This window comes from Streptomyces sp. NPDC088923 (assembly GCF_044749745.1).
Classification (GTDB): Bacteria; Actinomycetota; Actinomycetes; order Streptomycetales; family Streptomycetaceae; genus Streptomyces.
Window position 1 is genome coordinate 189607 of sequence record NZ_JBIVIO010000002.1, and the last position, 55892, is coordinate 245498.

The window sequence follows — 55892 nt, forward strand, 5'->3', positions numbered from 1 at the left end:
CGAGCGCGTACCTCACGGTCTCCGAGGTCTTCCCGATGGAGACCCGCGCGATGGCGATCGCCTTCTTCTACGCGATCGGCACGGCGGCGGGCGGCATCTCGGGCCCGCTGATCTTCGCCGACCTCACCGAGTCCGGCGTCCCCGGCGACACGGCACTCGCCTTCTCGATCGGCGCGGGCCTCATGTGCGCGGCGGGCCTGGTGGCGGCCTTCCTCGCGGTCGACGCGGAGGGCCGGGGCCTGGAGGACATCGCGAAGCCGCTGTCGCAGACGGAGAAGGCGGCGTAGGGGGCCGTTCGGCGGGACGGGGCGGCAGTACGGGGCGGGAGGTGCGTGCGGCGCCCGCACCCGCACGTACGTGCCGCCCGCCCCGTACCCCCTCGCCTCAGCCCGCCGCGTACACCGCAAGCCCCGCCAACTGCCCTGCGGGCCAGCCGGTGTTGGCCGTGAACCGTACCCGTACGTACCGGGTGTTCGCCGTCGAGGCGAGCGTGATCGTGACGCTGTTGGCGTCCTTGGCCGGATCGAAGACGCGACCGGCCGGGGCGGAGAGCGAGGTGAAGGCGGAGCCGTCGGTGGAGCCGAGCACCTCGACGGTCTGCGTCCGCTTCGCCCAGGCCGCGTCCGGCGGCAGCGAGAGCACGAGCCTGCGCACGGGCCGGCTCGTTCCCAGGTCCACCTGAATCCACTGCGGGAAGCTGTTGTTGGGGCTCTCCCAGTACGAACGCGCGTCACCGTCCACGGCATTGCCGGGCGCGTAGCCCTGCGTCTGGCCGCTCGCGGTCGCGGTACGACGCAAAGCAAGGTCCCCGGTGGGGAGTTCGGGTTCGCCGCCGCCCCCGACGACGGTCGGTGTGGGCCGTTTCTCGGTGAGCGGGATCTCCCCCTTGAGCAACTTCCCGCCGTCGCCCGTGAGGCGGAGGTAGTAGTCCGATGAGCAGGCCGTGCCGTCCTCGTCGAGCGCCTTGATGCCGGACCCGGCGGGCACGTCGGCGGCCGTCGCCGCGGTCTTGGCGATCTGGTTGGCCTCGTTGTACTCGTCGAACATCGAGATGTAGATGCCCTGCACCCCGACGCGCTTCATGTTGTAGAACTGCCGCCACATGAAGTTCCCGTGGGCCCGCGCCCCGCCCTGGAGGTCCCCGGGCAGCACGCACGGCTGGTAGTCCACGCCGTTCGCGGTGCAGTCGGCCTGGTCGGGGGTGTTGACGTTCGCGTAGAAGTTGTCGGCGTCGGCGACCGAGCCGATGCGCCCCACCATCCACGGCGAGAGCATGTCGAGTGCGTGGTACACGTCCTGGTACCCGGCACGCGAGTCCTCGACGCCGCGCCGCCAGTGCGTCGGGACGCCGCCCATCACGTAACACCCCTGGCTCTTGAACCAGTTGACGACATCGAGGCAGACCTCGGCCGACCAGGTCTTGTTGGGTTCGTTGAAGCCGAAGCCCCAAATGCCCACCACCGGCCTGCCGTTCTGGTACGCGTACGCCGAGGAGGCCGTGTACGCCTTCATCTTGCTCAGCCAGTCGGCCTTCATCTCCGGCTGCATGTTCGTCCAGCCGGTCGCGTCGTACATGATGTAGAACTTGCGCCCGTGCTTCTCGGCCGCCAGCCGCACCTTCTGCGCCATGGCGTCGCGCGTCGCGCCCTCGCCCCCGTTGGGGTTGAAGCGCTGGAGCGCGGCGGTGTCGATCCCGTACTCCCGCATCCACCGGAAGTGCGTGTCCACGGTCTGCTGGTCGTACGAGGAGAAGAGGTTGGCGGGCTTGCCGTTGCCGAGCGCGGGATACGCGCTGCGGTAGGTGTGCTCGTACTCGCTCACGTCGGGCCAGCTGACGATCGCGGTGTTGCCCGGGGACGGCGGCTGCCCCCAGTTCTGCGACCAGTGCCACCAGCCATTGATGGGCGCGCCGTCGCCCGAGCAGGCGAACCAGCCCTGGTAGCCGACGGTGATCTTCCCGACGACGTCGCCGGGAGGCGAGGCGGCGGGTGCGGCGGAGGCGGTGGCGGGGGTGCCCTCGACGGCCCGCGCGGAGCCAGCGGCGGCGGTGACGGCACCGGCCGCGAGCGAGCCGGCGACGAAGGTGCGACGGCGGAGACCGGGGACGGGGTCGAGGGCGGGGGCGGGGGCGGGGGCGGAGGGAGTTTCGGGCATGCTCATGTCAGCCATGTGTTCCTCGCGGTGCGGCTCGATGGTGGGGGAGGTGCGGGGAGAGCACGCGGCGGCTCGGGCTCCGCGGTGACCGTACGGCCCCGGCACTCCGGGGGACAAGACGGCGGAACGCAATTTCATGACCACATGCCACAACTTGCTGATGACTGAGCGCAAAATCCCTGGGAGCGCACGGAGTCGAGCGCTGTGGCGAGCCCTCCGAGGAACGGCACGAGCGCCGCCACCGCTCCCCCCTGGACGATCGCCCCGGCACGGGCACCCCCGCCGGCCTGCGTGCCCCCTTCCGCCGCGGGCTCGCCGTGAGCCCCCAGGCGTACCGGGCCACCTTCGGCACCGAAGCCCCCCAGGGCTAATCTCGAACACTGAACAAAGCCGACATCCGCCCCACCGACCCAGGAGGTCACCCGATGCCCACCCTCCCCTCCGCCCCCATAGCCGCCGCCGGCCTCCTCGGCGGCTACGCCACGGCCCGCTTCACCAAGAACCGCCGCCTGGGCGGCGCCGTCCTCGCCGCCGCCGGCACCATCACCCACCTCCAGTGGCGCCGCACCACCTCCCCCCGCACCGCCACCGCCCTCACCGCCACCTACCTCACCGCCTTCGGCGCCTCCCACCCCCTCGCCAAAAAACTCGGCGCCTGGCCCTCGGTAGCGGTCGTCACGGCGGCGACGGCAGGGGCGGCGTGGGTGGTGTCGGACCGGAGGCGGAAGGGCTGATTCTCAGGGTGAGACGGACCGTGCCCTTCCGGGCGCTTAATTGGCTGCCGCGCATGTCGAGGTGGGGCGTAAGTTCTCCCGCATGATGATGCGGAACCTATTGCGCGAGATCGCCCGGACGTATGACCGCCGGAAGGGCACGGGCCGCGACGTGGAAGGTCAAAAAATCCTTCGAGGCGTAGGATCGCTCGATCTGCCGCTTCCGCCCGGTTTTCGTGCAGAGGGGCATGGAGGTCAGACCTCCGCCGCTGCCACCCCCTGGATAGGGGTATTTGATGATGGGGTAAATAGCGACCCTAAGTCGGGGCTGTATATTGCCTATATATTTAGCGCGGATCTATGGGATGTGTATCTTACGATCCAGCAGGGTTCAGAACACTTGAACGCAGAGTTTGGTCGGGGCAAGCAAAAGAGGCGAGAGCTTCGCAGGAATGGTCGGCGCATTCGGGCCTACCTCGGAGAAACGCCCTCTTCTGGGTGGAGCGTCGGTATGCCGCTGCGCGACCCGGCCGAGCGGCCCCGTGCCTATGAGGCGGCGAACGTCTTCGCGCGGCGCTATGCGACGCAGGACCTGCCTGACGAAAGGTTTCTGCAAGAGGACCTGATCGAAGCCGCTCTCATGTTCTATCAGGCGGCGGGTGAAGATTCGCTTGCGGAAAAAATCAGCTCCTTGAATCAACTCCTCAGTGAAAAGCGCGCGGGCGCTGAGGCATCTCTGCGGGAGTGGGAGCCGGCCTCCTTCCTCGAGGAGGATCCCCTCGCGCACTTCCACCCGAAAGACGACACCGCCTATCACGTCAAGCTCGCTGAGAGTTCTCAGCTTCGTAACAGGTATCACGAGGCTCTAGTCGCCAGTTTCGGCCGCTATGTCCTCAAGCGCGGATTCATTCCCGTGACAGATGGCGTTCACCCGCGCGATATCGTACTAAAAAAAGCGGGTCTGCTTTATTCTGGTGCTCCGGAAGTTCTCGTCGAAGCGAAGTTTGTGAAGGACGGGAAGGCTATGCCTGCGGTGCGGGAGGCTGTGGCTCAGCTTCTCGAGTACCGCTATTTCCTCTATCGAGCCGAAGGCTCGGACGAGCCGTACCTTCTCGCGCTATTTTCCGAGAATGTGGGCGAAGCGTTCGAACCGTATATCGAGGATCTCGGCTTTGGCGCGGTGTGGGCTGATGGGCGCGGTGGCTGGGCTGGCAACACGCTCGCGCGAGAGTGGGGCATTGTCTAGAGTCCCCCCTCACCCCACCCCATGACACCCCTCGTACCCCGCCCCCGACCCGCACCAGCACTCCGCTCCCGGGTGCGGGGGCCAGGGGGTGGCGAGGGCTCGGGTGGCGAGGGTGGTGGTGTAGAGGGGGAGGAGGGACGGGGTGGTGGGGTGGGTGGATTCGGCGGCGGCGAAGGCCTCGTAGGAGGGGACCGTGGCGCGGACGATGCCGAGGTTGGGGATGGCCGAGGCGGCGAGGTCGCGGAGGGCTGATTCGATCGCCGCCGTGTGGGCCTCGTAGGAGGGGTACTCCGTGGCGAGGGCCGGGTAGGAGGTCAGGAGTTCGGTCAGTTCCGGCCGCGGCCAGTGCAGGACCGCCACCGGGAAGGGGCGGGACAGGGCCGCGCGGTACGTGGCGAGTTCGGCGTGCAGGCGGGTGATCTCGGCGCGGAGTTCCTCGGGGCTGTCGGAGCCCAGGACCCACGTGCGCTTCGGGTCGTGCAGTTCGTCCAGCGGGACCGACGCCGGGTTCAGCGCGTCCGCCATCGCGTCCCACGCGTCGTGCTCCAGGCCGAGCAGGCGGCGGACGCGGTGCCTGCCGATGAGGAGCGGGCGCGCCTCGTACGGGGGTGGGGCCGAGCCGTCGAGGAGCAGCGCCACCGCCTCCTCGTACGTGGCGTGCGCCTCCCCCAGCTCGTCGTGCGCCTCCAGCGCCTGCGCCACCACGATCCACGGGGCCGGCGTGCGCGGGGCCGCCGCCCGCACGCCCGAGACGATCGCCTGGGCCTCCGCCTCGTGCCCGTACTCCCACAGGTTCGCCGCCTTCAGCGCGCGGATCAGCGCCGGGTCCTCGGGCGCGCCCGCGAGCAGACCGTCGTACAAGGTGCTCGCGCGGGTGCGGTCGTCCGCCAGCTCGAAGTGCGCCGCCGCGCGCAGGAGCAGCTGCTCGGCGTCCTCCGGGTGGCGCTCGGCCAGTCGTTCCAGGCGCTGGGCCTGCTCCAGGTGGGCTTCGCGGTCGCTCTCGCCCTGTCGCGCCGCCGGTACGGGGGCGACGGGCGGGGCCTGGGGGGTCTCGGCGGGGGTTTCGGGGCGCATGGCCACACGGTAGCGCCGGGCACGCCCCGAACGGAGTACCAACCGGCCGGGAACCTTTCCGGGACCCGGTTCGTCTGGAGGGGTGCCAGGGATCACCGGAAGAGGGAAGGGGGCCGGAATGCCGCGTCTGCTCGCGCTCGTCCTGCTCGTCCTCGCCGGTTCCCTCGGCGCGGAGCCCGGGCTGCTGCCCGCCGCCGTCGCCGTCACCGCGGGGGCCCTCGCCGTCTGCCTGCTGAGCACCGCGCTCGGCGTCCCGCTCGTCGCGCCCACCGCCGTCCGCACCACGATCCGCGAGCGCGCCCGCCGCACCGCCTTCCTGCCCCAGCGGGACCCCGACGCCTCCGGGCGACCACGCCCCCGGGCACCCGGCCGTCGCCTCACCGCGCCGGCCGGCTGACCCGGGCCCCGGGGCCCTCTGGGCCCGCATCCCACCCGCTTCCGTACGAGATCCGCCGTACGGGACGTCCGTGCGGCAATCCGCCGTACGGGGGTCCGCCGCGCCGCCGCACAGGTCCGCTCATCCCCCTGTGAGGCCCCGGAGGACCCATGTCCCTGCCCGCGTTCCACCCGTCCGGCTCCGGCTTCTTCGGCCTGTGCGCCGGAGTCGTCGACTACCTCGCCGACCTGCTCCAGCCCCTGGCCGGTACGGCCGCGACCGCCGCCGCGATCGTCGTCCTCACCGCCTGCGTACGACTCCTGCTGCTGCCGCTCTCGCGCACCGCCGCGCGCGGCCAGCGGGAGCGCGCCGGGCTCGCGCCCGAGATCGCCGCGGTGCGCCGCACGTACGCCAAGGACCCCGAGCGCATGCGGCGCGCGCTCATGGAGCTCCACCGCGAACACGGCGTCTCACCGCTCGGGGGCTGTCTGCCGATGCTGTGCCAGCTCCCGTTCTTCTTCGTCCTCTACCACGTCTTCTCCAGCGCCCGCATCGGCGGCGAGCCCAACCACCTGCTCCCGCACCGCCTCTTCGCCGCCCCGCTCGGCGGCCACTGGGGCGACGCGCTCGCGCACGGCGGGCTCCTCGGCGAGCGCGGGCTCGTGTACGTGGCGCTCTTCGCGCTCGTCGCCGCCGTCGCCACCTTCAGCAGCCGCCGCAACAAGCGGCAGCTCGCCGGCGCCGGCTCGCCCCTCGCGGCGGCCGACGGCCAGCAGGTGCCGGGCATCGGCGCGCTCACGCGGTTCATGCCGTACATGGCCTACTTCACGCTGATCAGCGTCGCCGTCGTCCCGCTCGCCGGGGCGCTCTACATCGTCACGAGCACGACGTGGAGCGCCGTGGAGCGGGCGGTGTTGTACCGGGAGCGGAAGCCGGCCACGCCGGAGCGGGACGGGAGGGCGGTGACCGCCTGAGCGAGGGGTGGGCGCGGGGCACGTCGTGGAACCCCGTACGTGCCCCGCCCCCCGGCCCCCTACCGCCCCGCCAAGTACTCCTCCAGCGCCGCCACCACCAGCGCGTGGTCCTCCACCTGCGGCAGGCCCGAGACGCCGATCGTGCCGACCGGGCCCGAGACGCCGCGGACCAGGACCGGGAGGACCCCGCCGTGGGCCGCGTAGCGGGACGGGTCGAGGCGGGAGGCGTCCTCGAAGGTCGTGCCCTTGGCGCGGAAGCGGGTGCCGACGAGCAGGGAGCTCTCGCCGTACCGCTCGACGACCCGCCGCTTGCGCGCGAGCCAGTCGTCGTTGTCCGCCGTCGAGCCGGGCAGCGCCGCGTGGAAGACCTGCTGGAGGCCGCGCCGCAGGTCGATCGCGACCGGGGCGCCGCTCTCGCGCGCGCGGCGGACGAGGGTGCAGCCCAGGTCCCACGCGTCGTCGTGCGTGTACGTGGGCAGTTCGAGGCGGTTCTGCTGCGCGAGGAGGTCCGCGGCCTCCTCGGCCGTGGCGGGCAGGACGCTCATCGGGACACCTCCACCGTGACGCCCTCGGCCGCCGAGCGGCGCGCCGCCTCGATGACGTCGAGTGCCGCGGCGGCCTGCCGGGCCGTGACCGGGTTCGGGGCGCCCTCGCGCAGGGCGGCGGCGACGGCCGCGTAGTACGCCGGGTAGTCGCCCGGCTCGGTCGGTACGGGCTCGCCGCCGCCGGTCAGCGGGGACTCGCCCGCGCCGAGCCTGCCGAACAGCTCGGCCGGCTCCGTCCCCCAGGGCTGCCCGCCCCCGGGGCGTTCGCCGGCGCGCAGCGCGGCCTCCTGCGGGTCGAGCCCGTACTTCACGTACCCGGCCCGCGAGCCGAGGGCCCGGAAGCGCGGCCCGAGCTGCGCCGTCGTCGCGGAGACCCACAGGTGGGAGCGGGTGCCCGAGGCGTGCGTGAGCGCGAGGAAGGTGTCGTCGTCGGCCGCGGCGCCGGGGCGCCGCACGTCCGACTCGGCGTACACGCGCGTCACCGGGCCGAAGAGCGTGAGCGCCTGGTCGACGACGTGGCTGCCGAGGTCGTAGAGGAGACCGCCGAACTCGGCCGGGTCGCCTGATTCGCGCCAGCCGCCCTTGAGCCGCGGGCGCCAGCGCTCGAAGCGCGACTCGAAGCGGTACACGTCGCCGAGCGCGCCCTCGTCCACGAGCCTGGCCAGGGTGCGGAAGTCGTTGTCCCAGCGGCGGTTCTGGAAGACGGACAGGAGCAGTTCGCTCCGCTCGGCGAGGGCCGCGAGCTCGCGCGCCTCGGCCGCCGTGCCCGCCACCGGCTTGTCGACGACGACGGGGAGCCCGGCTTCGAGCGCGGCGCGCGCGAGCGGGACGTGGGTCTTGTTGGGCGAGGCGATGACGACGAGCCCGTACTCGCCCGCTCGGGAGAGGACGTCCTCGGGCGTGTCCGCGAACCGCACCCCGGCGAACTCGGCCCGCGCCTGCGCGCGGCGGTCCTCGTTACGGGTGACGATCGTGTCGAGACGCAGCCCCGGGGTCGCGTCGACGAGGGGGGCGTGGAAGACGGAACCCGCGAGGCCGTAGCCGATCAGGGCGACGGGGAGGGGTTCGCTGGGGGAGGAGGTCGGGCCACTCATACGGGCCACTTTCGCAACAGTGTTGAATAAGTGCAAGCACGCACCGGCACGACACAGGAGGCAAGGGGTGAGCGGCGTGGCCGAGGGACCGCGACAGACGGGTGGGCGGGGCGGCGTCCGGCTCGCTGACCTGCGCGGGCACAACACCGCGCTCGTGCTCGACCTTGTGCGCGGCGCCGGGCGGGACGGGATCAGCCGCCCGGAACTGGCGAGCCGCACCGGTCTCACCGTGCAGGCCGTCAGCAAGATCACCGGGCGGCTGCGGGACGGGGGTCTGCTCGCCGCCGCGGGGCGGCAGGAGTCCACGGGTGGCAAACCGGCCACGGCGCTGCGCCTCGTGCGCGGGGCGGTGCAGGCGCTGGGGGTGCACCTCGACCGGGATGGCGTGCTGGTCGTACGGACCGATCTGACGGGCCGCGTCCTCGCGCGGCGGCGCGTGGCGCTCGACCTCGGGCGGGGGGCGGGGCAACTGCTCGACGTGGTCGCGGGGGCGATGGCGGAGGTGGGGGACGGGAGAGGGGCCGGGGACGACGACGCCCCGCTCCTCCTCGGCGCCGGGCTCGCCGCGCCCGGTCCGCTCGATCACCGTACGGGTGTGCTGCACAAGGTCAGCGGCTTCCCCGGGCTCGACGGCCTGCCGCTCGCCGCCGCGCTCACGGAGCGGTTGGGGCTGCCCGTCGTGCTCGACAAGGACACCAACGCGGCGGCGCTCGGCCGCGCGCTCGCGGGCGAGGCCCGCGCCTTCGCCTACCTCCACCTCGGGACGGGGCTCGGCGCAGGGCTCGTCCTCGACGGGCGCCTGTACCGGGGGGCGCGCACGGGCGCGGGCGAGCTGGGGCACCAGGTCGTACGGCTCGACGGGCCCCCTTGCGTGTGCGGGAACCGCGGCTGCGTCGAGGCGCTGTGCCTGGCGGCGCTGGCGGCGGGGGACACGGCGGAGGCCGCGCGCGTGCTCGGCACGGCGGCGGCGAACCTGGCGGGCCTGCTCGACGTCGAGCTGATCCTGCTCGGCGGCCACCGGATCGCGGCGGCGCCGGAGGCGTTCGTACGGGGCGTGGCTGCGGCGCTCGACGCGCGCGCGAGCCGGACGGGGACGGAGGCGGTGGGGGTGCGTGTGGCGGATGGGGTGAGCGGGGCGGCGGGGGGCTTCGCGGAGGCGGAGGACGGCGCGGCGGGGGACGGCGCGGCGGGGGGCGGGGACCGGTTGGTCGCGGAGGGGGCGGCTCAGCTCGTACTGGCGCCGTTGTTCGGGCGGTTGCCGGCCGAGGAGTGAGGGCGGGGCGGGGGCGGAGGGGAGCGGAGGGTGCGACGGGGGTGCCTCGGGGCGGTGCGGGGGCGCGGTCGCGGGGGCGGCCAGGTTTGGTCGTACCTGGTCGGGAAACGGGCGAGAAGCGCCGCATAAGATGGCCGCACCGGTCCCGTCCGCCCCCGCAGCCGCCAGGAGTACCGCCCATGCCAGAGCGCAAGCACATCGAGTCGTGGCTCACCGACATGGACGGTGTGCTGATGCACGAGGGCGTGCCGGTGCCGGGCGCGGACGCGTTCATCCGCAAGCTCCGCGACTCGGGACGCCCCTTCCTCGTCCTCACCAACAACTCGATGCACACCGCGCGCGATCTGCACGTGCGGCTCAAGCGCATCGACCTGGAGGTCCCGGTCGAGAACATCTGGACCTCGGCGCTCGCGACGGCGAAGTTCCTCGACACGCAGCACCCCGGCGGCACCGCGTACGTCATCGGCGAGGCCGGACTCACGACCGCGATGCACGAGGCGGGGTACGTACTCACCGACGCGGACCCCGATTTCGTGGTGCTCGGCGAGACCCGTACGTACTCCTTCGAGGCGCTCACCCGGGCGATCCGCCTGATCAACAACGGCGCCCGTTTCATCGCGACCAACCCCGACAACACGGGTCCCTCGCCGCAGGGCGCGCTGCCCGCGACGGGCTCGGTGGCCGCGCTCATCACGAAGGCGACGGGCAAGGAGCCCTACTTCATCGGCAAGCCGAACCCGCTCATGATGCGCACGGGACTCAACGCGATCGGCGCGCACTCGGAGTCCTCGGCGATGATCGGCGACCGGATGGACACGGATGTCCTGGCGGGCCTGGAGGCGGGGATGGAGACCTTCCTCGTCCTCACCGGGCTCACGACGGTCGCGGACATCGACAAGTACCCGTTCCGCCCGACCGAAGTGGTCGACTCCATCGCGGACTTGGTGGACCGCGTCTGACCGGCGGCCGGGTAGCTCGGCGGCTCGGCGGCTCGGTAGCTCGGCGGCCTGGCGGACGCTGGAGCGGGTCGAACGGGCCTGTTGCAGAATGGCGTTGACGCCTTCTCGCGAGCCCTTCCAGCAGGCGGGCAGTTGCGAGGTGTCGACGCTCTTCATGCCCTCGCAGGCCGCGGCTACCGCGCCGCCGAAAGGGCCGGTGCTGTCTCCCCACAGGGTTCGATACCGTCGGGCGGGGCGCGCGGGGTAATGCGTCTGACCGCGGAGGAGTTCGGGGGGTCGTGCGGATGAATGGTCACCGCGTCAAGGTCATGGTTCTGGCAGGGGCGCTCTGTCTGCTCGCCACCGCGTGCGGAGGCGACGGCGACGAGGACTCCGAGGCGCCCCCGGAGGCCCGGTGGTCCGATCACGTGTCCCTCGATGTGAGCACGGGAGACCTCGTCCCGGGAAAGTCCACGGCGCTCCAGGTCGCGACCGAGAACAGCAGCCGGTCCATCACGCGGGTCCCCCTTGAGCTCAGCTTCGAAGCGGTGGGGTTGGCGCTGCCCCGGCAGAGCGCGCTCAAGGTCGAGTACCGCGACGCCGACGACGCGCCGTGGAAGCGGCTCGCGCTCTCCGTCCGCAGCGGCACGCTGCGGGGCAGCCTTCCGGTGAACGTGCCCCACGGCACCGTGCGGCGCTTCTGGCGGATCACGCCCGGTTTCGAGCCCGACGGCGTTCTCCAGACCTTGAAGGTGAGCGGAAGCCTGGGCGGGAGGGGGCAGTTGGTCCATTCCACGTGGGAGCAGCCCCTGCCCGCGGTCACCGTCCTGCCCGCCCGCGAGGGGGGCACGACTGCCCCGCTCTCCCGCACCGGCTGGACCGAGTACACCTTCCGCGTCCGCAACCTGTTGCCCGGCACGCTCCAGGGTGCTCAGGCGCGAGCGGAACTCTTCTGCGTCGGCAAGGGACAGGAGGACGAGAAGCCCTGCGAGGCGACGGACGGGGTGCCCGGCTTCGCGGCGCGGTATTTCGACGGTGATGGATGGAAGCCCCTTGACGCCGAGGGGAGTTCGTCCGCGAACCCGGACGCGGATGCCAGGAACGACGTCCTTTTGCGGGAAGTCGCGACGGTCCCCGCCAAGGGGGAGAGGCTGTACCGCTTCCGGCTCAAGGCCACGTCCTCGCTGGGGGAGCGGTTCGGCCACGCCGAACTGGGGCTGTGGATGGTGTACCCGAAGGCGAAGAAGGGGCAGAACGGCATCCTGGGCCACGCCTCCACGACGAGCCGTATCGACGCGGGCTAGGGCCTGTCGTCAAATTCCCGTCTGCCGTGCGACGCCATGCACGCACTCTCGCCGCACCGCCCCCAGACCCAAGTACGTCCAGTACGAGGGCCTGGGGGCGGCACGCCGAGAGCACGCGCCTGACGCCGCACGGCCGCCCTCCGGGCGACGACGGGAATTTGACGACAGACCCTAGGAGATGAAGTCACGTACTGTGCCGGAAGGTTGACGCGGCTCGCCGCACGCGTACCGCGGTCACCCGTCCCCCCACCGCGGTCGCCGTCGGGAGCGCGTGCCGCCCGGGGCGGACACGGGAGGGAGCGGCGGGACAACGTACGTGCACAGCAGCCGACTTCGGGAGAGACGATGAGCCAGCGCCACATCCGGTCCCTGCTCGCCGCAGGGGCGGCGCTCGTGGTGGTCACCGCGTGTGGGAGCGACGGGGGCGACGGTAAACCCCGGCCCAGCGCTTCCGTGCCGGCGGTGGCGCGCTACTTCCAGATGAGCGTCGCGCCGAAGGACATTCCGCGGGGAAAGCCCGCCCGCCTGCCGTTCCGGTTCAAGAACGACGGCGACGTACCCTTCGACGCACGTTTCGCATTCCGGGTCACGCCGCTCCACCAGCCCGCGCTGACGACGGACCAGTGGCGGCTCGGCGTGAGTGACGACCCCGTCGAGGGGCCCGGCACACCGGTCGAGCTCGCGAAGGGGCCCGGCACCGGAGGGCTGAGTGGGACCACCTCCCTCGAAGTGCCCACGGGCTACTCGACGCGCTATCTCACTTTGAGTAGCGACCGGCATGTCGAGCGGGCGGGGGAAGGCGTGCGAGTGAACGTGCGCGCCACTGTCCACGGCAAGGTCGTGGGGAACGTCACGCAGGACATCGACTTCGTGTCGGCCACCGAGGACACGTCCGGTGCGCGGACGGCGGGCAGGTAGCCGGGGCGGGGCTCGGGGGCGGTACGTGACCGGGGCGGCGCCCCGCGCGACCGGGTGGGCGCGCACCCCCGTGCGGCAAACGCACGAGCCTCCTCTCACCCTTCGCGCATACGTTCCTTCACCCGCCCGGGGGAACGCCACGCGCGCAGCGGATGCGCCGCGCGGGCCGGGGCAGCACCCTCCTGTGTGAGGGAGGTCCACCATGGGTTCGTCACGCGTCACGCTGTGTGCCACGGTGCTGCTCGCGGCCGTGCTCGGCACGGCGGGGGCGGCGTCGGCGGCGAGCGGGGCCACGGAGCGGCCGGTGGTACGTGCCGGGGCGTGCCTGACCCGCCCGGACTCCCCGGACGCCGGGTTCACCCCGGCCCCGTACCCCTCCCGCTCCTGCGCGCCGCGCGACCCGAACGGCCCGCGGCCCCCGCGCACCGCCCGCCAGGCGCACGCCCCCGAGCCCGCCCACCACGGCACCACCGCCCAGGTGGACCACGGCACCACCGCCGCCCAGGTGGACCACGGTGCCGCCGAGCCCGTAAACCGGGGCGCCCCCGCCGCCCGCGAGGCCTCCGACCCCGCCAACCGTGACGCCGCCGAGCACGCCGCCGCCGTCCCCGTCGCTCGCGCGGCCGGCCCGAGCACGGCCCAGGCGGTCGTCGGCCTCCTCCTCGCCGCGACCGCCGCGCTCGTCGTCGCCCTCGGCGTCCTGCGCCGGGGCCGCCGCTGAGTCGCGGGGAGCCACGGGGCGGGAGCCCGCTGAGCGCGGCGCGGAACCCCACGCGAGGCCCGGTGCGGGGGCCTTCGCGGCGCGGAACCCACGCGAGGCCGGTGCGGGGGCCTTCGCGGCGCGGAACCCCGAGAGGCTTGGCACGGGGACCCCGGTCGAGCGCGGCCCGCGCCCCCTCCCGCCGCGTCCCTCGCGCCCGCACCAGCAGGTGCCTTGCCCATTCCGGCCAACTCCCGTGCTTCCCGGGCGATTCGGGCCGGCGATCCCGGCGAGGCATCCCGCTATGTCAGGATTGGAGCCTCACCGGTACACCCTAGGGGGAGTGGATGTACGGCAGTGACGCACGTGGGTGGCGCGGAGCCGTGGCCGGGGTGCTCGTGGCCTCGGCCGTGCTCGGAGGGTGCTCCTCTGGCGGCGGCGACAAGGGCGGGGAAGACCCGAAGCCGCACGACACCAGCACGGCGGTAGGGCAACGGCCCAAGGACCACGACCCGTACTGGGTCAACCCGCGCGGCAAGGCGGCCACCGCGCTCGCCGGGTACCGCGCGGACGGCAAGGAGACCGAGGCGCGGCTCGTCGAGCGCATCGCGCGCGAGCCGGTCGGCCAGTGGCTCACCCCCGAGGGGGCGCGGGAGGAGGCGCGCGGCTTCACCGAGGCCGCCGCGCGGGCCGACCGTACCGCCCTCCTCGTCCTCTACAACATCCCGCACCGCGACTGCGGCCAGTACTCGGGCGGCGGCGCGGCGGACGGGAACGCGTACCGCGCCTGGATCGACGAGGTCGCGACCGGTATCGGCGACGGGCCCGCGACCGTCGTGCTCGAACCCGACGCGCTCCTGCACCTCGTGGACGGCTGCACCCCCGACGAGTTCCACGAGGAGCGGTACGACCTCCTCAAAGGCGCCATCGAGAAGCTCGGCGCGCTCCCGCACACCACCGTCTACCTCGACGCGGGCAATCCCGGCTGGCAGCGCCCCGAAGCGCTCGCCGAGCCGCTGGAGCGCGCCGGGATCGGCGCGGCCGACGGCTTCGCCGTCAACGTCTCCAACTTCGAGACGACGGAGCGGAGCATCGCGTACGGCAAGGACCTGTCCCGCCTCGTCGGCGGCAAGCACTTCCTCGTCGACACGAGCCGCAACGGCAACGGGCCCTCCAGGGACGGCGATCCGGGCGAGCGGTGGTGCAATCCGCCGGGGCGGGCGCTGGGCGAGCCGCCGACGACGAAGACGGCCGATCCGCTCGTGGACGCGTACGTGTGGGTGAAGCGGCCGGGGGAGTCCGACGGCACGTGCAAGGGCGGTCCCAAGGCGGGGGAGTGGTGGGGCGATTACGCCCTCGACCTCGCGAAGAACGGCTGACAACAGATGAGTTGGTTCGGGGTCCCGCCGGACCCCGAACCAACTCACCCTCCCACCAAGCTACTTCACTTCGACCCAACGCGCCTTGCTCGGTGTCCCCCGGTCGTCCGTGACGAAGAGCATGTACCAGCCGCTCGGCACCAGGTTCCGGTTCCGCGGGATCGTCACCTCGATGCCGCTCGCACTCCGCTTCAGGCCGAGAGCCACCGAGCGCTGGTCGACGTCCGTCACGTGCGTCGAAGCGCTCGGGCGGATGAGGCGCGCGGTGCGGATCGAGGCCGCGTGCTTGCTCGGGTACGTCGCCGTCTCCCCGCGCTCGACGGCGGCCGGGCCCTTGCCGAGGCCCGGCCGCGCGCCTCGGTAGAGGTACGGCGGCGTGTAGACCTCCAGCCGCTGCTCGAAGGTGCCCGGCTTGCTGTTGGCCTTGTCCGCGTAGAGCGAGTCGGAGCCGAAGAAGAGGACGCGCCCGTCGGGGAGCAGGAGCGAGCCCGAGTGGTAGTTGCGGCCCACCTCGGGGTCGGCGACGCGGCGGAAGGTGTTCGTCCTCGTGTCGTACAGGCGCGCCTGGTGGATGTTGGAGTCGCCGCGCCCCCGGTAGTCCTCGGAGCCCCCCGAGACGAGCACGCTGTCGTCCGGCAGGACCGAGGTCTGCGGGTAGCGGGTGCCCTTCTCCAGTGAAGGCCCTTCGTGGAAGCGGGGGTTGGGAGCCTTGAGGTCGATGAGGCGCGTCTTCCTGCTCGACTGCGCGGACTCGCCGACGCCTCCGCCGCCGATCACGAGGTACTTCTCGTCCTGCGCGGGCGGCAGCAGCACGGTGCCCGAGGTCTCCATGCGGCCGGGATCGCTGAGTCCCCCGAGCGTGTCGAAACGGTTCGACGCCAGGTCCCAGATCCCCGGCTCGCGCCCTTGGTCAGCCGGCCCGTACCCGGCGTTGGAACCCGAGTAGAAGAGCCGCCCGTCCTGGAGCAGGAAGACCGCCGGGTACGTCGGGAACTGCCGTTCCTTCTTCGTGTACGTCCACGTGCGGGTCTTCGGGTCGAAGATCTCGTTCTTGCCGGGGACGAGCTGGCCGATGTCGTCGAGCCCGGACAGGGAGAGGACCTTGCCGTCCGAGAGGGTCGTCAGCGTCGGGTACCAGCGGGCCTCGTGCATCGGGTCGACCTTGATGTACTTCTCGGCCACCGGGTCGAACTCGAAGGCGTCGTCGATGCCCTGGAAGTCCTTCTTGTCGAGCGCGAGTTTCTCAGCGATCCCGTACACGTTGCGCCGGTCGTCGCCCTTGAGTCCTTCGACGCGGTAGTTGTCCTGCGAGCCCGTCTCGTACTTCCTGCCCTCCTTCTCGGCCTCGACGTAGATGCGGTCGAGGCCGGGCTCCGTGCGCAGGAACTTCCCCGTCCTCTTGTCGAAGACCTTCTTCGCCCGCTCGACGACGGCGGGGTCCTTCGCGACGAAGGTCTTGCCGGAGTCCTTGCCGGTGAACTTCGTGCCCGCCTTGATCGTCTTCGGCGCGTCGGGGTCCTCGTTGTGGACGATCATGAGGCCGCCGGCCTTCTTCACATCGCCCTTGAGCTTCTCGTACCGCTTGGTGCCCCCGGCGACGAGGAGATTGCCGTTGCCGAGCTGGGTGTGCCCGGTGCAGAAGAGGTCGTCGGGGGTCGGGACCTTCTTGATCGTGTTGGTCTCCGGGTCCCAGATCCGGGTGTCGTACTTCTTCGCGTCGAAGTTGTCCTGATTGTTCCCCGAACCGGCGATGAGCAGCACCTTGCCGGTGCGCAGGAGCGCGGCGTGGATCGTGTTCTGCCGGTACTCCTTCGGGAAGTTCAGGACGTCCCAGTGCCCGTTCCGCTCCTTGTACTCAGGTCTGTTGATCTCGTAGTGGTGGTACCGCTCGGAGCCGAAGCGGTACATCGCGGGCGCGTTCATCCCCGCGACCGCGATCACGACGACGGCCCCGACCCCGACCCGGCGCATCCGGCGCAGCTTGGCGCGGTCCGTCATGCCTCACGCCCCCCGATCCGCACGGCCGAGCTGTCGTCGTCCGCGACGGCCCACGAGGGCCGCGGGTCGCGCGCGGAGCTCCGGGGCCGCCCGGGGACGGCGGCGGGCGCGACGAGGGCGGTGGGCGGCGCGGGCGGTGGCGGTACGGGTACGGGGGCGCCCTCCCCGCTCGCGGCGCCCGTGCCCCCTACCGCCGCGTCCTCCGCCCCCTCGTGCCGCGGCGACCACCGCCACAGCAGGATCGGCGCCGCCGTGATGAGCAGCGCGAGCGAGGCCCAGACGATCATCGCCGGGTGGTGGTGGCCGAGCACGAAGGAGGCGCCGAGCGAGCCGCCGAAGACCGCGAGGAAGAAGAGATGGACGCGGAAGGTCCCGAGGAGCGTGTCCGGGCTCGCCGAGTCGCCCTTCGGCGTCACGACGAAGCGGCTCTTGCGGCGCAGCACCGCGTCCATGAGCGAACGCGCGTACAGCGGCGCCGACATGGCGGACATCGCCATGCCCGCGACCCCGCCGGAGCCCTCCGGCTCGTGCGGCGAGACGTTGTGCCGCCGGTTCCAGACGTACAGCCCGATCTGGAGCGCGGACGCGTTGCCGTAGAGCATGAGCCAGACGGACGGGTCGATATTGACGCCGGACGCCCCCAGTCCGAGGAACAGCGCGCAGGACAGCGCGGCCAGAATCCAGTTGAGCGCGGACATCGGGTAGAAGATGACCATCATCGTGTAGTTGAAGAAGCGCCCGAACGGCAGCGTGAACGGGGCCTTCCAGAACTGCTTGAGCAGCGTCTCGTACGTCCCGCGCGACCACCGCAGTTGCTGCGTGAAGAAGTCCGTCCAGGCGGCCGGGCCCTCGCCGACCGCGAGCACGTCGGGTGTGTAGACCGACTTCCACTTGCGGCCCGTGCGCGGGTTGCGGGCGCGGTGCATCTCGAAGCCCGTCGCCATGTCCTCGGTGATCGAGTCGTACAGCCCGCCGATCTGGCGCAGCGCCGCGATCCGTACGGCGTTCGAGGTGCCGACGAACATGGGGGCGCCGTAGGCGTTGCCCGCGCGCTGGATGAGCGCGTGGAAGAGGAACTGCTGCGATTCGGCGGCCTTGGTCACGAAGCTGTCGTAGTTGCCGTAGACCTGCGGGCCGATGACGAAGCCGACGTCCGGATCGCGGAAGTAACCGAGCATCCGCTCCAGGTAGTTGGGGAGCGGGACGTGGTCGGTGTCGACGGAGGCGAAGTAGTCGTAGTCGTCGCCGTGCGCGTCGAGCCAGGCGTTGTAGTTGCCGTGCTTCGTCTTCGCGCGGTGCGGGCCCTTCGGCTGGTTCCAGCGCGCGACGCCCTTGCGCGAGAAGTGCTTCACGCCGAGCCGCGCGCACACCTCCCTGACCTCCGGGTCGTCGCCCTCGTCGAGGAGCCACACGTGCAGGACCCCCCGGTGCCGGATGCGTACGGCCGCCTCCAGGGTCCGCGTCACCATCTCCAGCGGCTCCTTGCCGGGCACGAAGGAGGTGAGGAAGGCGACGCGCGTCCCGGTCTCGGGGACCACGGGCACGGGATCGCGGGCGACGAGGGTCGCGTGCGCGTTGGAGAGCACGTTGAGGCAGCGGAACAGCTCGATGAGCCCGATCGCGACGAGCATCACGACGTCGAGGACCGGCAGGAAGTCGTACGCGGGGTAGTCGCGCTCCGTCCAGTGCGCGGGCTGGAGCAGCCACACGAGGAGGCCGAGCGAGAGCACGGGCGCGGCGCAGAGCAGCAGCGCGGCCCGCAGCCGGTGCGTCTCCTGGCCGATCAGGCTCCGGTAGCGGACGCGGTAGGGGCGGGACGGGTCGGGTTCGGTGAGCGGTCCGGCGAGCCGGCTGTAGTGCTCGTAGTCGTAGCGGGGCAGCTCGCCGCGCAGTCCGCGGAAGGTGCCGGTCCTGGTCTGCTCCACTCTGAGCCGCGTCGTGCGCGCCGGATCGTCGCCGGTCGGCGTCATGAGTCATTCCCCCCGCACGCGGCCGCCGGGCCGCGTGGTCTCGTTCTCCCTCGCCCGCCGCGGCCCCCTCCGGCCGCCCCTGCGGGCGCGTGCTGTCGTCGGCCGGCTCGGCCGGGTGGGCTTCGCGAGCCGCTTCCGGCACGACAAAGGATGTTTTCTCCGGCGCGACGGCGGCGCGCGCTGCCCCTCCCGGCATGGCCCCCGTTCGTCCCGCGCCCCCCGCGACGACTCGAAAAGAGTTCTACGCCACCGGCCATGATCGCAAGGGCGAAACGATGTGTTTACCGTGCATATCCGCCAATCAGTACAACTGAACGGTTGACCGTCCGAACGGGTGTATGAGGGGCGCGGGGTATGGGGGATCGGAGTGCGGAAGGGGGTAGGGGTGCGCGCGGGGGCGTGCGGGGAGCGCGGGCGCGCTGATGGGTCTCGTACGGGAGTCGCCGCGTGTGCATGCGAAGAAGGCCCCCCGATCGCTCGGGGGGCCTTCTTCTGTCGGTGCGCCGCCAGGGACTCGAACCCCGGACCCGCTGATTAAGAGTCAGCTGCTCTAACCAACTGAGCTAGCGGCGCCTGCTGACATCGGGAACTTTACCCGATGCCCGGGGGTGCTCCCAACCCGCGGGGAGTGAGCGGCCGCACGCCCGTGACCGGGGGCGATGCGGCATTCGAGTCGTCAACATGCGGGCCCGCCACGGCGTTGGGAAACTGACGTCTGTACACATTTCCCCCGCTTTGTCCCAGAGGGTGTGACGTGAATCTCATCACCGGTCCCGTCTTCGAGGAGTTCCAGCCAGGCGCGGCCTGCCCGTGCCCCGGGTGCGCCGCCGAGCGCGCCCCCGCCGCTCTCACCGGCTCGCCGCGGCGTCGCGGGCGTACGGGGGCGTCCGGCGTACGGGCCGTGCTCGCCGTAGCCGCCGCCGCGACCTCCGTGCTCGGAGCCGCCCCCCTCGCGCCCCCGGCCTTCGCGGCCCCGGAGCCCCCGGGCGTCGCGGCCCACGACGCGCGCCCCGGTGCGGAGGGTGCCCGCGATGCGAACGGCGCGTACGGGCCGGGGGCGCCGCAGGCCCCCGCCGTACGGCGCGAGGCGACGGGCCCGGACGAGGCGAAGGCGCGGCGGGAAGCCGCAGGGACCAGGGACGGGGCGGCGGGTGCCCCGGCGTTGGGGCGCGGGGCGACGGGCCCGGACGAGGCGAAGGCGCGGCGTGAGGCCGCGGGGACCAGGGACGGGGCGGCGGGTGCCCCGGCGTTGGGGCGCGGGGCGACGGGCGCCGCCGAGGCGCAGGCGCGGCGGGAGGCCGGCTTCGCGACGGCGCCGCGCGAGGCGAAGCGAGAAGGCGGGACGACCGCCACCCGTCCCGCTCCCCGTTCCGCCACCCGTCCCTCCCCCCGTTCCGCCGCACCCGTCCGCCCCGCCGCCGCGCCCCGCGAGCCCTCGGCCACCCAGGAGGGCGAACATCCCGGCGGCTCCGAGGACCCGGACGACCCGTCCGAGGGGCCCCGGACCCCGCAGGGCAGCACCGAGCCGCTGCACACGGGGGGCGACGGCACAGCGGTCTCGCCCGGCACCGTCACGCGCGAGGAGATCATCGACCGGGCCCGTACGTGGCTCGACGCGAAGGTCCCGTACAGCATGAGCGAGTACCGCTCGGACGGGTACAGGCAGGACTGCTCGGGCTTCGTCTCCATGGCCTGGGACCTGCGCTCCAACCAGTGGACCGGCTCTCTCGCCTCCTTCGGCGAGCGCATCACGAAGGACGAGCTGGAGCCCGGGGACATGCTCCTCTTCCACAACGCGGCAAACCCCCAGGACGGCTCGCACGTCACGCTCTTCGGCGGCTGGGCGGACGCCGCGCACACGAAGTACACGGCGTACGAGCAGACGCCCCCGCACACGCGGAGCCGGACCACGCCGTACGCGTACTGGACCAACTCCTCGCAGTACGTCCCGTACCGCGCGAAGAACCTCGCGAGCGGCAGCGGGGGCCCCGAGTCGAGCGCCTTCCCCGGCACCGCCGCCTTCGGACCCGGCAAGGCGGGGGCGCGGGTGACGCGGCTCGGCGAGTTGCTCGTCGCGCGTGGCGCCGGCCGGTACTACCGGGTCGGCCCCGGCCCGCGCTGGACCGAGGCCGACCGCCGCGCCACCGCCGCCTTCCAGCGCGCGCAGGGCTGGCGCGGCGCGGGCGCGGACGGCATCCCGGGGCCGCTGACGTGGGCGTACCTCCTGGGCGGCAGAGGCGGGGACGTGCGATGACGACGCCACCGGCCGTACCGGCGGCGCGCGAGGACACGACCCCGTCCACCCCCGCGCCGCGCCCCGCCGTGCCCGAGGAGCGGCCCGCGCGCACGCTCCCGGGCTGGAGCGCTCTCCTCGTCGCCGCGCTCGCGGGCGCGGTCGCGCTCGCCGCGCTCGGACGGGTCGCCGCCACGGGCTCCTGGCCGGCGACGGCGCTCGTGCTCGGCTGCGGACTGCTCGCGGTGTACGCGGGGGCCGGGGTGCAGCGGGTCCGCCCCGGCACGGCCCACGTCCTGACGCTCGCGGGGCGCTACCGGGGGACGGTGCGGCGCACGGGGCTCGTGTGGGCCGACCCGCTGCCGCGCCGCGTCCCGGTGGACCTCGCGCTGCGGCACTGGCGCGGGGGGCCCTTCGCGGTGGGTGAGGGCGAGCGGGTCTCCCTGCTCGTCGTGTGGCAGGTCGCCGCCCCCGCCCGCGCCGCCTTCGCGGTCGAGAACGCGGCGGACTACCTGTGCGACGCGGTCGAGTCCGCCGCAGGGGCGGTACGGGACGAGGCGGCGCTCACCGCGCGGGTCGCCGTCGACGCGGCGACCGTGGGCCTCAAGGTCCACACCGTCCGCCCCCTGCACACCGAACCCGCCCCGCACGTGGCCTTGCTGGACGCGGTGGAACGGACGGTGACGGGGCTCACGGAGCGGGGGCTGCTGGGGGACGATCCCTCGGAGAGGCGCGCGATGGTGCGGGCGCTGACGGTGGCGCTGGCGACGAAGCCCTGAGCACGAGGAAAGCCCCCCGAGTGATCGGGGGGCTTTCCTCTGTCGGTGCGCCGCCAGGGACTCGAACCCCGGACCCGCTGATTAAGAGTCAGCTGCTCTAACCAACTGAGCTAGCGGCGCCTGCTGACTCGGAAATCATACCCAAGGTTTCGGGGTGCTGCCGACCACCCGGGGCTGCCACCCGGAGCTGCCGCCCTGGACGTACGGATCAGATCGTCAGGGAGAGCAGGACGGGGGTCGAGCCCCTGCTCAGCGCGGCGGCCGCCGCGTGGAGGCGGTGGGCGTGCCGGGCGGGGAGGGAGAGGGCGAGGCAGCCGACCGTCGGGCCCGTGCTCATCGGGACCGCCGCGCACACCGTGCCGACCGCGTACTCCTGCACGTCGAGCACGGGCACGACAGGCGTCTGCGCCTCCAGCCTGCTGAAGAGGGCGCGGGTGTCGGTGATGGTGCGGGCGGTGAAGCGGGCCGGGCGATGGCGCGAGAGGTGCTCGCGGCGGGCGTCGGGGCCGAGCTGGGAGAGGAGCGCCTTGCCGACCGCGCTCGCGTGGCCCGTCGAGCGGAAGTCGACCCACTCGTGGACGCGCGGGGTCTCGGGGGCGTCGGCGACGCTCGTGACGGTGATCTCGCCGTCCACGTAGCGGCCCACGTACACGGCGGCGTTCACCTCCTCGCGCAGCCGGTCCAGGAGCCCCTGGAGGTGGCCGCGGATCGCGAACTCGCTGTTGAGCGAGGAGCCGCCGAGCAGCGAGAGCGACTCGCCCGTCACGTAGCCGCCGTCGTCGAGCCGGCGCGCGTAGCCCTGGCCGCACAGCATCGCGAGGAGCGCGCCGAGCCGGTCCGCGTCGAGTCCCGTCTCGGCGGTCAGCTCGGCGGTGCGGGCACCGCCCGCGCGGCGCGAGAGCGCTTCGAGCACCCGCAGGGCGTCCTGCACCGACTGCTGGGCGCGGGTCCTGGGCGGTACGGAGGTCGAAGGCACGGTGTCCCCCTGGCGGCGGCGTGGTGGGCCGGTCGAATCCCGACTGCCGTCACGATAGTGCGGTGGGGGCGCGCGGGGGTGGTACTTGGGAGGATTGGGAGCTTGTCACGGTACGGGGCGGCCGTGGGCTGGGGATATGGCCGGGGCATATGCCGAGAGAGGGGCCGCCGAGCCCGAAGGCCGGGAGACCCCTCCCAGGACGATCCGGGGCCGGGATGAAGACGGTCCCCGCGCGGGATCAGAGCACGGCGCGCAGGAACTCCCGCGTCCGCTCCTCCCTCGGCTCGCCGAAGATCAGCGACGGCGGCCCCGACTCCACGATGCGGCCGGCGTCGAACATGAGCACGCGGTCGGAGATGTCGCGGGCGAAGCTCATCTCGTGGGTCACGCACAGCAGCGTGATGTCGGTCGTACGGGCGATGTCCCGCAGGACGTCGAGCACGCCCGCCACCAGCTCCGGGTCCAGCGCCGAGGTGACCTCGTCCAGGAGCAGGATGTCCGGCTTCATCGCGAGCGCGCGGGCGATCGCCACGCGCTGCTGCTGCCCGCCGGAGAGCTGCGTCGGGTGCGCCTCGGCCTTGTCGCCGAGCCCCACGAGGTCGAGCAGCTCGCGGGCGCGCGCCTCCGCCTCCGGCTTCGGCACGCCGAGCGCCGTGACGGGCGCCTCGGTGATGTTCCGCAGCACGTTCATGTTCGGGAAGAGGTTGAACTGCTGGAAGACCATGCCGATCTTCTTGCGCGCCTGGCGCTGGTACTTCTCGGACGCGGGCCTCAGCGAGCCGTCCGCCTTGCGCTCGTGGCTCAGCGGCTCCCCGCCGACCCACACCACGCCCTCGCTCACCTGCTCCAGGGTCATCAGGAGCCGCAGGATCGTCGTCTTGCCCGAGCCGGAGGGCCCGATGAGCGTGACGTGCTCGCCCTTGCGGACGGAGAAGTCGAGGTGGTCGAGGACGGTGTTGTCGCCGAAGCGCTTGACCACCTTGTCGAAACGGATCAGCTCGGCGGTCGTGGCCCCCGTGTCCGTCTTGTCGAGCGGCCCCGTCCCGGTACGGGCGGGCGGTACGGGGCTCTGGTCGGCCGCCTGGGCGGGAGTCGGCTCCGTGGGGGTCGGCTGCGCGGGTTCAGTGGCCAAGGCGTTTCTCCAGCTTTCTCATCAGCAGCGACGTCGGGTAGCTCGCCACCAGGAAGATCAGTCCCGCGAGGGTGAAGACCTCCGCGTAAGCGAAGTGGTCGGAGCCGTACTCGCGGGCGTGCAGGACCATGTCGCCCACCGTGATCACGGCGAGGTACGGGGTCTCCTTGAACATGGCGATGGCGTAGTTGCCGAGCGCCGGGAGGACGTTGCGGACCGCCTGCGGCAGCACGACGGCGCCCCACGTGCGCCCGGGCGAGAGCGACAGCGCGCGGGCCGCCTCCCACTGCCCCTTCGGCACCGCGTCGATCCCGGCGCGGTACGCCTCGCCCATGTACGTGGCGTAGTGGACGCCGAGCACGAGGATGCCGAGCGTGAGCGGGTCCACCGAGCCGAAGAAGGTGTACACGCCGACGAGTTGTACGAGCAGCGGCGTCGAGCGGATGAACTCGGTGACCGCCTTCACGGGCAGCCGCACCCAGGCCGGGCCCCGGCTCGCCATCGCGACGAGCAGGCCGAGCACGGCGGCGACGAGCGAGCCGAGCACGGTGGCGAGCAGCGTCGTCCAGAAGCCGTCGAGCAGGAGCGGGAACGAGTCGGAGACCGCGTCCCATTTCCATTCGTAGTTCACTTGGCACTCCCGCCCGCGAGAGCCGGTTCCGCGCTGCGGCTGCGCAGCACACCGCGCGCGCCCTCGTGCTGCCCGAGCCGCTTCTTCGCGGCGCGCTCCAGCGCGTTCATGCCGAGCGTGAGCAGGTAGGCGAGGACGAAGTAGATGACGAGGAGCGTGAGGTACGCGGGCGCGGTGGCCCCCGTGCGGTCACGCATCTGCTGCACGACCGCCGTGATGTCCACGGCGGTGATGAGCCAGAGCAGCGGGGTCGCCTTGAGCAGCATGATGAGCAGCGAGGTGAACGAGGGGATCATCTGCACCCACGCCTGCGGCAGGATCACCTTCCGCATCCGTTGCGCGGGCGAGAAGTTGAGCGCCACGGCCGCCTCGAACTGCGCGCGCGGCACGGCGTTGAGCGCCCCGCGCACCACCTCGGAGCCGTACGCCCCGTAGTTGATGCCGAAGGCGACGACGCCGCAGAAGAGCGGATTGAGCTGGTAGCCGGTGAGCAGCGGCAGCGCGTAGAAGAGCCAGAAGACCTGCACGTACAGCGAGGTCCCCCGGAAGAACTCCACGATGACCCGCGAAATGCCGCGCACCAGCAGGTGCCCGCTGTTCGCCATGAAGCCGAAGACGAAGGAGAGCGCGAAGGCGACGAGCGCGCCGAGCACGGTCGCCTGCACCGTCACCCACAGTCCGGAACCGACGTCGTCGAGGCTGTCGAAGAAGAGGGAGAAGAAGTCACCCATGGATCAGGGCCTTTGTCCGGGCCGCACGCCACCGCTCCTCGACGGCGCGCGGGGTCGGTACGGGGAAGCTCACGCCTTGCACAGCGTCGCCGTCCGCAGGTTCGCCGGGGGCACCTCGCTGGCGCCGAAGCCGTAGGGCTTGAGCAGCCGCACGAACTCCGTCTCGTCCGAAGTGATCTTCTTCAGCTCCTTGTTGAACGCGTCGCGCAGTTCCTCGCTGCCCTTGCGGAAGACCGCGCCGCCCGGCGAGTACTGCTTCTTGCCGTCGAGTTCGGGCACGAAGGGCGCGACGACCTCCAGGCCCGGGTTGTTCTTGACCAGCCAGCGCAGCGAGATCCCGGTGAGCACGAAGGCGTCCACGCGGCCCGACTTGACCGCGTCCGCGCCGTCCTGCTGCTTCTGCAGCGACTTGATCTTGCCGCCGGATATGCCCGCGCCCTCCACGTAACTCTTCTCCACCGCACCGGACATGACGCCGAGCGTCGCCCCGGAAGCCTTCGCGGACGCGAGGTCGGTGAGCTTCTTCGGATTGCCCTTCTTGACGAGCATCGCGGTCGGCGAGATGAACTCCGGCTCGGAGAACAGGGCGTTCTCGCAGCGCTCCGGGGTGATCGCCATGCCCGCGCTGATCACGTCGTACTTACCGGCCTGGAGGCCCGGGATGAGCCCGTCGAACTCCGTGAACGTCGGCCGCAGTTCGGGCACACCGAGCGCCTTGAAGATCGCGGCGTGCAGCGTCGGGGCCTCGCCCTTCAGCTTGCCGTCCTCCTTGTACCCGTACGGAGCCTCGTTGGCGTACGCGACCTTCACGTAGCCCTGCTTCTTCAGCTTGGCGAGACCCGTCTCGCCCCCCGAGCCGCCCGAGTCCGTCTTGCTGCACGCGGCGAGGAAACCGGACACCGTCAGTGCGCCTCCGACCGCCGCCGTGCGGGTCAGAAAGCCCCGGCGGGACAGATGAGGGAACTCGGCCATGGTGTGTTACCTCCGCGTCGTACAGCGCATGGATACAGCGCATGGATACGAGGGGGTCGCCTTCCCGAGCGGTCAGAACTATGCGGATGCCCTGGCGGCTGTGATGCGATGGTGGCCTGAGGGTGACCTTCCTGTTGTCATACAAGGGAGATTTGTGGATCTTCCGCTCGTCGCGGCCTCGCCGTGCGTGCCGCCCCGGTCCGCGCGACCCTGGAGGCGAGGCCGGAGAAGTCCGGTACGGGCACGTGTGGCGGGCGGTGAGCGGGCAGACGCACACAGGTAAGGCGAAGGCCCGTACCCCCTGGGCGGGGGGTACGTACCCGTATCCGTACCCAAGGGAGCAGTGACGTGACCGCACTCGGCTTTCTCTATCCCGGCCACGCGGCGGAGGACGACTACCCGCGCATCGAGCAGACGCTCGCGAGCGACATCCGGCTGCCGCTCGTGCACGTCCCCGCGCGCGGCGGCGAGGCGGGCTGGCCGGGCGAGGAACTCGCCGGGGAGGCCGCCGAGGAGCTGCGACTCTCGGGCGCCGAGGCCGTCGTCTGGGCCTCGACGCTCGGCAGCGCGAGCGGCGGCCCCGACGAGGCCGTACGGCAGGCCGACCGGCTCGCCAAGGACGCGGGCGCCCCCGCCTCAGGCACGGCCGCCGCCTTCGTGAACGCCGCGAGCGAACTCGGCATGAAGCGCGTATCCCTCGCGACGCCGTACGGCGAGGCCCAGACCGAGACCCTCGCCGCCTACCTGCGCGCCGCCGGTTTCGAGGTCGTACGGGCCGTCGCGGGCGGCCCCGCGAGCCCCACCGAGGCCGCCGCCTGGGACGCGGAGGCGCAGGCGAGGCTCGTACGGGAAGCGGCGGAACCCGGCCCGGACGGCGTCCTGCTCGCCTGCACGGCCCTGCGCACCGCCGCGCACATCCCGCAACTGGAGCTCGCCGCCGGGCGCCCCGTCCTCACCGCGAACCAGGTGAGCGTCTGGGAGGCGCTGCGGCTCGCGGAGCGGCGGGTGCGGGAACCGGCGCTCGGCACGCTCTTCACCGTGCAGCCGCCCGTGGTGGGGTGAGCGGCGCGGGGGCGGGATGAGCCTGGCGGGGTGGGTGCCGGGACCGCCCGGGGAATAACCGGCGGGGCCCTCCTGTTGTGCGGCGGAGTATCCGCAGTACCGCACGACCTGGAGGCATGACCGGTGGACGACGTGGACGAGATCCGAGGCACCGCGCAGGGGAGCGCCCCCGTACCGCTCTCCGTACTCGACCTGGTCACCGTCGGTGCCGGGCACACCGCGAGCGAGGCCCTGGCCACCGGCGTGCGGATCGCGAAGACGGCCGAGCGGCTCGGCTACCACCGCTACTGGGTCGCCGAGCACCACTCGATGCCCGGCATCGCCTCCTCCTCACCCGCTGTGATCCTCTCCCACCTCGCCGCCCACACCGAGCGCATCCGCCTCGGCTCGGGCGGCGTCATGCTGCCCAACCACGCGCCGCTCGTCATCGCGGAGCAGTTCGGCACCCTGGAGGCGCTCGCCCCCCGTCGCGTGGACCTCGGCCTCGGCCGCGCCCCGGGCACGGACGGCGCGACCGCGCAGGCGCTGCGCCGCACCGAACGCCCCGGCGAGGGCGCGGACGACTTCCCCGCGCAGGTCGCCGAGCTGGCCCGTTTCCTCGACGACGACTTCCCCGACGGCCACCCCTACCGCCGTATCCACGCGATCCCCGGACCCGTCCAGGCGACCTCGCCCGGCGGTGTGCAGTCCCCGCACCGCCCGCCGCTGTGGCTCCTCGGCTCCTCCGGCTTCAGCGCGCAGCTGGCCGCGATGCTCGGCCTGCCCTTCGCCTTCGCGCACCACTTCGCCGCGCAGAACACGATCCCGGCGCTCGACCTCTACCGCGAGAACTTCCGCCCCTCGGCCGTCCTCGACGAGCCGTACGCCCTGATCGGCGTCGCCGCCCTCGCCGCCGACGACGAGCGCGAGGCCCGCCGGCAGGTCATGACGGGCGCGCTGAGCATGCTCCGCCTGCGCACGGGCCGCCCCGGCCTCGTCCCGACGCCGGAGGAGGCGGAGGCGCACGAGTGGTCCCCCATGGAGGAGGAATTCGTGAACGGCTGGCTCGCGAACATCGTCCACGGCACCCCGGACGCGGTCCGCGAGGGCCTCGACGACCTCCAGAAGCGCACGGGTGCCGACGAACTGATGCTCACGGCGAACGCCCACGGCGGCGAGGCGCGGCTGCGGTCTTATGAACTGATCGCGGGAGCGTATGGGTTCGGGGGCGGGGAGTAGGGGGCGCTCGTGCGTATGGGGTCGGGGGCGCGTGTAACGGGTGTGGTGTTACGCGTAGGAGGCCCGACTCGCGTGTAACGGGTGCGGTGTTACGCGTACGGCCCGTCTGCCCGCGTACCGGGCGGGCGGGCCCTCGCTTCACCCCGGGGAAAGGGGCTCGCGGGTGGGTGAGTACTCACTCACCTGTGAGAGGGGTCCCTCGCACCGCGTCCGGGCTCTGTCCGGTGCCCACCACGAAGAACCCCTCGCCTTCGGCCACCACCGGACGAGGCTTCGCCAGCTCCAGTCCGGCGAGGTGGGTCCGCAGCCGCTTGGCCATCGGCCGGAACGTCGCGAAGGTGAGCCCGCCCGAGAGGGCCGCGCCCACGAGCGGGATGGCCTTCGACACGCTCTTGGCGAAGGTCTGCTTCGTCATCTCCGCACCGAGATGGGTGGCCACCTTCTTGACGACGGGATAGACGACCCCGTGCGTGAGCGCCTTCTGCGGAAGCTTCTTCGCCACCTGCTCGGCCATCATCGTCGCGACCTTCCCCACGGCGACGTTCGCCGAATGGGTGCCGACCATCACGCCGAAGAAGAGCGTGAGAACTCCCCTGGTCGCGTCGTCGATGTCCTTGCCGTCCCCCGAGAAGAGGTCGGGCCAGCTGTAGAGGTAGGCGAGCTTCTGCGCCACGCGCAACATGTGACCGAAGTACTGCGCCAGGTCGGCCGGCACGGTCGCGGGGAGAGCGATGAAGCCGGGTATCCCGGCGGCGGCGGAGAGCGTACTCACCTTCGCCGTCTCGTAGCCGACGGCGGCCTTGGCGGCCTTCTCCAGCACGTCGTCCGGGATGCCCGCCGCGGCCGGCGTCTCGTCGATCGCGATCCGGATCTGCTCCTCGGAGCACGAACGGGACAGCGCCGTGCGCAGGTACGCCGCCCTGTCTATGTGCACACCGGGGAGCCGGGCCGCCGCCATCAGTACCGCGCCAAAGCGTGATTCCGGGTTCTCTGTCAGCTCAGTCACGGTCATGGGGGGGAATGTACAGCAGCCGACTACTTTCCCGATCTGCTGTTCCTGGCCTGGTTGTTGGGACTTTCACCCCCCGGTACGGCTCGGGGGCGGGCGGCCCCGCGAAACGTCCGCCGCCGCTGTCACACTCTCGCGCGCTGCCCGGTCAAAGGGGGGAGAGCACGATACGGACCCAGAATCTCAGGGGGCACGACATGGACGCGCGACTCAATGTGTTCGGCAACGCGGTGGCCGGGAAGGTCGCCGGGCTGCTCGCCAGGACCGGGCCGGTCATCGACGGCAGTGGGCTGCCGGCCGCGACGGGCGAGCTGGTGAAGATCAGGGCCAGCCAGATCAACGGCTGCGGGTTCTGCCTGGACATGCACACGAAGGACGCCCTCGCCGCCGGGGAGACGCAACCGCGTCTCAACCTCGTCGCCGTGTGGCGCGAGGCGACCGTCTTCACCGAGGCCGAGCGCGCGGCGCTCGCGCTCACCGAGGAGGGCACCCGGATCGCGGACGGCGCCGGCGGCGTCCCGGACGAGGTGTGGGCCGAGGCCGCCAAGCACTACGACGAGCAGCAGATCAGCGGCCTCGTCGCCCTCATCGCGATCATCAACGCCTACAACCGCATGAACGTCATCACGCGCCAGCCGGCGGGCGACTACCAGCCGGGCCAGTTCGGCTGAGCGGGACGGACGGGGCCCGTACGCGCGACGGGCCCCGTCCGCGCCCTCAGGCGGCCGGGGGGCCGAGGTGGCGGACCAGGAACCGGACGTCGTCGTCGAGTTCGTACTCCTCGGGTGGCGCGGAGTGCGTGCCGGGGCGGGCGTGCAGGGCCTTGTCGGCGGAGCCGATGGCCTCGAAGAGGCTGAGGCCGTCGGCCCTCGGCACGCGTTCGTCGTCCCACCGCAGGAGGAAGCGCACCGGCACGGAGACGCGCGCCGCCTCAGCCGCGTTGGCGGCGGCCCCGCCGAGCCCCAGCACCGCTGCCCGCACCCGGGGTTCGGCCGCGACGAAAGGCACGCCGAGACCGCAGCCCAGCGAGACGCCCCAGTAACCGGCCGCCCGTTCGCCCACGTACGGCAGTTCCCGCACGGCGTCGAGCACGGCACGCCACTCGGGCACGGTCTGCCGCGCCACGAGGGCCTGGAACTCCGCGATGAGCGGCGCGAGTTCGGCACCCTCGGCGACGCGCCGCTGATTGGCGCGCGCGAGGTCGTCGTACACCGGGTCGACCGGCCGCTCCCCGTGCCCCGGCACGTCGACGCACACGGCGGCGTACCCCGCCCGGCGCACGAGGCGCCTCGCCAACTCCCGTATCTCCGGTGCGGTCTTGTGCCGGCCACCCCCGTGTCCGAGGAACACGAGCGGCCTGGGCCCGGCCGCTCCCTCGGGGGTCCACAGCCCTCCGGGAACCTCAGCGACCGAGAAGAACTGTTCGCGCACGCCCTCTTGGGCAGTCGCGGAAGAAAGGAAACGCATGGCAAGCCATCCTCACGGGCTCACGCGGGCGCTTCCCCGACCATGCGAAGGGCGACGAGGAAGCCCCGACCTGTCACAACGGACACGGCGTCGAACGCAGCGTTGATCGGACTCACCTCCTCGGTCGGCGGGCGGACGCACGGCGCGCAGACGTTAACACGGGCCGCGCAGGGCGGTGTTCACGGGACGGGAGCACGGGCCGCGGGAGGGGCGAGCCGGGAAAGGCGCTGCCCGGCTCGCACGCCCTGGCGGTCCTGGTGTCCCGCATGTCGCCCTCGGTACGTTGGCTGCGCTCTGGAGTCGTTGTTGTTACGGGGGTTGACCTGTGAAGTGCCGATCGGTCGCGTACGTCCTGACCGCTGTCGTCTGCGGGGCCGGACTTGTCGCCTGCGGCAATGACGACGGGGGAGGTGAGGACGACAAGACGGTGGCGGGCGCGGAGCCGACACCGGCCCGCCCGGACACCTCCCCCTCGGCCTCGGAATCCGCGCGGGCGTCGCGGCCGGAGATCGAGCTGCCGGCCGACGTGAAGTTCTCCTTCGACTGGCGCACGGGGGACAAGCTCGAGGACGAGGTGCTGGCCGACTCCGAACAGCGCATCGCGGCAGTGGAGATGGCGATCGCGGAGCAGGACCCCGTACACGCCGCCTACCGCTTCTACTCCGAGGGCGCGGCTGCGGCCGACAGCCAGAAGTACATCCAGTCGTTCGTGGATCACAAGGCCCGGACGACCGGCCTGACCCGCGTCTACGACGCCAAGGTAGAGGTCGACGAGGGGCCGGGGAAGGCCCGCCTGGTGTATTGCGAGGATCAGAGCAAGGCGTACAACAAGTTCCTCGAAACGGGGAAGGCCGACGTGTCGGAGCCGGGACCGGACAGTTATGTCCTTTACTCCAGCTCGCTGACCAGGGACGCGAAGGGCGTCTGGGTGACCGAACGCCTCCTGTCGACAAGGGGCGCGGCGCAATGCCGGCCGTGAGGTGAGGGCGCGGCGCGCTCGCCGTGGCCGTTTCGGTCCTGCGCACCGTCGGCCCGTCCCCCGTTGACGGGCCGCCCCTGCCGGCCGCACTCGCGGCCACTACCCCGCGAACTCCCCGAGCAGCCCGCGCGGCACCCCCTGCAACGCGACCGGTCGCGTGAACCGGTCGACGGCCGCCGTGCCGACGCTCGTCGACCACGGCGCGGAGGTCGCGGGCCAGGGGCCGCCGTGGACCATGGCCTCGCACACGGCGACGCCCGTCGGGACGCCGTTCCAGACGACGCGGCCCGCGCGCGACGCCAGGGCGCGCAGCAGCGGGGCGGCGGTGGGCTCGTCCGTCGGGGTGCCGAGGAGCGTCGCCGTCAGGCTGCCCGGGAGAGTACGGGCGAGGGCGGCGTACGAGGTGACGGGAGCCGTCGCGAGGACGACCGCCGGGCCGAAGTGCTCGTCGAGCAGCTCGCCGGTGAGAGCGGTGGCGGGGACGCGGACGGCGAAGGGGCCCGGGGCCGCGGGCGAAGCGGTGACCGTCGCGCCCGGCAGGGCACGCGCCGCCTCGCCCCACGCCTCGTGGGCGCGCGCCATGGGCGCGGTCAGCATCCGGTGGGACGGCGCGGCGGCCACCGCCTCCGCCAGAGCCCCCGCCAGCTTCTCGCCCTCCGGCGTCTCCGGGAGGACCACGAGGCCCGGTTTCGTGCACAGTTGGCCCATCGCCCGGGTCACCGAGCCCGCGAGCGCCGTCGCCCACTCCTCGTCCACCACGGCTCCCGGCAGGACGAACACCGGGTTGAGGGAGCCCATTTCGGCGTAGACCGGGATCGGCTCGGGACGGGCCGCCGCCGCGTCCATCAGGGCGCGGCCCCCGGTCAGGGAGCCGGTGAAGCCGACCGCCCGGATCTCCGGGGCCCGCACGAGGGTGAGCGAGACGTCCGCACCCCCCTCCACCAGCGAGAACACGCCCTCCGGGAGCACCCCGCCGAGCGCCCGCGCCACCGCCCGCCCCGTCTCCGGCTGCGCCGGGTGCGCCTTCACCACGACGGGGCAGCCCGCCGCGAGCGCCGAGGCCGTGTCGCCTCCGGCCACCCCGAACGCCAACGGGAAGTTGGAAGCCGCGAAGACCGCGACAGGCCCCACCGCGACATGGAACGTGCGGACGTCCGCGCCCCCCGCCGCGACGCCCGCCGAGACCAGCTCAGGGGCGTGCCGCCCCGCCGCGACGTGCGCGCCGAGCAGCCGCAACTGCCCCGTGGTGCGCGCCATCTCGCCGCGCAAGGCGTCCGGTGCGAGGCCACTCTCGGCCGCCGCGACGGAGACGATCTCCTCCGTCGCCGCCTCCAGTGCCGCCGCGCACGCGTCGAGCAGGTCGCGGCGCGCCGCGGGCGCCAGCGCGCCGAAGCCCTCCGCCGCCGCGCCCGCCACGCGGGCCGCCTCCGTCACGGAGTTGGTGCCGGTCGTGTCCGTCATGCCTTCGTTCCTTCCGCCTGTTCCAGTTGCCACTCACGCACGATCTTTCCCAGGACCTCCAGGCGCGCGGCGGGAGCGAGGCCCAAGTGGTAGAGCCCGAGCCCGCTCGCCCCGGCGGCACGCAACCGCCGCACGTGCGCCGGGACTTCGTCCGGCCGCATGGGCGGGAGTGTCGTCACGTACGCCTGTACGGGGGTACCGCTGTCCGTCGCCACCGCGATGACCTCTTCGCTCGCCCGGCCCACCGGCCACACCGGGACGAGGAGCGCGTCGACGTCGGCGGCGGCGCGGGGGGTGAGCCCCGGTGAGGGCCCGGTGGCCCACGGGTCGGGGTGCGCGTGGAGGGTCACGGGCGCGCTCTGTGCCTGGGCGCGCACGGCGGCGATGACCCCGGCGCGCAGGGCGTCGGTGGCCTCGTGGCGCACGGCCAGGAGCGTGGCCGCGAGGTCGCCGGAGGGCGGGCGGCCGGTGCGTACCGCCGTGCGCAGGGCCTCGCGCACCGAGCCGGGGCGGAGACCGTGCGCGGACCAGGAGTTGGCGCAGGCCGCGCAGCAGCACACCGAGAGCCAGCGTGCCTCGTCCGCCGTCCAGGCGCCTTCCGTCTTCTCGTGCGTGCCCGCGTGGACCACGCCCAGCTGTCCGCAGCCTTCGAGCGACACACCGTCCACGGGAACGCCGTCCAGGGCTTCGGCGGCGAGCGCGGCCGCGTACGCGCGGACCTCGCCGTGGGAGGGGCAGAGCGCGTAACGGTAGTGCTCGCCATAGCAGTTGACGACGGTGAGGTCCGGGTGCGCGGTGCCGAGCCGCGTGTCGTGGCCCAGGACGAGCCAGGCCGTGATCGCGAGACCTTCCGCGCGCAGAAGGTTCGCCGCCGTGGCGAAGGGGTCGGGGTCGCCGCCGGTCCACGAGGGGGCCGCGGGGCGCAGCCGGGCGCCGGCCCAGCGGGGCGCGGCCGGGTCGGGCGAAGGGCGGTAGAGCGCGGAGTGGGCGGCGTCGACGAGGCGGCGCGCGGGGTGGTGCGGGGTCGCCGCGCGCGTCGAGTGGTACGTCGCCGCGAGCGTCACAGAGGTGAGCCCGGTGGCGCGGACCCGGGCGGGGAATCCCGGGTCGCCCAGCACGTCCCAGGGGTAGGCGTGGCCGGAGAGGCTCGCGGGCGCGGTACGGGGTCGGGCGGCGCCCGCCGCGACGGGAGCTTCCGCCTGGGTCCCCGCCCTCCGCGGACCGCCCTCGCCGGGGCTCACCACTTCGCCCGTCCCACCGTGAAGTCGGGTACGAAGCGCCGCATGTACGTCGTGTCGTCGCGTTCGGTGATGCCGCAGCGCGTGTAGTTCTCGTGCAGGCGCGCGAGGGCGTCCCGGTCGAGCGCGACACCGAGTCCGGGCGTCGTGGGCACGGTGACCTTCCCTCCGTGGAAGGTCAGCGGGTGCTCCACGACGTCCGTGCCGTCCTGCCACGGGGTGTGCGTGTCGAGCGCGTGGTCCAGGACGGGGACCGCGCCCGCGAGGTGGACCATCGCGGCGAGCGAGATGCCGAGGTGGCTGTTGGAGTGCATCGAGACGCCGACGCCGAACGTCCGGCAGATCGCGGCGAGTTCGAGTGAGCGGCGCAGCCCGCCCCAGTAGTGGTGATCGGCGAGGACGACCTGCACGGCGTTATTCGTGAAGGCGGGGGCGATGTGCTCGAAGGCCACGACGCACATGTTCGTCGCGAGCGGCATCCCCGCGCCGCGCGCGACCTCCGCCATCCCGTCGATGCCCGGCGCCGGGTCCTCCAGGTATTCGAGAAGCCCGCGCGTCTCCCGCGCGACCCTGAGGGAAGTCTCCACGGTCCAAGCGGCATTGGGGTCGAGTCGCAACTCGTGCGCGGGAAAGGCGGCGCGCAGCGCGTGCACGGCGGCGACCTCCTCGTCGGGCGCGCGGGTGCCGCCCTTGAGCTTGATCGACTCGAAGCCGTAGCGCTCGGTCATGGCCCGCGCCTGCCGCACGATCCCGTCCGCGTCGAGCGCCTCGCCGAAGGAGTCGGGCGCCGCCCCCGGATGGCCCGCCCACTTGTAGAAGAGGTAGGCGGAGAAGGGCACTTCGTCACGGAAGCGCCCGCCGAGCACGTCGCAGACGGGGCGGCCGAGTGCCTTGCCCTGCACGTCGAGGCACGCCACCTCGAAGGGCGAGTAGACCTGGAGCAGCGTCTTCTCGCGGGTGGCGGGACCTATCAGGCCGTGCTTGTCGCCCGAGGCGGCGGCCCCGTCGAGCGCGGCGGCGGCCCTGCGGTAGGCGTCCGCGAGGTCGAAGACGTCAAGGCCGTCGAGCGTGGCGGCGGTTCTGCGCACGAGGGCGAGGTGCGCCGCGTCGCCGTACGTCTCGCCGAGCCCGTACAGGCCCTCTTCGGTGCGTATCTCGACGATCGTGCGCAGTGCCCACGGCTGGTGCACCCCGGAGGCGTTGAGGAGGGGCGGGTCGGGGAAGGCGACCGGCGTGACGACGACCTCGGTGACGCGCGGGCCGCGCGCCGTGGCGGCGCTCACGCGGCGACTCCTCGCGCCTCGATGCCCGCGAGCGCGGCCCGCCCGCGCGCGATGATGTCCTTGAGCTCTGCGACGTGCTCCTCCGAGGCGTCGAGCAACGGCGGGCGTACGGGGCCGACAGCCAGGCCGGCGAGCCGCGCGCCCGCCTTGGGAAGGGCCACCGCGTACCCGGGTGCCTTGTCGCGCAGGCGTACGAGTGGCACGTAGAACTCGGCGAGGAGCGTGCGCACGGCGGCGTCATCTCCGCGCGTGCTCGCGCGGTGGAAGGCGACGGCGATGTCCGGGGCGAAGCACAGGACGGCCGAGGAGTAGCCGGTGACGCCCATCGCCCGGTAGGCGGGGACCGAGATCTCCGCCGTGGGCAGCCCGTTGACGAAAGCGAAACTCTCCGCGCGCGGGTGCCCCGAGGTCCGTACCGTCGCGATGATCCGCTGCGTCGCGTCCACGTCGCCGCGACCTTCCTTGATCCCGGCGACGGTCGGAAGGTCGAGCAGCGCGAGCGCGGACGGCGGGTCCAGTACGGCGTTGGCGCGCTGGTAGACGACGAGCGGGAGGGCGGTCGCCCCGGCCACGTACCGCACGTGCGCGACGAGCCCGGCGGGCGCGGATTCCACGAGGTACGGGGGCATGAGGAGCAGTCCGTCGGCCCCGGCCTCGGCGGCGCCGCGCGCGAAGGCGGCGGCGAGGCGCGGACCACCGCCGACCCCCGCGTAGACCGGGACGCGCCCGGCCGCGACCTCGACGGCTGCCGCGACCACGGCGCGGTGCTCCGCCGCGTCGAGCGCCGAGAACTCCCCTGTGCCGCACGCCACGAAGAGCGCGGCGGGCCCGGCGGCCACCTGCTGCTCGACGTGCTCGGCGAAGACGTCGCGCGCGAAGGTGTCCTGTGGGGTGAAGGGAGTGAGCGGGAAGGAGTACAGGCCCTCGGGCAGCATGAGTGTCCTCGCAGACGCGTTCCTGTGCGTGTGTTCATATACGTGAACAGTGTGCTCGTATGTGATCGATGTGCAGCGTCAACGTAATCCCCGGAATGCGGGGGGTCAATGGCGCCCTGACGTACGAGCGTTCGTGCGACGTGCTGTGGAGCGGCCTGTCGGTGGTGCGGTCTCCCGGGGGCGGGCAGGAGAACGGCCGCCCTCCGAGGGGAGAGCGGCCGGGGGTGCGTGTGGGAGGGGGTCAGGAGGCGAGGACCGCGAAGGCGATCGCCCAGAAGACGAGCGCGCCCACGATCGACACGGCGCCGGTCACGATGCCCGCCGTCCCCATGCCCTTGCCGGGCGCGCCCGCCTTCGCGCGGCGCGTCGTCATGACGCCGAAGACCACGCCGAGCACACCGAGCGCGAGCCCGAGGATCGGGATGAGCCAGAAGAAGATCAGACCGCCGATACCGGTCACGAGCGCGGCGACCGCCAGGCCCGGCGTCTGCGTGCCGGTCGCGGGGCGGCCGTGGTAGGAGGTGCCGGAGGTGGGATTGCCGTAGCTGCTCACGGGATGATCCTTCCCTGGTGGAATCGTGCGGCTCGGGTGCCTTTCGCTGTGTGTGCCGGGTGCCCGTCTGGAGCGAACTCACGCGCGGAGGGGCGGAATTGGGCGGAGGGGGCGGGTCCGGTACGGGGCGGGCCGAAGGGGCGCGGGTGCGGCGAAGGGCCGCGGGTGCGGCGAAGGCACGGGTGTGCGGCGAAGGGCCGGGGCAAGCCCCCCGGCGCGCCCCGGCCCCGCGTCCGTCATTCCGTACGCCGTCCCCCGTGCCCCGTCCTCGTGACGTCGGCGGCGTCCCGGGTCAGCTCACCTTGTAGGCGTACGCCATCGGCGTGACGCTCAACAGCCCGTTGTCGACCCACTCGTCGAGCTTCAGCGTCTTGTGGGTCGTGGAGGCCGGCGGGGTCACGACGAGCTTGGCGGCGTGCCGCGCGTCCGGGGTGCCGGTGTTGGCGTGGGTCCAGGCGATGACGGCCTGGGCGCGCTCGCCGTTCTTGAGGGTCAGCGTGGTCTTGCCCGGGTCCTTCGCGTACCAGGTGCTGCCCCACGCCGTCTTCGACGTGAGCGTCTTGCCCTTCGCGTCCTGGAGCCCGAGACCCGGGTAGCCGCGCAGGGCGCACGTGTGGCCGCTCGTGTTCTTGAGGTCCAGGATCGCGCCCGCGTGGTTCATCCCGCCCGCGAGGCGCTTGCTCAGCGAGGCGCTGAGCCCGGCGGTCGTGCACGTCGGCGTCGCGGCCTTCGCGCTCGTCCCCGAGGCGCTGGCCTGCGCCATCGTGACGGCCCCGACCGCGCCCGTGAGCGCGAGCGCGGCGAGCGGGGCGGCTATGCGCCGCGCGATCCGGCCCTTGCGACCGGGCTTCGCGGCGGTGCCGACGCGGGGGTCGATGTCGGTGATCTCGTTCGTGCTGCCGGTCATGGCCATCGTCCTTTCCTCGTGCGTGTACGAGGTTCGATGGCGAGGCTCGGCGGAAAGTTCACGGATGGGCGAAGATTTTTTCCGGCACGCCCGGCCGGCCCCCGGCGCGGCCTCCGCAAGACCTCAGCGCCGCCCCGTCCCCCGTACCGAACGCCCCGGCGTCGCCTCCGTCCGCTCACCGTCGCGCAGCACGAAGTGCCCCTCGACCAGGACGTGCGGGATGCCGACGGGGAGTGTGCGCGGGTTCTCGAAGGTCGAACCGGCCGCGACCGTCGCCGGGTCGAAGAGGACGAGGTCGGCGCGGTAGCCCTCGCGCACGAGGCCCCGGTCGGCGAGCCGGAGCCGCGCGGCGGGGCGCGAGGTGAGGTGCTGGACGCACTCCGCGAGCGAGAGGACGCCCAACTCCCTTACGTACCTGCCCAGGTACTGCGGGAACGTGCCGTACGCGCGCGGGTGCGGCTTCGCGCCCTGGAGGATGCCGTCCGAACCTCCCGTGTGGACAGGGTGCCGCATGATCGCGCGGACGTTCTCCTCGTGCCCGACGTGCTGGAGGATCGTCGGGCCGAGCCGGTCGGCGCGCAGCAGTTCGCGCGCGTACGTCCACGGGGTGACTCCGCGCGCGGCGGCGGACTCGGCAACCGTACGGCCCACGGCGTCCGCCAGTTCGGGCGAGGTGACGCCCGAGATCTCGATCGTCTCCCACTCCATCGGCACACCGTGGCAGCCGTCCGAGCCGACGACTTCGAGGTCGTACCTGACGCGCTCGGCGGTCTCCGGATCGGCGAGCCGCGCGAGCGTCGCCTCGGGGCCGCCCTCGCTCGCCCAACTGGGCAGCACGGCGGCGAGCGTTGTCGAGCCCGGGGTGTACGGGTACGTGTCGAGGCTGATGTCCGCGCCGGCCGCGAGCGCCCCGTCGAGCAGCGAGACCAGCTCCGCCGCGCGGCCCTTGTTCACGCCGAAGTTCATGGTGGCGTGGGCGAGATGGAGCGCGCAGTCCGCCTCGCGCGCGAGGGCGATCATCTCCTCGTACGCCTCCAGCGCGCCCGCGCCGTACGAGCGGTGGTGCGGGCAGTAGTAGCCGCCGTACTCGGCGACGACCCCGCACAGCTCGGTCAGTTCGGCGTCCTTCGCGTACATGCCGGGCGTGTACGTGAGCCCCGAGGACATGCCGACGGCGCCCTCGCGCATGCCCTGCGCGACGAGTTGACGCATCCGGTCCAGCTCCGCCGCTGTCGGCGGGCGGTCCTCCCAGCCCATCGCGTGCATACGGACCGTGCCCTGCGGGATGAGGTACGCGGCGTTCACCGCGAGGCCCTGCCGGTCGAGCCGGTCCAGGTACTCGCCGACCGTGCGCCAGTCGAAGTCCACCGCGTCGTCCCCGGGCCCGCCACCGTTCCACCCCGCGATCGTGCGGCGCACCTCGGCCAGCGTGCGCTCGTCGACGGGCGCGTACGAGATGCCGTCCTGGCCCAGGACTTCGAGCGTCACGCCCTGCGCGACCTTCGCCGTGTGCGCGGGGTCGCGGAGCACGGCGAGATCGCTGTGGGCGTGCATGTCGATGAAGCCGGGGGACAGCGCGAGCCCGTCCGCGTCGAGGGTGCGCGCGGCGGACAGCCTGGCACCATCCTCCCTGCCGATCCCGGCGATCCGCCCCTCGCGCAGCAACACGTCCGCGCGGTAGGGCTCTTGCCCCGAACCGTCGACCACGAGGGCGTCACGGACGAGGAGTTCGGGGGCGGGGGCCGGTGAGGGGCTGGCGGCTGCGGGCATGGGGCTTTCCTGTTCGGGGAGTTGCGCTTCGGAGGTTGTGTACGGTCCGGGCGGGGGCCCGACTCCGAACGGCTCTAGAAGAACGTCCGCACGTAGTCCGTGACCGTGCCGTCCGCCGTCACTACGGGGATCAGCTGCCACTTGTCGAAGGACGTGCACGGGTGCGAGAGGCCCAGGCCGAGCCAGTCCCCGACCTCCAGGTCCGCCCCCGCCTCCGTACGCACCCAGCCGTGCTGGTCCGAGAGCCCGCTCACCGCGATGCCCTCGGCGCCGCGCACCTCGCCCGTCCGCGCGTCCCGTACCGCCTGCGCCTCGGGCAGGTCGAGGTCGTACGCGGCGTCCCGCTTGCCCGCGTTGACGAACGCCTGCTCGGCGGAAGGACGGGAGACGACCTGCGCCCACAGCCGGAAGGCGGGGTGCAGCGCGCCCTCGTCCGGTACGCGGTTGAACGGCGTGAGGTGCTTGTAGTGCCCGTCGTCGTGCGAGACGTACGCACCCGAGCGCAGCAACTTCCGCACAGGAGCGCTCAGTTCACCGATCTCCGCGAAGGCGGTCGCGACCGCGTCGAACCAGGCGCTGCCCCCCGCGCTCACGATGATCTCGTCCACGCCCGCTCGGGAGAAGCGGCCCGCCGCGTCGAAGTCCGCGAGCAGCGCGGTGAGCCTGCGCAGCCAGGCCAGCACGCGCTCCGGGTCCGCGTCGGGCACCTCGCCCTCGTACCCGGCGACCCCGACGAGCCGCAACGTGCTTGTCGCGGCGACCGCGTCCGCGACCGCCGCGCACTCCGCCTCCGTCCGCACCCCGGTGCGCGCGCCCTCACCCGCGCCCAGCTCCACGACCACATCCACGCGCCGCGCGCTCGACGGGCCCGCGGGCAGTGCCTCGGCGGCCTCGCGCAGCGCCGCGTCCATCAGCTCCACGCCCCGCACCGAGTCCACGTAGGCGACGAAGACGAAGTCCGGGTCGGCCGCCAGCTCGGCCGCGAGCCAGCGCAGCGCCGCCGCGTCGACCAGCTCGTTGGCAAGGAACACCCGCGGCACGCCGAAGGCGCGCGCGACCCGGACCTGGTGCGGCACCGCGAGCGTGACGCCCCAGGCACCGCGCTCCAGCTGCTGCTGGAAGAGCTGCGGAGCCATCGACGTCTTGCCGTGCGGGGCGAAATCGAGGCCATGGCGCTCGGTGTACGTCTCCATGAGCGCGAGGTTGTGCTCCAGGGCCTCGGCCGAGAGCGCGAGCACGGGGGTCGTGAAACCGCCGGTGAAAAGGTTTCTGCGCTGACCGGCCAGCTCGGCGACGGTCAGTCCCTCGGCATCCGGGGGCAGCCCCTTGAAACGGCTGTCCACGCGGGCCGAGGAAATCCGGTCGAGCGCGAGCCGGTCGAGTGCGGCGGGGCGGCTGTGCCCAGCGGTCATGACGTACTCCCAAGGGGGCCGAGGCGGCGCGTACCCCTCCGAAACCGGCGGTACGCGTTGCGCAGAATGCAACGCTCATTGCGTATGTCGCTTCATGGTGTCTAACATCCTGGACGAGTCGGGGTCAATGAGGCGGGTGGGACGCCGACCCGTCACCGGCCCTGGGAACTCCACGCCGGGATTCCTTCCCCGTACGCACGACGAGAGGCAGACCGTGAGCGCGACCGACACCGCAGCCGCGACCGTTCCGGCACCGGCCCAGGCCCCCGCACCGGCCGCCGGGGAGCCGGGCCCCGGCGCGGAGGTCGTCTGCCTCGGCGAGTCGATGGTCACCTTCGTCCCGCAGACCACGGGCCGCCTCGCCGACGTACCCGCCTTCACGCGCGCCATCGGCGGCGCGGAGTCCAACGTCGCCTGCGCCCTCGCCTCCGGCGGACACCGCGCCCGCTGGGTGAGCCGGGTCGGCGCCGACGGCTTCGGCGAGCACCTCGTGGACGCGATAGCGGCGTACGGCGTCGACACGAGCGCCGTCACGCGCGACCCCGCGCGCCCCACCGGCATCTACTTCCGCACCGCGGCCGACCGGGACGCGGACGCCGCCTTCGAGGTCGTCTACTACCGCGCGGGCTCCGCCGCCTCCGCGATGTCCCCGCACACCGTCCCGCTCGACGCGCTGCGCGACACCCGCGTCCTGCACGTGACCGGCATCACCGCCGCGCTCTCGCCCGACTGCCTCGCCCTCCTGCGCACCCTCACCGAGCGCCGCGCGGGGCGCCCCCTCGTCTCGTTCGACGTGAACTTCCGGGCGAGCCTGTGGCCCGACAAGGCGGCGGCGGGCGAGGTCCTGCTCGGCCTCGCGCGCGGCGCCGACCTCGTCTTCGTCGGCGAGGACGAGGCGAAGACGGCGTGGGGCGTCACGGGCGGACCGCGGGCGGTACGCGACGCGCTCCCCGAGCCGACGACGCTGGTCGTCAAGCAGGGCGCGGGCGGGGCGACGGTGTTCACGCGGGAGACGGGGGAAACGGGGGAGGTGGCGGGGGCTGTCGCGGGGGATCTGGCGAGGGGACTCGCGGGGGACCTCGCGGGGCGCGGTGGCGAGGCGGCCCGTACGGATGGCATCACCCATACCCCCGATGCCGTGATCCACGAGCCCGCGCCGCGTGTCGACGTCGTCGCGCCGGTCGGCGCGGGTGACGCCTTCGCCGCCGGATACCTCTCCGGACTCCTGCGCGGCCTGCCCGCCGCGGGGCGGCTGCGGCAGGGACACCTGCTCGCCGCGAACGTCCTGACCGTGGCCGCCGACCTCACCACGCCCCCGCCGCGCGCCCTCACCGACCGCCTCGCCGCGCTCGACGCGGAGGAGTGGGGCGGGCTCGCGCTCGGCCCCGGCTGGGCGGAGCGCCTGGGTGCGACGAGGCCGAGCGAGGCCGACGCATGAGCCAGACCGTCGACCGCGCGCTGAGCATCCTGCCGCTGCTCGCCGAGGGCCCCGCCGACCTCGGTGGCGTCGCGGAACGACTCGACGTGCACAAGTCCACGGCGCTGCGCCTGCTCCGTACCCTCGCCGAGCACGGCCTCGTCTACCGCCAGCAGGACGGCCGCTACCGGCTCGGCGCGCGCCTCTTCGCGCTCGCCGCGCAGGCCGTCGAGCACCTGGACGTACGCGGCATCGCCCACCCGCACCTCGTGCGCCTGGGCGAGACGTGCGGGCACACCGTGCACCTCGCCGTGCACGAGGAGGGTGAGGTCGTCTACCTCGACAAGGTCGACAGCCGCTACCCGGTCCGGATGTACTCGCGCGTCGGCAAGACCGTCCCGATGACCGTGGCCGCCGTCGCGAAACTCATCCTCGCCGACCTCCCCGAGCCCGAGCGCCGCGCCGTCGCCGAGCGCCTCGACTACCCGCGCTACACGCCCCGTTCGACCCCGGACGCCGCCGCGTACCTGAAGGAACTCGCGCGCGTACGCGAACAGGGCTGGGCCACCGACCTGGGCGGCCACGAGGAGTCCATCAACTGCGTCGCCGCCCCCGTGCGCGGCGCCGACGGGCGTGTCGTCGCCGCCCTCTCCGTCTCCGCGCCGAACGTCGTCGTCAGCGCGGACGACATGCTCAGTCTTCTCCCGCTCGTGCGCCGCACCGCCGACGCCGTGAGCCGGGAGTACGCGGGAACGCCCGAACCGGGCGCGCCCGTTGCCGCCAGTGAACCGCCGAACAAGGAAGCCTGACCTCTCATGCCGACCGAGAAGACCGCCCTCACCCCCGCCACGCACACCGTCCCGCCCGCGAAGTTCTCCCACGGCGTGAAGAAGGGGAACATCCTCCAGGTCGCCGGCCAGGTCGGCTTCCTCCCCGCCGTCGAGGGCCAGGCCCCGACCCCCGCAGGCCCCACCCTGCGCGAACAGACCCTGCAGACCTTCGCCAACGTCAAGGCGATCCTGGAGGAGGGCGGCGCGAGCTGGGACGACGTGATGATGATGCGCGTCTACCTGACCGACGTCGACCACTTCGCCGAGATGAACGAGATCTACAACGCCTACTTCGAGGAGCAGGGCCTCACGCAGGCCCCGGCGGCCCGGACGACGGTGTACGTGGGGCTGCCGAAGGGGCTGCTGATCGAGATCGACGCGCTGGCTGTGCTGGACGCCTGAGGGATGGGGGGCTGGGGGCGGGGTGGGGTGAGAGCGGGGGCGGGCTCGTGCGGGGGGTGGCTTGTGCGGGGGTGGGCTCGTGCGGGGGTGGGCTCGTGCGCGGGTGGTTCGTGCGGGGGTGGCTCGTGCGGGAGGGCGCTGTGCGGGAGGGGGGCTCGTGCAGGGTGGGTTTGTGCGAGGGGGCTTGTGGGGGAGGGGGGCTGTGCCGAGGGCGCTGTGCGGCTTCCGTACCGCGCAAACGTTCCCAAGGCATGGCCCACCCACCCAAAGGGGGGGCCACCTCCACGCGTTCAAGTCTTCCAGCCGCCAAGCCCCTCCCCACCCCACCCACCCCAATCTGTGGATAACCTCCGCCATCCCGCACACCCCCTCACCCCACCGAGTGAGCGGATTCTCAGGAACAGCCGAGTTGTCCACAGGTGGGGCCTTCGCGGCACCCGTGCGTGGTGGGATCTGTGTGTCCCGCGCACCCGAACCTGCGTTCCACAGGCGCGTCCGTCATACTGCGCCCCGTGGAGCAGAAGCAGAGTGAAGCGAACCTTCCGCCCATCGGCGCCGCCGCCGATCCGGCGTTGATCCCCGGCCTCACGGTGCCGAGTCCTCGTACGAGGACGGACGCGCCCGGTACGGAACCGGAAGCGGCCACCGGGACGCGCCCTGGCGCGGACGCCGACGTGCCCGCCCCCGACACGGAGGCCGAGGCCGAAGCCGAAACCAGTACCGAGGCCGAAACCAGTACCGACGCCGGCGCCGATACCGGGGCTGACGCCGAAGCCGAGCCAGGAGGCGCCACCGCGGCCGAGCCGACGGCCGACGACACGGCCCCGAGCCCCGCCAAGTCGGACACCGCCACGCCGGACACCGCCACCACGGGCGACTCCGACGAGGCGGAGACCCCCGCCGAAGAGGACGAGGACTTCCGCGCCGAGGCCGTGTTCACCGCCGCCGACCGGCGCGGCTCCGTGACCCTCGACCGCGACGGGGTCCGCTACGCGCTCGACGACCAGGCGTGCGAGTGGACCTGGAGCGAGGTGGCCGCCGTCGAGTACGGCACTTCGCGCATCGGCCGCCGCCTCACCGTCACCGTGCACACCCCCGACGAGCGCTGGTACCCGCACGACGTCCAGGCCCCGGACAAGACGACCCTGAACCGCTGGACCGAGGAACTGGACACCGTGCTCGACGCGCACTTCGAGGAGTGACGCAGGGAGCGGGGCCGACCGGCCACACAGCCCGTCGGCCCCGCTCCCGCCCAAAGTTGGCGGTACGGTCCCCGTGCCCTCGGTGCTACGGCAGCGTAGGGGGTACGGGGACCGGGCCGCGCGCGGTTCGCCCGCACACCGTCCCCGCCCCCGGTCCCCGCACCTCCGTACCTCTCTGCCTACAGCCCGTGCACGTGCGCTCCCACCGCGTCCGACCAGGAATTCCCCTCCGCCGCGTCCCAGTTGGTGGACCACGTCATCGCGCCGCGGATGCCGGGGTAGGTCTTGTCCGGCTTGAACGTGCCGCAACTCGTGCCCTTCGCCAGGCAGTCGAGTGCCGCGTTCACCACGCTCGGGGCGACGTAGCCGCCGCCTGCCGCGCTCGCCGACGCCGGGACGCCGAGGCCGACCTGCGCCGGGTCGAGCCCGCCTTCGAGCTGGATGCACGCGAGCCCGGTGAGGAAGTCGACCGTGCCCTGCGCGTACACCTGGCCGTCGCAGCCCAGCATGGAACCGCTGTTGTAGTACTGCATGTTGACGACCGTCAGGATGTCCTTCACGTCCAGCGCCGTCTTGAAGTACTCGTTCGACGTCGACTGCATGTCGATCGTCTGCGGCGCCATCGTCAGCACGAAACCGGCCCCCGCCTTCGCGGCAAGATCGTGCAACGCCTGTGACATGTAGGTGGAGTTGAGGCCGTTCTCAAGGTCTATGTCGACCCCGTCGAAGCCGTACTCCTGCATCTGCGCGTACAACGAGTCCGCGAACGCCGCTGCCGAGGCGCTGTCGTTGACGCTGACCGTGCCCTTCTCGCCGCCCACCGAGAGCACCACGCTCTTCCCCTCGGCCTGCTTCGCCTTCACGTCCGCCTTGAACTGCTCCTCGGTGTAGCCTCCGAGCCCCGCCGAGTCGAGCGTGAAGTCGACCGCGCCCGGCGTCGCCGTCGCGTCCGCGAAGGCGACCGCGATGATGTCGTACTGGTCCTGCACGTCCGCGAGCGTCTGGACCGTCGCGCCGTTGTCGAAGTTCTGCCAGTAGCCGGTGAGCGCGTGCGCCGGTACGGCCGCCTCCGGCTCCGCCGCGCTCGCGGGGGCGATCCCGGCCGTGAGCGCCGTGGCGCCAAGGGCGAGCGCCGCGACGGCGGCGAGCGCCGTGCCGAGCGCTCCGCCGCGCCCGAGGCCCGCGCGGGGAGAACGGTGGTGGGGGGAATGCAGCATGAAAGTGCCTCCTGTGGGGGGAGTCGACGACGGTGGGGCGCCATCGCCCACCAAGCTGGTCCAGACCAATATGCGCTGTCAAGAGGCGGTACGGGACTTGTCGCCGTTGGTGCGGAAGGCACCCCGCCCCCGGACCTACCTGCCGCCGAACCCGCCCGCCGCCGAACCCGCCCACCCCCGGACCCGCCCGCCTCCGGACCCACTCGCCCCCGAACCCGCCCGCCCCGGGGTCGCCGGCCCCTGCGCCTCCCCGACACGTGTGGACAGATGTTTCGGCAAGGGCCCGAAGGCCCCCTTCCGTGCGGTGTATCCGGTCAGGGAACCGGTCGGCGGGGGCGGGCAAGCCGACACAATGGGCCCAACTCCTGCCACGTAACCGCACTTTCCGGCCAAGATCCGGCTTTCAGTCGTGGAAACCCCGCGCCGTCGTAAGGCCCTACGAACCCTGCGAAGTGGGGTGTTGAGGATGCTGCGGCTGGATATGGTGCAGGAGCGAGCGGTGACGTGCCGCTCGACCGGGCTTCGCGCGCCCGCGCGTACGCGCTCGGGCGAGAGGGAGGGGGGTGGCACCGTGCCGACCGCTGTCGCCGTGACCGGGAGCGACCTCGTGCTTCCCTCGCCGGACCGCCACACGCCCGGCGCGGTCCCGCTCGGAGCCGCTACGGGTGCTCCGCTCGCCGAATCCCTCGCCGAACTCCATGCCTTACTGGAGCAGCACGGCTGGCTCATCGTGCTGCACTCCACCGCCACGGACCCGGAGGCGATCCGCCGGGTGCGCACCGCCCGCGCGGCCCTCGAAGCGGACCGCGTCACCCTCGTCGGGCTCGATCTGCCCCCGCTGGGACTCGCCCTCGTGGCACTGCAGTTGCGGCAGCTCTCCGTCTGCGACTTCACCCCCGGCGTCCTCGCATCGGCCGCCCGCCTCCTCGCCCACTACGTGCACGCCGGCGCCGTGCTCGGCTCGCTCGCCCGGCTCGACCGCGTGCCCGTCCCGCTCGGCTCGCACGCCCGCTCCCGGCTCCCCGGCACGCAGTACGCGGTCCAGGCGCACCCGGAGCCCCGCCTCGTCAAGGCAGTCCCCGGCGCCGAACTCCCCGGACCCGACTTCGCTACCCGTCTCTACCTCGCCCACGGCGACCGCCCCTCGACCTGGCTCGGCGAGACCCTCGCCCGCACCTGGCAGGTCCAGTCCGTCACGGAAGTTCCCCTGCCGAAGGACTCCGTGGCCTGGTGGGGCACGGGCAGACTCACCGAGTTCGCCGCGGGCATCCCCGACATCTCCGTCCTCTACCAGCTCGTCTCCTCCGTGCGCCGCGAACGCTGCCGCTGGTGCGGGCTCGAATTCCTCGGCGACCGCTGCGGGTTCTGCGGAGCCCCGCTCGCCCCACCGGCCCTCCGTATCCCGGCCACCACCCGCGAGCCCCACCGCGAACTCGGTCGCGAGGGCGCCCGCGAACCCGGGCGCCAGGCCCCGCGCGGACCGTTGCGCGACCTCCCCGCCGCCCGCCGGGCAGCCGCCGCGCTCCCGCACGCGGGCCCCCGCCCCGACACCGGACTCCCCGGCCCGCCCGGCGAGTTGGGCCCCGTGTCCCCCACGGGTACGACGCCGCCGCCCCCCGCTCCCTCAGGTGCGGCCCCATCCGACCACCCGGGCTCACCCGACCACCCAGCCCCACCCGACCACCCGGGCTCACCCGACCACCCAGCCCCACCCGACCACCCGGCCCCACCCGATCACCCGGGCTTGCCGCACCCCCCGTACCGCTGACCCAGAGGCCCGCTGACCCGGCGCCCCGCCGACCCCTCGCGCCCGCCCACGCGCGAGGCCCGGCCCCCGGGGCCCCGCCGATCCAAGGCCCCTACGCGACACGCCTATACACCCCGGCTTCGCCCGACCACGGACCCCGACCCACAACGACCACGCCCCCCGCCCCACCAGCCCCCGGACCAGCCCCCAAGTCTCCGCCCCAGCCCCGACTCCCGCCCCGAACCCACCCCGACTCCCGCCCCGATCGAGGTACTCCGGCCATGAACTCACGCCAGCGCCGAGGCGTCGTCCTGATGGTGCTCTCCGCCGTGTGCGCCCTCATCGCGCTCGTCGGGGTGCTCGGGGTCGTCAGGAACGTCAACTCCAAGGTGGGCGACGAGCAGACCGCCTACCGGCTCAAGAACGACATCGCCCCGTACAAGAGCCTCGACGCCTCGCAGTTCGAGAAGGTGTCCATTCCGAAGCGCTGGCTGCCCGACACCGCCGTCACCCGAATCGGTGCCCTGCGCGGCAAGATCGCCGTCACCACGCTCCACAAGGGCTCGCTGCTCCAGGACGACATGATCGTGAACCGCCCCACGCTCGCGGCGGGGGAGCAGGAGATCGCGATCATGATAGACGCGGCGACCGGCGTCGCGGGGAAGATCACCCCTGGCTCGTCGGTCAACATCTACGCGACCTTCAAGGGCCAGAACGAGAACCAGAAGGACGAGTCCCGGCTCATCGTCGAGCGCGCCCAGGTCCTCGACGTCGGCAAGCTCACCCCCTTCGACCAGAACAACGACGACAACCGCGACCGCTCCACCGAAGCCGTCCCCATCACCTTCGGACTCGGCACCGCCGACGCGCAACGCGTCGCCTACGCAGAGTCGTTCGCGACCCATGTCCGGCTCGCGCTCGTCGGCGCCGGCGAGCAGCCGCCCGCCGCCGCGGGGCCCGACCGCACGTACACCCTGGACAAGGACAAGTGAGGCGGCGGCCATGAGCACGCGCATCCTCCCGGTGGCGGGCGATCCCGACCTCTCCCGTTCCCTCGTCTCCCTGCTCAGCCAGCTCCCCGAGACCGAACCCGCCCTGCCCGTACCGGACTCGACCGCTCTTCTCGACGCGCTCGACCGGCTCGCCGCGGAATCGCTCGACGAACTCCCCGAGGTCGTCCTCGTCCACGAACGCGTCGGCCCCGTACCGGCGCTGGACCTCATCCACGAGGTCGTGCGGCGCTTCCCCCAGGTCGGTGTCGTCCTCGTCACCGCCGACACGGGGACCACCGTCCTCACCGCCGCCATGGACGCGGGCGCGCGCGGCATCCTCCCGCTCCCGCTCGCCTACGACGCCCTCTCCGAACGCGTCCGCGCCGCCGCCGAATGGGCCGCCGGAATGCGCCGCCACCTCGGCAACGGGCCCGAGAGCGGCGGCGGCGCGGGAGGCGGTCGCGTCATCACCGTCAGCGGCGCCAAGGGCGGCGTCGGGACGACCCTCGCAGCCGTGCAACTCGCCCTCGCCGCACAGGCGTCGGGGAGCACCGTCGCCCTCGTCGATCTCGACCTCCAGTGCGGCGACGTCGCCGCTTTCCTCGACGTCCAGTTCCGCCGCTCCAGCGTCGACCTCGCCGGTATCGCGGACCTCACCCCGCGCGTCCTCCAGGACGCGATGTTCCCGCACCCCAGCGGCCTCGGCCTCCTCCTCGCCCCCGCCGACGGCGAGCGCGGCGAGGAAGTCACCGAGCGCGCGGCCCGGCAGATCCTCGGCGCGCTGCGCTCCCGCCACGACCTCGTCGTCGTCGACTGCGGCTCCCAGCTCACGGCCGCGAGCGCCGCCGCCGTCGAACTCGCGTACCAGGCCCTGCTGTTGGTAACCCCGGACGTCATGGCGGTACGGGCCGCGAAACGCACCGTACGACTGTGGGAACGCCTCCAGATCCGCAAGGCGGAGGAGACCCTCACCGTCCTCAACCGCCACACCCGCTCCGGCGAGATCCAGACGGCCCTGGTCTCACGCATCACCGGCACCCGCACCGCGCGCACCACGATCCCCGCCGCCTACAAGGAACTCGCCGGAGCCATCGACGCGGGCCGCGTCCACGAGCTCGACGCCCGCGGCACCGTGCGGCAGGGCCTGTGGGCCCTCGCGGGCGAACTCGGCCTCGTCCAGGTTCCCGAGCAGCCCACCGGCGGCCGACGCCGCAAGAAGGGGGCCCACACCGGAGCGTCCGGCGCGCTCGTCCGCCGGGGCGACCGCGGCGCCGTCACCCTCGAATTCGCCGGGATCTTCCCCCTCGTCCTCGTCGTCATCGGCCTCATGTGGCAGTGCGCGCTGTACGGATACACCTTCAGCCTCGCCGCCAACGCCGCCGACGAGGGCGCCCGCGCGGGCACCGCCGCCGTCGCCGCGGGCGAGGACGGCGCGGGAGCCTGCCGCGCCGCCGCGACCCGCCACCTCCCCGGCGCCTGGAAGGGCGCCGCCATCAGCTGCGGCGGCGCGGGCGACGTCTACCAGACCACCGTCCAGGCCAAGGTCCCCCTCTTCTTCCCCGGCGTCGACGGCGGCTGGACCGTCAAAGGCAAGGCGGGCGCGGCCACGGAGGGGGACCGATGACGACCACGGCCACGGCGGCAGGCGCTCGGCACGGCGCCCGTACGGGGGCGGTACGCCGTCACTCTCGTACGGGCACACGGCTCGGCCCCCCCGCGCTCACGGGCCGCCGCCTCCCGCGTACGCGCGCCTGCGAGCGAGCGAGCCAAGGGCGAACCGCCACCGTTTGCCGCCCCCGCGCGGCTCGTCCCCTCGCCCCCCGCGCGCGCGACGACCGAGGCAGCTCCATCCTCGAATTCGCCGGCTTCCTCCCCGTCCTCCTCCTCGTCGGCCTCGCCGCCATCCAGCTCGGCCTCGTCGGCTTCGCCGCCAACCAGGCCGGGACCGGCGCCCGCGCCGGGGCACGCGTCGCCTCGCAGGCCGAGGGCGGCAACGGGGTCGCCGCCGCGCGCGCCGCCATGACCGACGGGCTCGACGCCACCGTCACGCCCGGCGGGGGCGGCGACACCACCACCTACACCGTCGCCGTCCGCGTACCGACCCTGCTGCCCTTCGTCGGCAACGGCTGGACCGTCACCCGTTCCGCGACCATGCCCAACGACGACACCGGGGAGGTGACCCTGCCGTGAGCCTGCGCTCCCGCATCTCCGCGCCCGAGGACGAGGGCGTCCTCGAAGACGGCCGCCTCGTGGCCGGATACCGCGCCAAGCTCCTGGAGGAGATCGATCTCGCCGAGATGTCCGCGCTCTCCGCGAGCGAGCGCCGCACCCGCCTCGAACGCGTGCTCGGCCACCTCATCAGCCGCGAGGGCCCGGTCCTCTCCACCTCCGAACGCAGCCGCCTCATCCGGCGCGTCGTCGACGAGGCCCTCGGCCTCGGCATCCTCGAACCGCTGCTCGAAGACGCCTCGATCACCGAGATCATGGTCAACGGGCCCGACGCGATCTTCGTCGAGCGCGCGGGCCGCGTGGAGCGCCTCCCGCTCCGCTTCGCCTCGCACGACCAGCTCATGCAGACCATCGAGCGCATCGTCTCGACGGTCAACCGCCGCGTGGACGAGTCGAATCCGATGGTCGACGCGCGCCTGCCGAGCGGTGAGCGCGTCAACGTCATCATCCCGCCGCTCGCGCTCACCGGCGCCACGCTCACCATCCGCCGCTTCCCGCGCGTCTACACGCTCCCCGAGCTGATCGGCCTCGGCTCGCTCGACGAGCAAATGCTGCTGCTCCTGGCCGCGTTCGTCCGCGCCCGGCTCAACATCATCGTCGCGGGCGGTACGGGAACGGGCAAGACGACCCTGCTCAACGCGCTCTCCGGCATCGTCCCGGCCCACGAGCGCATCATCACCATCGAGGACTCCGCCGAACTCCAGCTCCAGCAGGCCCACGTCATCCGCCTGGAGTCCCGCCCGCCCAACGTCGAGGGCAAGGGCCGCATCACCATCCGCGACCTCGTGCGCAACTCGCTCCGCATGCGCCCCGATCGCATCATCGTCGGCGAGGTGCGCGGCGGCGAGACCCTCGACATGCTCCAGGCCATGTCGACCGGCCACGACGGCTCCCTCGCGACCGTCCACGCCAACTCCGCCGAGGACGCGCTGATGCGCCTGCAAACCCTCGGCTCGATGTCCGAAGTCCGCATCCCCTTCGAGGCCTTGCGCGACCAGATCAACTCCGCCGTGGACGTCGTCGTGCAACTGGGCCGCCAGGCCGACGGCTCCCGGAAGATCACCGAGATCGCCCTCCTCACCTCGCGCGGCCACGACCCCTTCCGCATCACCACCGTCACCCGCTTCGAGACGGCCCCGCTCACCGCCGACCGCGTCGTGCGCGGCGCCTACCGGCACCTGCCGCTGCCCCGCTCGGCCGCCGAGAAGCTGCACCTCGCGGGAGAGGTGCTCCCCGCGGCCTACGGGGTCGCCCCCGACGACGTACTCGCCCGGCACACGAGGGAGGCGCGCGGATGACCCCGGCCCACCGCCGCGACACACGACCCGACACCGCACAGCCGTGCGGCCGTTCGTACGAGGAGGCCCTCGCATGAGCAACGGTCCCGCCTTCCTCGCGCTGGCCGCGACCCTCCTCGCCGGGATACTCCTCGTCGTCGCCGCACGCCTGATGGCGCAGGGCCGCGCCGAGCGCGAGGCCCTCGTCGACCGGCTCGCGGGCGACAGCCACCTCGGCACCCGTACGCGAGGCTCCCGCCGCCTCGCCGGACTCGACCGCGCCGTCCGCCGCACCCGCGCGGGCCGCGCCCTGCACCGCCGCCTCTCCGCGACGGGACTACCGCTCTCGGCAGGCGAGTTCACCCTCTACGCCGCCGCCGCGCTCGCCGTCCTGTGGACCGTCGCCGCGACCGTCCTCGCCCCCTTCTTCGGCCCCATCGCCGCCCTCGTCGGCGCCTGGTCCGCGTACGCCTTCCTCAACTGGCAGCGCGCCAAGCGCATCGAGGCGTTCATCAGCCAGCTCCCCGACGTGGCGCGCCTCCTCGCCAACGCCACCGCCGCCGGACTCGCCCTGCGCACCGCGCTCGCCATGGCCGCCGAGGAACTGGAGAACCCGGCAGGCGAGGAACTGAGCAACGTCGCCGACCAGTTGGCGCTCGGCCGCTCCATCGACGAAGCGCTCGACGAACTCTCGCGCCGCCTCCCGTCCCGCGAACTCGTCGTCCTCGTCACGACCTTGGTCCTCTCCAACAAGGCGGGCGGCACCGTCGTCGGCTCCCTGCGCAACCTGACCGTCACCCTGGAGGAGCGCAAGGAGACCCGGCGCGAGGTCCGCACGATGCTCTCCGAGGTCAACGCGACCGCCTTCACCGTCCCCGCGCTCGGCCTCGGCTCGCTCCTCCTCGTCAACGCCCAGAACGACGGCGCCCTCCACCGCGTCACCGGTTCGGGGCTTGGCCAGTTCCTCATCCTGCTCTCCCTCGGGCTCTACACCGTGGGCTTCTTCGTCATCCGCCGCCTCGGAAGGATCGACGTATGAGCCGCCGACCCGCACGCCGCGCGGAGCCGCGCCGCGAGGGAAGGACCGCCGCATGAGCACCGGAGCCCTCGGCGTGCTCCTCGCCCTCCTCATGGCCGCCGGAGTCGGCGGCGTCCTCCTCGGCCTGCGCATGTACCGGAGCGAGACCAAGCTCCCCGACGACCTCGCGCTCGCCCTGGAGGTCGGCTCCACCCGCGTCAAGGCCGCCGATTCCGCGGTCGACCGCCTCGGCCTGCGCTTCGCCCCGTACGTCCTCAGGCTCATGGGCCCGCGCCGCGTCGAGGCGAAGCGCCGCCGCATCGACGCGGCCGGAAACCCCGGCGGCCTCACCCTCGACCGCTACGCCGCCCGCCGCGCCGTCTACGGCATCTTCGGCCTCCTCATGGCCGCGATCTTCGCGAGTTACGGCTCCCCGCTCTTCGCCTTCCTCGCCCTCGGCTTCGGCCTCGTCGCCGCCGACGCGACCATCTGGCAGGCGGTACGGGAACGCCGCGACGTCATCGACCGCACCCTCCCCGACTTCCTCGACGTCCTCGCCGTGGTCGTCAGCGCGGGCCTCGGCTTTCGTCAGGCGCTCGAACGCGTCGCCGAGAAGTACGAAGGCCCCTGGGCCGACGAACTCCGCATCACCCTGCGGCAGATGGACATGGGCGTGAGCCGCCGCCAGGCATTCGACGAACTGCGCCGCCGCAACAACTCCGAACAGGTCGCCCAGTTCGTCTCCGCCCTCCAGCAGGGCGAGGAACTCGGCTCCCCGATCGCCGAGACCCTCATCCAGATCGCCAACGACATGCGCCGCACCGATGCCCAGCAGGCCCGCCGCCGCGCCGCGAAGACCATCCCCAAGGCCACCATGGTCACCCTCGTCTTCATGCTCCCCGCGACGATGATCCTCATCGCGACCGGCATGTTCCTCGGCTCCGGGTCCGACCTCGGATCGATCCTGGGCGGGTGAGCGACACGTGACACCACTGACCGGAACACCCGCGCGGCACACACGGCACTACGGCACGTACGAGACGGACGGCACGCGAAGCCCGTACGAGAGCACGCACGACAGCGTGAGCCCGTACGAGAGCCCGCACGGTGTGGACCCGTACGTGAGCCCGCACGACGCCAGGCGCGGCGTGAGCCCGTACGAGCCCGACCCGCGCGCACCCGCCGCGGCACCCCCCGTGCCCCCGTCCCCGCCCCCCGCCCACGCCCTCGCCGCGCTGTGCCGCCACGTCATCGGCGCCCGCCTCGCCGTCCTCGCCCTCGGCATCCCCTTCGCCCTGCGCTCCGCGGAGCCCGGCGCCTCCCGCGCCCTCGCCGTCACCGCCGCGGTGCTGAGCCTGCTCGGCTCGTACGCGGTGCTGCGCCACTGGGAGCGCGTCGTCCCGCTCCTGCTCCGCCACCCCACCCTCCTCGCCGTCGACCTCGCCGCGACGACCGTGCTCCTCCTGATCGCGACCCCCGCCTCGCCCCTCGGCTACGCGGCCCTCGCGACGCCCCTGCTGGCCGCCCTCCTCTACACCCGCCGCTGGGCCGTCTTCTTCACCGCACTCCAGCTCGCGATCCTCGCCGCCCTCGCCGCACCCCCCGCCGCGCCGCGCACCGGGGTCCTCCTCGTCGCCGGCTTCTGCCTCGCCGCCGCCGTCGCGGGCGCGACCCTGCGCACCTTCGTGCTCCGCCTCCTCACCGCGAGCACGACCCTCGCCGAGACCCGCGAGCGCCTCGCCGTCGCCGAAGCGCTCGCCGCCGAACGCGCCCGTCTCGCCCGGGACATGCACGACACCGTCGCCAAGACCCTGCACGGCGTCGCGCTCGCCGCCGAGGCCCTCTCCACGACCGAGGACCCCGCCGTCGTACGCGGCGACGCCGCCCACGTCGCGCGCGCGGCCCGCCGCGCGGCCACCGAGTCCCGCGTCCTCCTCGGCGGACTGCGCCGCCGCACCGACGCCCCCGGCGGCCCCGTCGACCTCGTCCCCGAACTCGACGCACTCCTTGCCGCCCACACCGACCGCACCGGCACCCCCGCCACCCGCACCGCCGCGGGCCCGGCTCCCCTCCTCGACCCCGCGGCGGCCCGCACCCTCCTCCTCATGACGGCCGAGGCCCTGGAGAACACGGCCCGCCACGCCGAGGCCGAGCGCG

The 55892-nt window shown here is 72.9% G+C and carries 51 protein-coding genes and 2 tRNA genes (2 of these 53 only partly in view); 29 read left to right on the top strand and 24 right to left on the bottom strand.

Annotated features, from left to right (window positions below; translation table 11 throughout):
- Positions 1 to 287, top strand: the 3' portion of a protein-coding gene (locus ACIP4O_RS11975; protein WP_401574203.1) for an MFS transporter. 1246 nt of this gene lie to the left of the window's left edge; the window shows 287 of its 1533 coding nt (coding positions 1247-1533); its start codon lies off the left edge, out of view; it ends in the stop codon at positions 285 to 287.
- A 97-nt stretch (positions 288 to 384) separates the two neighbouring features.
- Here the strand turns inward: ACIP4O_RS11975 and ACIP4O_RS11980 are convergent, their stop codons facing one another.
- On the bottom strand, positions 385 to 2160 hold the full coding sequence (locus tag ACIP4O_RS11980) for a discoidin domain-containing protein (RefSeq protein ID WP_401574205.1): 1776 nt from the start codon (positions 2158 to 2160) through the stop codon (positions 385 to 387).
- A 419-nt stretch (positions 2161 to 2579) separates the two neighbouring features.
- Here ACIP4O_RS11980 and ACIP4O_RS11985 point away from each other — a divergent pair, with 419 nt between their 5' ends.
- Both ACIP4O_RS11985 and ACIP4O_RS11990 read left to right on the top strand, forming a co-directional pair.
- On the top strand, positions 2580 to 2888 hold the full coding sequence (locus ACIP4O_RS11985) for a hypothetical protein (protein WP_401574208.1): 309 nt from the start codon (positions 2580 to 2582) through the stop codon (positions 2886 to 2888).
- Between the two features lie 82 nt (positions 2889 to 2970).
- Entirely contained in the window at positions 2971 to 4113 is a 1143-nt protein-coding gene (locus ACIP4O_RS11990; protein ID WP_401574210.1) for an MrcB family domain-containing protein, read from the top strand.
- A gap of 9 nt (positions 4114 to 4122) precedes the next feature.
- Here the strand turns inward: ACIP4O_RS11990 and ACIP4O_RS11995 are convergent, their stop codons facing one another.
- The gene (locus ACIP4O_RS11995; RefSeq protein WP_401574212.1) at positions 4123 to 5187 is read right to left on the bottom strand and encodes a hypothetical protein; all 1065 of its coding nucleotides are present in this window, start codon (positions 5185 to 5187) and stop codon (positions 4123 to 4125) included.
- A gap of 118 nt (positions 5188 to 5305) precedes the next feature.
- Here ACIP4O_RS11995 and ACIP4O_RS12000 point away from each other — a divergent pair, with 118 nt between their 5' ends.
- Together ACIP4O_RS12000 and ACIP4O_RS12005 are read left to right on the top strand one after the other, a co-directional pair.
- Positions 5306 to 5584 carry a DUF6412 domain-containing protein gene (locus ACIP4O_RS12000; RefSeq protein ID WP_401574214.1) on the top strand — a complete coding sequence of 93 codons (279 nt, stop codon included), beginning with the start codon at positions 5306 to 5308 and terminating at the stop codon, positions 5582 to 5584.
- Between the two features lie 149 nt (positions 5585 to 5733).
- Positions 5734 to 6537, top strand: a complete 804-nt coding sequence (locus ACIP4O_RS12005) for a YidC/Oxa1 family membrane protein insertase (protein WP_401574216.1) — start codon at positions 5734 to 5736, stop codon at positions 6535 to 6537.
- Positions 6538 to 6596: 59 nt separating this feature from the next.
- On the opposite strand, the gene ACIP4O_RS12010 is transcribed toward ACIP4O_RS12005, so the two are convergent.
- On the bottom strand, positions 6597 to 7082 hold the full coding sequence (locus ACIP4O_RS12010; RefSeq protein ID WP_401574219.1) for a heme-degrading domain-containing protein: 486 nt from the start codon (positions 7080 to 7082) through the stop codon (positions 6597 to 6599).
- The gene (locus tag ACIP4O_RS12015; protein ID WP_401574221.1) at positions 7079 to 8176 is read right to left on the bottom strand and encodes a Gfo/Idh/MocA family oxidoreductase; all 1098 of its coding nucleotides are present in this window, start codon (positions 8174 to 8176) and stop codon (positions 7079 to 7081) included. Before ACIP4O_RS12015 ends, ACIP4O_RS12010 begins: the two co-directional genes overlap by 4 nt.
- A gap of 67 nt (positions 8177 to 8243) precedes the next feature.
- Here ACIP4O_RS12015 and ACIP4O_RS12020 point away from each other — a divergent pair, with 67 nt between their 5' ends.
- From ACIP4O_RS12020 to ACIP4O_RS12045, 6 genes are all read left to right on the top strand, one after another.
- Entirely contained in the window at positions 8244 to 9449 is a 1206-nt protein-coding gene (locus tag ACIP4O_RS12020; RefSeq protein ID WP_401574223.1) for an ROK family protein, read from the top strand.
- A 179-nt stretch (positions 9450 to 9628) separates the two neighbouring features.
- Complete coding sequence (locus ACIP4O_RS12025) at positions 9629 to 10408, top strand: HAD-IIA family hydrolase (protein WP_361332114.1); 780 nt, start codon at positions 9629 to 9631, stop codon at positions 10406 to 10408.
- Positions 10409 to 10692: 284 nt separating this feature from the next.
- Positions 10693 to 11691, top strand: a complete 999-nt coding sequence (locus ACIP4O_RS12030; protein ID WP_401574932.1) for a hypothetical protein — start codon at positions 10693 to 10695, stop codon at positions 11689 to 11691.
- Between the two features lie 345 nt (positions 11692 to 12036).
- A complete protein-coding gene (locus ACIP4O_RS12035) occupies positions 12037 to 12609 on the top strand; it encodes a hypothetical protein (protein ID WP_401574225.1) in 573 nt (190 codons plus the stop codon).
- A gap of 202 nt (positions 12610 to 12811) precedes the next feature.
- Positions 12812 to 13330: a hypothetical protein gene (locus ACIP4O_RS12040; RefSeq protein WP_401574227.1), complete on the top strand. Its 519-nt coding sequence runs from the start codon at positions 12812 to 12814 to the stop codon at positions 13328 to 13330.
- Positions 13331 to 13656: 326 nt separating this feature from the next.
- The gene (locus tag ACIP4O_RS12045) at positions 13657 to 14688 is read left to right on the top strand and encodes a glycoside hydrolase family 6 protein (RefSeq protein ID WP_401574229.1); all 1032 of its coding nucleotides are present in this window, start codon (positions 13657 to 13659) and stop codon (positions 14686 to 14688) included.
- 60 nt (positions 14689 to 14748) lie between these two features.
- Here the strand turns inward: ACIP4O_RS12045 and ACIP4O_RS12050 are convergent, their stop codons facing one another.
- The 3 genes from ACIP4O_RS12050 to ACIP4O_RS12060 form a co-directional block, all read right to left on the bottom strand.
- On the bottom strand, positions 14749 to 16686 hold the full coding sequence (locus ACIP4O_RS12050) for a galactose oxidase-like domain-containing protein (protein ID WP_401574231.1): 1938 nt from the start codon (positions 16684 to 16686) through the stop codon (positions 14749 to 14751).
- Positions 16683 to 18656: a glycosyltransferase family 2 protein gene (locus ACIP4O_RS12055; RefSeq protein ID WP_401574233.1), complete on the bottom strand. Its 1974-nt coding sequence runs from the start codon at positions 18654 to 18656 to the stop codon at positions 16683 to 16685. Before ACIP4O_RS12055 ends, ACIP4O_RS12050 begins: the two co-directional genes overlap by 4 nt.
- A gap of 499 nt (positions 18657 to 19155) precedes the next feature.
- Positions 19156 to 19229 (bottom strand) — tRNA-Lys (locus ACIP4O_RS12060).
- A 181-nt stretch (positions 19230 to 19410) separates the two neighbouring features.
- Here ACIP4O_RS12060 and ACIP4O_RS12065 point away from each other — a divergent pair.
- Both ACIP4O_RS12065 and ACIP4O_RS12070 read left to right on the top strand, forming a co-directional pair.
- Positions 19411 to 20910 carry a peptidoglycan-binding protein gene (locus tag ACIP4O_RS12065; protein WP_401574235.1) on the top strand — a complete coding sequence of 500 codons (1500 nt, stop codon included), beginning with the start codon at positions 19411 to 19413 and terminating at the stop codon, positions 20908 to 20910.
- Positions 20907 to 21668 carry a hypothetical protein gene (locus ACIP4O_RS12070; RefSeq protein ID WP_401574237.1) on the top strand — a complete coding sequence of 254 codons (762 nt, stop codon included), beginning with the start codon at positions 20907 to 20909 and terminating at the stop codon, positions 21666 to 21668. The genes ACIP4O_RS12065 and ACIP4O_RS12070 overlap by 4 nt, the downstream gene beginning before the upstream one ends.
- A gap of 46 nt (positions 21669 to 21714) precedes the next feature.
- On the opposite strand, the gene ACIP4O_RS12075 is transcribed toward ACIP4O_RS12070, so the two are convergent.
- The 6 genes from ACIP4O_RS12075 to ehuB form a co-directional block, all read right to left on the bottom strand.
- Positions 21715 to 21788, bottom strand: a tRNA-Lys gene (locus ACIP4O_RS12075).
- Between the two features lie 88 nt (positions 21789 to 21876).
- Positions 21877 to 22599, bottom strand: a complete 723-nt coding sequence (locus tag ACIP4O_RS12080; protein ID WP_401574933.1) for an IclR family transcriptional regulator — start codon at positions 22597 to 22599, stop codon at positions 21877 to 21879.
- Between the two features lie 283 nt (positions 22600 to 22882).
- Entirely contained in the window at positions 22883 to 23776 is an 894-nt protein-coding gene (ehuA, locus tag ACIP4O_RS12085; RefSeq protein WP_401574239.1) for an ectoine/hydroxyectoine ABC transporter ATP-binding protein EhuA, read from the bottom strand.
- Positions 23766 to 24407, bottom strand: a complete 642-nt coding sequence (gene ehuD / locus ACIP4O_RS12090; protein WP_361332098.1) for an ectoine/hydroxyectoine ABC transporter permease subunit EhuD — start codon at positions 24405 to 24407, stop codon at positions 23766 to 23768. Before ehuD ends, ehuA begins: the two co-directional genes overlap by 11 nt.
- A complete protein-coding gene (ehuC, locus tag ACIP4O_RS12095; protein WP_401574241.1) occupies positions 24404 to 25138 on the bottom strand; it encodes an ectoine/hydroxyectoine ABC transporter permease subunit EhuC in 735 nt (244 codons plus the stop codon). The genes ehuD and ehuC overlap by 4 nt, the downstream gene beginning before the upstream one ends.
- Positions 25139 to 25207: 69 nt before the next feature.
- Complete coding sequence (gene ehuB, locus ACIP4O_RS12100) at positions 25208 to 26110, bottom strand: ectoine/hydroxyectoine ABC transporter substrate-binding protein EhuB (RefSeq protein WP_401574243.1); 903 nt, start codon at positions 26108 to 26110, stop codon at positions 25208 to 25210.
- 348 nt (positions 26111 to 26458) lie between these two features.
- On the opposite strand from ehuB, the gene ACIP4O_RS12105 reads away from it, so the two are divergent.
- On the top strand, positions 26459 to 27172 hold the full coding sequence (locus tag ACIP4O_RS12105) for a decarboxylase (protein WP_361332093.1): 714 nt from the start codon (positions 26459 to 26461) through the stop codon (positions 27170 to 27172).
- 123 nt (positions 27173 to 27295) lie between these two features.
- On the top strand, positions 27296 to 28390 hold the full coding sequence (locus tag ACIP4O_RS12110; RefSeq protein ID WP_401574246.1) for an LLM class flavin-dependent oxidoreductase: 1095 nt from the start codon (positions 27296 to 27298) through the stop codon (positions 28388 to 28390).
- Positions 28391 to 28565: 175 nt separating this feature from the next.
- Here ACIP4O_RS12110 and ACIP4O_RS12115 read toward each other — a convergent pair whose 3' ends face one another.
- Positions 28566 to 29402, bottom strand: a complete 837-nt coding sequence (locus ACIP4O_RS12115) for a hypothetical protein (protein ID WP_401574248.1) — start codon at positions 29400 to 29402, stop codon at positions 28566 to 28568.
- 194 nt (positions 29403 to 29596) lie between these two features.
- On the opposite strand from ACIP4O_RS12115, the gene ACIP4O_RS12120 reads away from it, so the two are divergent.
- Positions 29597 to 30070: a carboxymuconolactone decarboxylase family protein gene (locus ACIP4O_RS12120; RefSeq protein WP_401574250.1), complete on the top strand. Its 474-nt coding sequence runs from the start codon at positions 29597 to 29599 to the stop codon at positions 30068 to 30070.
- Between the two features lie 46 nt (positions 30071 to 30116).
- On the opposite strand, the gene ACIP4O_RS12125 is transcribed toward ACIP4O_RS12120, so the two are convergent.
- Positions 30117 to 30866 (bottom strand): dienelactone hydrolase family protein, encoded by a 750-nt coding sequence (locus tag ACIP4O_RS12125; protein ID WP_401574253.1) that lies wholly within the window; start codon positions 30864 to 30866, stop codon positions 30117 to 30119.
- Between the two features lie 325 nt (positions 30867 to 31191).
- On the opposite strand from ACIP4O_RS12125, the gene ACIP4O_RS12130 reads away from it, so the two are divergent.
- A complete protein-coding gene (locus tag ACIP4O_RS12130; RefSeq protein WP_401574255.1) occupies positions 31192 to 31845 on the top strand; it encodes a hypothetical protein in 654 nt (217 codons plus the stop codon).
- A 99-nt stretch (positions 31846 to 31944) separates the two neighbouring features.
- Here ACIP4O_RS12130 and ACIP4O_RS12135 read toward each other — a convergent pair whose 3' ends face one another.
- From ACIP4O_RS12135 to ACIP4O_RS12170, 8 genes are all read right to left on the bottom strand, one after another.
- Positions 31945 to 33306 (bottom strand): aldehyde dehydrogenase family protein, encoded by a 1362-nt coding sequence (locus ACIP4O_RS12135; protein ID WP_401574257.1) that lies wholly within the window; start codon positions 33304 to 33306, stop codon positions 31945 to 31947.
- Positions 33303 to 34424: a hypothetical protein gene (locus tag ACIP4O_RS12140; protein ID WP_401574259.1), complete on the bottom strand. Its 1122-nt coding sequence runs from the start codon at positions 34422 to 34424 to the stop codon at positions 33303 to 33305. Before ACIP4O_RS12140 ends, ACIP4O_RS12135 begins: the two co-directional genes overlap by 4 nt.
- 119 nt (positions 34425 to 34543) lie before the next feature.
- A complete protein-coding gene (locus ACIP4O_RS12145) occupies positions 34544 to 35827 on the bottom strand; it encodes a glucarate dehydratase family protein (RefSeq protein ID WP_401574261.1) in 1284 nt (427 codons plus the stop codon).
- Complete coding sequence (locus tag ACIP4O_RS12150) at positions 35824 to 36762, bottom strand: 5-dehydro-4-deoxyglucarate dehydratase (RefSeq protein ID WP_401574263.1); 939 nt, start codon at positions 36760 to 36762, stop codon at positions 35824 to 35826. The genes ACIP4O_RS12145 and ACIP4O_RS12150 overlap by 4 nt, the downstream gene beginning before the upstream one ends.
- 241 nt (positions 36763 to 37003) lie before the next feature.
- Positions 37004 to 37315, bottom strand: coding sequence for a DUF4190 domain-containing protein (locus ACIP4O_RS12155; RefSeq protein ID WP_401574265.1), 312 nt, complete (start codon positions 37313 to 37315; stop codon positions 37004 to 37006).
- 292 nt (positions 37316 to 37607) lie between these two features.
- A complete protein-coding gene (locus tag ACIP4O_RS12160) occupies positions 37608 to 38228 on the bottom strand; it encodes a DUF4232 domain-containing protein (RefSeq protein WP_401574267.1) in 621 nt (206 codons plus the stop codon).
- Positions 38229 to 38345: 117 nt separating this feature from the next.
- Entirely contained in the window at positions 38346 to 39992 is a 1647-nt protein-coding gene (locus ACIP4O_RS12165; RefSeq protein ID WP_401574269.1) for an amidohydrolase family protein, read from the bottom strand.
- A gap of 74 nt (positions 39993 to 40066) precedes the next feature.
- A complete protein-coding gene (locus ACIP4O_RS12170) occupies positions 40067 to 41404 on the bottom strand; it encodes an amino acid deaminase (protein ID WP_401574271.1) in 1338 nt (445 codons plus the stop codon).
- A 214-nt stretch (positions 41405 to 41618) separates the two neighbouring features.
- Here ACIP4O_RS12170 and ACIP4O_RS12175 point away from each other — a divergent pair, with 214 nt between their 5' ends.
- The 4 genes from ACIP4O_RS12175 (at position 41619) to ACIP4O_RS12190 (ending at position 45255) form a co-directional block, all read left to right on the top strand.
- On the top strand, positions 41619 to 42842 hold the full coding sequence (locus tag ACIP4O_RS12175; protein ID WP_401574273.1) for a sugar kinase: 1224 nt from the start codon (positions 41619 to 41621) through the stop codon (positions 42840 to 42842).
- Entirely contained in the window at positions 42839 to 43630 is a 792-nt protein-coding gene (locus ACIP4O_RS12180; protein ID WP_401574275.1) for an IclR family transcriptional regulator, read from the top strand. Before ACIP4O_RS12175 ends, ACIP4O_RS12180 begins: the two co-directional genes overlap by 4 nt.
- Before the next feature lie 6 nt (positions 43631 to 43636).
- Positions 43637 to 44053, top strand: coding sequence for a RidA family protein (locus tag ACIP4O_RS12185; protein ID WP_164283690.1), 417 nt, complete (start codon positions 43637 to 43639; stop codon positions 44051 to 44053).
- 512 nt (positions 44054 to 44565) lie between these two features.
- Positions 44566 to 45255, top strand: a complete 690-nt coding sequence (locus ACIP4O_RS12190; RefSeq protein ID WP_401574278.1) for a hypothetical protein — start codon at positions 44566 to 44568, stop codon at positions 45253 to 45255.
- A 179-nt stretch (positions 45256 to 45434) separates the two neighbouring features.
- Here the strand turns inward: ACIP4O_RS12190 and ACIP4O_RS12195 are convergent, their stop codons facing one another.
- Entirely contained in the window at positions 45435 to 46472 is a 1038-nt protein-coding gene (locus tag ACIP4O_RS12195) for a chitinase (RefSeq protein WP_401574280.1), read from the bottom strand.
- 571 nt (positions 46473 to 47043) lie between these two features.
- Here ACIP4O_RS12195 and ACIP4O_RS12200 point away from each other — a divergent pair.
- The 8 genes from ACIP4O_RS12200 to ACIP4O_RS12235 form a co-directional block, all read left to right on the top strand.
- On the top strand, positions 47044 to 48240 hold the full coding sequence (locus tag ACIP4O_RS12200; protein ID WP_401574283.1) for a hypothetical protein: 1197 nt from the start codon (positions 47044 to 47046) through the stop codon (positions 48238 to 48240).
- Between the two features lie 260 nt (positions 48241 to 48500).
- Positions 48501 to 49211, top strand: a complete 711-nt coding sequence (gene cpaB, locus ACIP4O_RS12205; RefSeq protein WP_361328220.1) for a Flp pilus assembly protein CpaB — start codon at positions 48501 to 48503, stop codon at positions 49209 to 49211.
- Between the two features lie 10 nt (positions 49212 to 49221).
- Positions 49222 to 50835 (top strand): AAA family ATPase, encoded by a 1614-nt coding sequence (locus tag ACIP4O_RS12210; protein WP_401574285.1) that lies wholly within the window; start codon positions 49222 to 49224, stop codon positions 50833 to 50835.
- Between the two features lie 224 nt (positions 50836 to 51059).
- The gene (locus ACIP4O_RS12215; RefSeq protein ID WP_401574934.1) at positions 51060 to 51401 is read left to right on the top strand and encodes a TadE/TadG family type IV pilus assembly protein; all 342 of its coding nucleotides are present in this window, start codon (positions 51060 to 51062) and stop codon (positions 51399 to 51401) included.
- Positions 51398 to 52738, top strand: a complete 1341-nt coding sequence (locus tag ACIP4O_RS12220) for a CpaF family protein (RefSeq protein ID WP_361328226.1) — start codon at positions 51398 to 51400, stop codon at positions 52736 to 52738. Before ACIP4O_RS12215 ends, ACIP4O_RS12220 begins: the two co-directional genes overlap by 4 nt.
- 73 nt (positions 52739 to 52811) lie before the next feature.
- On the top strand, positions 52812 to 53756 hold the full coding sequence (locus ACIP4O_RS12225; protein WP_401574287.1) for a type II secretion system F family protein: 945 nt from the start codon (positions 52812 to 52814) through the stop codon (positions 53754 to 53756).
- 52 nt (positions 53757 to 53808) lie between these two features.
- Entirely contained in the window at positions 53809 to 54711 is a 903-nt protein-coding gene (locus ACIP4O_RS12230; protein WP_401574289.1) for a DUF5936 domain-containing protein, read from the top strand.
- A 7-nt stretch (positions 54712 to 54718) separates the two neighbouring features.
- Positions 54719 to 55892, top strand: the 5' portion of a protein-coding gene (locus ACIP4O_RS12235) for a sensor histidine kinase (RefSeq protein WP_401574291.1). The gene runs 281 nt beyond the window's last position; only the first 1174 of its 1455 coding nucleotides appear in the window; its start codon is at positions 54719 to 54721; its stop codon lies beyond the right edge, outside the window.

What these genes read in the sequence shown, in the direction of transcription:
- ACIP4O_RS11980 (WP_401574205.1), bottom strand. Translation starts at nt 2,160, where the DNA reads ATGAGCATGCCCGAAACTCCCTCCGCCCCCGCCCCCGCCCCCGCCCTC.
- ACIP4O_RS11985 (WP_401574208.1), top strand. Translation starts at nt 2,580, where the DNA reads ATGCCCACCCTCCCCTCCGCCCCCATAGCCGCCGCCGGCCTCCTCGGC.
- ACIP4O_RS11990 (WP_401574210.1), top strand. Translation starts at nt 2,971, where the DNA reads ATGATGATGCGGAACCTATTGCGCGAGATCGCCCGGACGTATGACCGC.
- ACIP4O_RS11995 (WP_401574212.1), bottom strand. Translation starts at nt 5,187, where the DNA reads ATGCGCCCCGAAACCCCCGCCGAGACCCCCCAGGCCCCGCCCGTCGCC.
- ACIP4O_RS12000 (WP_401574214.1), top strand. Translation starts at nt 5,306, where the DNA reads ATGCCGCGTCTGCTCGCGCTCGTCCTGCTCGTCCTCGCCGGTTCCCTC.
- ACIP4O_RS12005 (WP_401574216.1), top strand. Translation starts at nt 5,734, where the DNA reads ATGTCCCTGCCCGCGTTCCACCCGTCCGGCTCCGGCTTCTTCGGCCTG.
- ACIP4O_RS12010 (WP_401574219.1), bottom strand. Translation starts at nt 7,082, where the DNA reads ATGAGCGTCCTGCCCGCCACGGCCGAGGAGGCCGCGGACCTCCTCGCG.
- ACIP4O_RS12015 (WP_401574221.1), bottom strand. Translation starts at nt 8,176, where the DNA reads ATGAGTGGCCCGACCTCCTCCCCCAGCGAACCCCTCCCCGTCGCCCTG.
- ACIP4O_RS12025 (WP_361332114.1), top strand. Translation starts at nt 9,629, where the DNA reads ATGCCAGAGCGCAAGCACATCGAGTCGTGGCTCACCGACATGGACGGT.
- ACIP4O_RS12030 (WP_401574932.1), top strand. Translation starts at nt 10,693, where the DNA reads ATGAATGGTCACCGCGTCAAGGTCATGGTTCTGGCAGGGGCGCTCTGT.
- ACIP4O_RS12035 (WP_401574225.1), top strand. Translation starts at nt 12,037, where the DNA reads ATGAGCCAGCGCCACATCCGGTCCCTGCTCGCCGCAGGGGCGGCGCTC.
- ACIP4O_RS12040 (WP_401574227.1), top strand. Translation starts at nt 12,812, where the DNA reads ATGGGTTCGTCACGCGTCACGCTGTGTGCCACGGTGCTGCTCGCGGCC.
- ACIP4O_RS12045 (WP_401574229.1), top strand. Translation starts at nt 13,657, where the DNA reads ATGTACGGCAGTGACGCACGTGGGTGGCGCGGAGCCGTGGCCGGGGTG.
- ACIP4O_RS12050 (WP_401574231.1), bottom strand. Translation starts at nt 16,686, where the DNA reads ATGACGGACCGCGCCAAGCTGCGCCGGATGCGCCGGGTCGGGGTCGGG.
- ACIP4O_RS12055 (WP_401574233.1), bottom strand. Translation starts at nt 18,656, where the DNA reads ATGACGCCGACCGGCGACGATCCGGCGCGCACGACGCGGCTCAGAGTG.
- ACIP4O_RS12070 (WP_401574237.1), top strand. Translation starts at nt 20,907, where the DNA reads ATGACGACGCCACCGGCCGTACCGGCGGCGCGCGAGGACACGACCCCG.
- ehuC (WP_401574241.1), bottom strand. Translation starts at nt 25,138, where the DNA reads ATGGGTGACTTCTTCTCCCTCTTCTTCGACAGCCTCGACGACGTCGGT.
- ehuB (WP_401574243.1), bottom strand. Translation starts at nt 26,110, where the DNA reads ATGGCCGAGTTCCCTCATCTGTCCCGCCGGGGCTTTCTGACCCGCACG.
- ACIP4O_RS12115 (WP_401574248.1), bottom strand. Translation starts at nt 29,402, where the DNA reads ATGACCGTGACTGAGCTGACAGAGAACCCGGAATCACGCTTTGGCGCG.
- ACIP4O_RS12120 (WP_401574250.1), top strand. Translation starts at nt 29,597, where the DNA reads ATGGACGCGCGACTCAATGTGTTCGGCAACGCGGTGGCCGGGAAGGTC.
- ACIP4O_RS12125 (WP_401574253.1), bottom strand. Translation starts at nt 30,866, where the DNA reads ATGCGTTTCCTTTCTTCCGCGACTGCCCAAGAGGGCGTGCGCGAACAG.
- ACIP4O_RS12135 (WP_401574257.1), bottom strand. Translation starts at nt 33,306, where the DNA reads ATGACGGACACGACCGGCACCAACTCCGTGACGGAGGCGGCCCGCGTG.
- ACIP4O_RS12150 (WP_401574263.1), bottom strand. Translation starts at nt 36,762, where the DNA reads ATGCTGCCCGAGGGCCTGTACTCCTTCCCGCTCACTCCCTTCACCCCA.
- ACIP4O_RS12160 (WP_401574267.1), bottom strand. Translation starts at nt 38,228, where the DNA reads ATGGCCATGACCGGCAGCACGAACGAGATCACCGACATCGACCCCCGC.
- ACIP4O_RS12165 (WP_401574269.1), bottom strand. Translation starts at nt 39,992, where the DNA reads ATGCCCGCAGCCGCCAGCCCCTCACCGGCCCCCGCCCCCGAACTCCTC.
- ACIP4O_RS12170 (WP_401574271.1), bottom strand. Translation starts at nt 41,404, where the DNA reads ATGACCGCTGGGCACAGCCGCCCCGCCGCACTCGACCGGCTCGCGCTC.
- ACIP4O_RS12180 (WP_401574275.1), top strand. Translation starts at nt 42,839, where the DNA reads ATGAGCCAGACCGTCGACCGCGCGCTGAGCATCCTGCCGCTGCTCGCC.
- ACIP4O_RS12185 (WP_164283690.1), top strand. Translation starts at nt 43,637, where the DNA reads ATGCCGACCGAGAAGACCGCCCTCACCCCCGCCACGCACACCGTCCCG.
- ACIP4O_RS12195 (WP_401574280.1), bottom strand. Translation starts at nt 46,472, where the DNA reads ATGCTGCATTCCCCCCACCACCGTTCTCCCCGCGCGGGCCTCGGGCGC.
- cpaB (WP_361328220.1), top strand. Translation starts at nt 48,501, where the DNA reads ATGAACTCACGCCAGCGCCGAGGCGTCGTCCTGATGGTGCTCTCCGCC.
- ACIP4O_RS12210 (WP_401574285.1), top strand. Translation starts at nt 49,222, where the DNA reads ATGAGCACGCGCATCCTCCCGGTGGCGGGCGATCCCGACCTCTCCCGT.
- ACIP4O_RS12225 (WP_401574287.1), top strand. Translation starts at nt 52,812, where the DNA reads ATGAGCAACGGTCCCGCCTTCCTCGCGCTGGCCGCGACCCTCCTCGCC.
- ACIP4O_RS12230 (WP_401574289.1), top strand. Translation starts at nt 53,809, where the DNA reads ATGAGCACCGGAGCCCTCGGCGTGCTCCTCGCCCTCCTCATGGCCGCC.